This is a genomic window from Yersinia sp. SCPM-O-B-9106 (C-191) (assembly GCF_026183365.1).
In the GTDB taxonomy this organism is placed as follows: Bacteria; Pseudomonadota; Gammaproteobacteria; order Enterobacterales; family Enterobacteriaceae; genus Yersinia; species Yersinia rochesterensis.
In genome coordinates this window covers 3,225,739-3,283,409 of sequence record NZ_CP110791.1, presented here as the reverse complement: position 1 = coordinate 3,283,409, position 57,671 = coordinate 3,225,739, and the positions used below count along the sequence as shown (strand labels likewise).

Genomic DNA, 57,671 nt, shown 5'->3' with positions numbered 1-57,671 from the left:
ACCGGTGATAGGGATGGAAATCGCATTTGCTACGCCGAATGAAGTAATAACCCATGTACCTTGGGAGTTGGACGAGCCAAGATCCCCGGCAATGGTCGGAATAGCTACGTTAGCAATAGTGGAGTCCAGCACCTGCATGAAAGTCGCTAATGATAGCGCGACCGTCATCCAGGCAAGTTGGGCACCTTCAAGCGGTTTTTGTGCCACAGTGGCCCCCGGTGCGCTTAACTTGCATTTGCATCAATATTAACCCGCATTTGCATGAACAATATCGCTAATCATTTGATTAACCGGCGCTAAATCCAAGGACAGCGCGTTGGTGACAAATGCCGGTTCTTTGCGCACGTTTTGTGCTAACACTTGGCCTTCGACATCGGCGGTATCTACCCGCACCCTGGTCGATAAGCCAATGCGCAGCGGATGCTCAGCCAACTGTTTGGCATCAAGCTGAATACGCACCGGCAAGCGCTGAACCACTTTGATCCAGTTACCGGTAGCATTTTGCGCGGGGAGCAGTGAGAAGGCGCTGCCCGTCCCCATATCCAGGCCAACAACTTTTCCTTGGAAAACTACATCATCGCCATAGAAATCAGTCACTACCGTGGCGGGTTGACCAATTCGCATATTGGCTAACTGTGTTTCTTTGAAGTTGGCGTCAATCCACATTTCGTTAGCTGGAATAACCGCCATCAGTGGCGCACCATTGGCAATTTCCGCGCCCACTTGCACACTGCGGCGCGACACAAAACCGGTGATGGGGCTGACCACTTTGGTGCGTTGCAGGGCAAGCCAGGCATCGCGCAACTTGGCAGCAGCTTGCTCGACGGCCGGTTGTTTCTCCAACGGAGTGTTCAGCACCAGCGCCTGATTGGCGTTATATTGTGCAATCGCCACGTCCAATGAAGCTTGTGCAGCATCGACGGCATCACGGGCGTGTTGCAGTTCTTCGCGGCCAATGGCATCAACAGAACCCAGCACCACACGGCGTTTCAGGTCATTTTGTGCTTTGCTCAGCTCGGTTTTTTTCAGCGCAATATTGGCTTGATATTGCTGGCTGTTAATCATGAGCTGGTGGGTTTGGCGCACACTATTTGCCAGTGCGGTTTTTGCCTGCTCATAAGCTTGTTCGGCATCCGTTGGGTCAAGTATCAGAAGAATATCGCCACTTTTGACCAAGTCAGTATTTTCAAAATTAACACTGACGACACTGCCGGGAACCTGCGACATTATCTGTACCTGATTGCCCGAAACATAGGCATTATCAGTCTCTTGGTGATGACGCAACACCAGGAACCAATAAATAAAGTAAGCCACCCCGATAATAATAAAAATACCCGTCAGTAACAGCAGCACGCGTTTACGTTGCTTCTTTTTATTCTGCGGTTGTTGCGGCACTTGAGCTTCCGCGCTTGCACTCATGGTGTTCTCCACGCTCTATATTATTTTGTTTTATTTTGTGAACCATCACTGACGGGCGCTTGATAGCCACCGCCGAGTGAACGGATCAAACCAATCTTGGCCTGCAATAAATTGTTGCTGGCACTGAGTTAGGATTGCTGCTGTTGTAGATATTGTGACTGGCTAATCAACAGTTTATCGCACCGCCGCTTGTTTTAGCGAAGGTGAAGTTTGCAAGCTTTGGGGTCATCAAAGCATTAAGTTGGGGATCTTCCAGTACTAATGAGCCTCATCAGAGGCTCTGCTGGCAGGCCAGCGCAAGCGCTGTTCAAAATGGTTTACAACCCATTTATCAATCGCTTGCCGCCTTCCTGCAACTCGAATTATTTAGGGTGTAGATATATTGGAATTATTGTTCCGATATGTCCATTTGGTCTAAACGCGTCAGTAACTTGCGCGTCAGCGTTTCAAGCTGTTGCTGCTCGTCGGCGTCAAGTGTTGACCAAAGAAAATGCAGACACTTATGTTGTGGGGGCAGTAATTGATTTAAAAACTCAAGGCCCGCTTCGGTTAGATGCAAATGCAAACAACGGCGGTCATTGTGGCTTTCACGACGTTCAATCCAGCCTTTCTTTTCCAACTCGTCAGCAATACGGGTGGCATTGGTACGTGAAGACCCCAATGCAGCACTTAATTCTGACGGCTGAATACTGTGGCTCGCTTGTGCTTCCAGCGTAATTAGCGCCATAAACAGGGTTTCGTTAATTCCTTGCGCTTTCAGCATTTTGTTGCGGTTTTCCAACAATTTACTGTGCATATGCATACATAATCGCGTCAGTAGGATTTCCTGGTAAGGGAAATCTTTCTGGCGTTTGGCTCGAGAATTAAGCATCTGTTCTATGGGACTAAAGGAACTTTCCATTATAAGGAGCCTCATTGATTTCAAGTGGTACAGTAACGGTAGTGACTAATAATGTAAACGGGTTAATAAGAGAAAAATTTAGCAATTAGTGTTATTCAGTCACTGTGTGTGAGTCATTAGTCTTATTGATTGTAAGGATATTATGTTTTAGTTAAGAAATCAGGCAAATTGTTACGCTAAAATCATCAGTAACTTAAATGTCAGGCCGTAGCTGATTGCCCCCAGTAACGTGGCAAAGATAATACTGTTAGTTTTATAAAAGCATCCGCAGATAACCAAAAAACCAATAAGTGTAGGAACTAATTTTTGTGGGTTATGCATGATTTCCGGTGTACTGGATACCACCAACAAAGCACAAATCGAGGCGATCCCGATGCTGTCGAGCAACAGTGACACTTTACCGCGTTGCAGACCCGCTTGTTTGCGTGCTGGCCCAAGGCGCAACGGCAAATAGCGAAACAGGTAATTTACAGTTCCCACCACCAGGCCAATAATCAGCACATCCAAATTCATGGTTTCTGCTCCTGTTTATCACTCTCAGCATATTCTACGGCCGCTTCTGGCGCGGGTTGGAGTAAGGCCGCCAGACATCCGCCGCCAATTCCGGCCAAAATAGCCACTGGAATAGAGAACAACAACACACCGAGCAATGCGCCGGTCAAAGAGGCCATCACCGTGAGGCTGTATTGGCGTTTAAATGACGCCAATAGGAAACTGAGAAACAGCGCTGGCAACATAAAAGAAAGAGAAGCTTCAATGGCCGGATAATTTTCCAGCGGGCCATTACCAAACATCGCGCCGATGGCGGTGCCAGCCACCCAAGACAACCAAGAGGTGAACGCGATGCCTAGCATCCAATTCTCACTCCAGCGCCGTTGGTCTTTCATTAATTTGGTGGTGGCGGCGGCAAACACTTCATCCGTCAGGCCAAAGGCCCACAGGGCGGTTTTTTTGCCGGATAACTTTGCCACAATGCGGTGTTTCAGTGCGGGGCCGTACAAGATATGGCGAACATCCATTGCCATCACAGTTAATGCGGAAACCCACAAGGACATCCCGGCACTGAGCAGGGCGGTGATGACGAATTGGCTGGCTCCGGCATAAATGATGCAAGAAAAGAAAATGCCTTCCCAGGGGGTAAAGCCAAGTTTTACCGAACTCAAACCAAAGGCGAAAGCCACGGGCAAATAACCAATAACAATGGGGAGGCTATCTGTTATTCCTTCAGTGAATGTAGCTGTCGACTGATCCGTCGAGGGGGCGTCGGTGATTTGGCTTGGCATAGAATCATCTATAGATTATTTGGGCTACGGGATAAAGTTAAGTCACATTACCAGAGTGGTAATTGTCTTAATACCCTATAACCCAAATTTATATCTCAATTGATTATTAGTTAGCTAACTAATCAAGATCACTCCACAGGTTGATTGGCCGGGGGATCAAATCTTTTACCGAGTAGCCAGGTGGTAATGTTCAAAATACATAACACCAGCCCGGCGCTGGCGACGCCATACCAACCCGCATGTTGATAGGCGGCGGCAGAAATCAATGAACCCAAAGCCCCACCAATAAAATAAGTGGTCATATAGCCCGCAGTTAAGCGGTTTCTGGCTTCCGGCATCATGCGGTAGATCACGCTCTGGTTGGTGACATGCACCCCTTGAACGGCCAGGTCTAACACGATAATTCCGATAATCAGCGCGATGATTGAATGTTGCCCCAAAGCTATTGGTATCCATGACAATAGCAATAATGCCAAGCCAGCGCTGGTGGTGATGCGGGCTTTTCCTTTATCTGCCAATTGGCCTGCTTTGGTGGCCATTAATGCCCCCGCCGCCCCGACTAAACCAAACAACCCGATAGTGGCTTCTGAATAACCAAAAGGTGGCGAAGCCAGTAGGAAAGCCATAGAGGTCCACAAGACACTGAAGTTGGCAAATGACAGAGCACCAAGCAAGGCGCGGGTGCGCAGCACCGGAGTGCGGATAAATAAAGAAAATATTGAGCTGAGCAACTGACCATAATTCAGGCCGCTATGATACTTATAGCGCGGCAGATAGCGCCATAAAATCAACGCCATAATTATCATCAAGATACTGGCAACCCAATAAATGGTGCGCCAGCCGCCAATCGAGGCCAATGCGCCCGCCACGGTTCGCGCCAGTAAAATACCCAGCAACAGGCCGCTCATGATAATACCGACTACTTTGCCGCGTTTTTCGGGGGCGGCCAGTGTGGCGGCTAATGGCACCAGTAATTGTGCTACCACAGAGAACAAGCCGGTGAGGGCGGTGCCGACAATCATCATGGTGAGATTTTGCGACATGGCGGTAATCAACATCCCACCCGCAGCCAACAGGGTCATACTGACAATCAGCCCGCGCCGCTCAAACATATCCCCCAAAGGAACCAAGAACATTAGCCCCACCGCATAGCCCAACTGGGCGGCGGTCACGATAAAACCGGCCTGATTGACTGAAAGATTAAAGGCTTGCGCGATAGTTTCCAGCAATGGCTGCGCATAATAGTTGCTGGCGACGGCCAGTCCGGTGGCGACCGACATTAGCGCGATCAAGGCTGGACTCAGCCCCAGTTTTTCAGTTTTTTGTATCATGAGAAATTATTCGAAATTGAGAAGAGAAACAGTATTAGATAAATAAGTGGGATACACCAATGGATAGTTCACTATTTACAACAACAAAAACTTATCGCTATCACGCCATGCCGGGAATGCTTTTCGGTAACTCAGCAGCGCTTCCAAAGATAATTCCGCATCCAGTTGCGCCGCTTGCCCCACTTCTGCTTGGGTCAGAATCTCACCTTGAGCATCTAAAATGACACTATCACCCTGATAATAATGGCCATTGTCATCATCACCTACCCGATTGCAGCCCGCGACATAAGCTTGATTTTCTATCGCCCGCGCCGCCAGCAAGGTTTGCCAATGTTTGGCGCGCGCGGCTGGCCAGTTAGCCACATACAGAGCTAAATCATAATCTTGCTGATTGCGTGACCACAGCGGAAAGCGCAGGTCATAACAGACTTGCGGCAGAATTCGCCAGCCGCGCCACTCGACAATTTTGCGCTCGGCCCCGGCCAGATAGTGATGGTGCTCACCGGCCATGCGGAATAAGTGGCGTTTGTCATAGTGATGGATTTTCCCATCCGGCTGCGCTAACAGAAAACGGTTAACTGCGCCGTCGGCTGTTTTTAGCGCCACACTGCCGCCAATCAGAGCATCGGTGCGCGCCGACCAATAGCGCAACCAGTCGATAACCTCGGATTCTGGCAGGGTATTTTCCGCCGCATTCATCGCAAAACCTGTGGTAAACATTTCTGGCAGCACGATGACATCACGCTGCTGTATGGATTCTAGCAGCATCTCAAAGTGACGCAGATTCGCCGCTGCATCCAGCCACACTAGCGGCTGTTGCAGCAAAGTCAGTTTTAAAGTTGACACAATCGCTCCGCGGCGGCGTCCAGCGTGGCATTCTGTTTGGCGAAGCACAGCCGGATCAGTTTATGGGGGAAGGGGCCTTCGCAGAAGACGGATAAAGGTATCGCGGCCACACCCACATGCTCGGTCAGCCATTTGCAGAACTCAACATCGTCGAGATCTGAAATAGCACTGTAATCGGCCAGCAGGAAGTAGGTTCCTTCACTGGGTAGAATTTTGAAGCGGCTGGTGGAGAGCGCATTGACGAAACGATCGCGACGAGCGCGATAGAATTCCGGCAATTGTTGCCAGTGTTCCGGCTCACTATTAAGCATGTCAGCCAGTGCAAACTGTACTGGAGTACAGACTGAAAATGTCAAATATTGATGAATTTTGCGTACTTCTGCACTGATCGCGGCTGGTGCGATGCAATAGCCCGCTTTCCAACCGGTCATATGAAAAGTTTTGCCAAAAGAGGAAACCGCAATGGCCCGCTGGCGTAATTGTGGGTGTGCCAATACGCTGGCATGGCCCGCCGGACTGAAACAGATATGTTCGTAAACTTCATCACTGAGAACATAAATATTGCGCTCAGCAATCACTTGCCACAGTTGCTCAAAATCTTCTGCGCGCCAAACCGTCGCCGATGGATTATGCGGCGTATTCACAATCACCAGCCGGGTGCGCTCAGAAATCAGGTCGGCAAACTCCGCCCAGTCGGTGGCGAATGCCGGAGGTTTGAGCGCAATGCGCTTGAGGATGCCGCCAGCCAATTTAACCACCGGAGCATAGCTGTCATAGCTGGGATCAAAGCAAATCACTTCGTCGCCAGGGCGCACCAGCGCGGTAATGGCAGCAAATAAGGCCTCACTGGCACCGGTGGTGACAGTGACTTCGCTGTCGGCATCGGGCTGCCAGCCGTAGACTTTAGCTGTTTTCGCCGCGATAGCCGTGCGCAGCGGAGCCACGCCGGTCATCGGAGCATATTGGTTAGCCCCCTGACTCACATGGTAGGCTAATCGTTGCTTTAAATAATCTGGGCCATCGAAATCCGGGAAGCCCTGCGACAGGTTAATAGCTTGATGTTTCTGTGCTAAAGCACTCATTTGCGTAAATATTGTGGTGCCCTGTGCGGGTAATTTACTGTCTGGAATAAAAGATAAAAAGCTCATGGCAGGTGAATACTCCTGGCGCTGTATGTTGCCGTAAATATATCACGATGTTAATATTTGGCAATCAAGACGTTTGGATGTTTAAACGGCTAAATGACTTAATTGACTAAGTATAGATAAATTTGTGCTAAGGGTAATCGTCAGGCCGCTTGCCATGGGAATATGTTCTGATATCAATATCACTACAGCCAACATCACTACAGCCAAAACCACTACAGGGATATGCAATGACCGAAAATGTACAACTTGGCGCGCTGTTAGCCGCCTGCCACTGGATTGGTGAGAAGGGCTGGTGCCCGGCGACTGGCGGCAATATGTCCCTGCGATTGGATTCAGCCCAATGTTTGGTGACGGAGTCGGGCAAAGATAAAGGGAGTTTGACCGCCGATGATTTTTTGCTGGTGGAGACGGCGACTAACCATGTCCCTAGCGGGCGCACCCCGTCGGCGGAAACTGGCCTGCATACTTTGCTTTATCGTCTGTATCCAGAAATCAATGCGGTCTTGCATACTCACTCGGTGAATGCCACGGTGCTATCACGGGTTGAGCGCAGCCATGAGTTGGTATTGCACGGCTATGAGATGCAGAAATCTCTCGCGGGGCAGCGCAGCCACCTGGACAGCGTGGTGATCCCCATTTTTGATAATGATCAGGATATTCCTGCATTGGCACAGCGGGTTGCTGCGCTGGCGGATAATAATCCATTGCGTTACGGCTTTTTGGTGCGCGGGCACGGTTTGTATTGCTGGGGCAATAGCGTGTCTGAAGCCCGCCGCCATTTGGAAGGGCTGGAGTTTTTGTTCCAGTGTGAACTGCAACGCCGCCTGTTGGACACAAATTATAAAGCGGAGGCAAAATGATTCAGGCAATAGTGACCGATATTGAAGGCACCACCACCGACATCCGTTTTGTCCACCAAGTGCTTTTCCCTTATGCCCGCGAGCGGCTGACGTCTTTTTTGCAACAACATCAACAGGATGCAGAGGTTGCCGCCGCATTGGCCAGTTTACGGCACGAGATTGAACAGCCGGATGCCGATATCGCAACGCTGACCACCACGTTGCATGGTTTTATGGATGAAGACCGCAAATCCACCGCGCTAAAAGCCATTCAGGGCATTATTTGGCGCAGCGGTTATCTGCAAGGGGATTTTCGCGGTCACTTGTATTCAGATGTTGCCCCGCAACTGGCGGACTGGCAGCAGCAAGGGCTGAAACTGTATGTTTATTCATCCGGTTCGGTTGCTGCGCAGAAATTATTGTTTGGTTACAGTGATGCGGGGGATTTACAGCCATTATTCAATGGTTATTTTGACACCCATGTTGGGGCGAAGCGCGAAGTGAGCGCTTACCAGAATATTGCCAATCAGTTGGCCATTGCTCCGCAAGCATTACTGTTTTTATCTGATATTCGCCAGGAATTGGACGCCGCACAGCTTGCCGGTTGGCAAACTTGTCAGTTAATTCGAGATCTTCCCGACAGCGAAAGCCGTCATCCCCAAGTCAGCCGTTTTGATGAGATAGACATAGAGGGTTTTACAGCATGAGCGGATTAACCATTTTTAGTGATGAGCAGCCAGAACAGCCGCTGTGGCAAAGCCGCAATGCTGAGGAAATTCAACAGCAATTGACCGCTATTGGTGTGCGGTTTGAGCGCTGGCAGGCGGATCGCGAACTGGGCGAAAACCCACAACCGGAAGCGGTGATTGCAGCTTATCAGCATGAAATTGACCGGCTGGTGGCGGAGAAAGGCTATCAGAGTTGGGATGTGATCAGCATGCGCCCTGATAATGAGCAGCGCGAAGTATTGCGCGAGAAATTTTTATCAGAACACACCCACGGTGAAGATGAAGTGCGTTTCTTCGTCGAGGGGAGCGGGTTATTTTGCTTGCATCTGAATGGCAAGATTTATCAAATTTTGTGTGAAAAGAATGACTTGCTATCAGTGCCAGCAGATACTCGCCATTGGTTTGATATGGGGTCAGCACCGAATTTCACGGCTATTCGAGTATTTGATAATCCCGAGGGTTGGATAGCGCGTTTTACCGGCGATAAGATTGCCGATGCCTACCCACGTCTGAATTAATCCCCTTAGTCCTTAAAGCCGCAGGGGCGTTAGCTGCGCTCGCCTACCTGCGACTCCAATGATTTTGGGGATAAAATTTCAAATACTGCTTACTTCTTCGGCTGGAAGAAGCCCGCTGTGACTTGCTCTGGCGTGATAACGCCGCTGTCTAATACCCAGCCGCTGATTAATGCGGCTGGGGTGACATCAAATGCTGGGTTGTACACCTGTGCATTCTCTGGTGCCCATTGGCAATGACCAAAACCGCCAGAAACCCCTTTGACTTCGCTGGCATCACGTTGCTCAATGGGGATTGCCGCACCATTCGGGCAGGCGGGGTCATGAGTGGTATGTGGGGCCGCCACATAGAATGGAATGCGGTGATAATGCGCCAATACCGCCAAACTGTAGGTGCCAATTTTATTCGCGACATCGCCGTTGGCAGCAATGCGGTCAGCGCCAACCCAGATAGCATCTACTTTGCCCTGAGCCATCAGGCTGGCCGCCATTGAATCACAAATTAATTGATATGGAATACCCAACTCGCCCAGTTCCCAGGCGGTTAAGCGCCCACCTTGCAGCAAAGGTCGGGTTTCATCGACCCACACCTGGCGGATTTTGCCTTGCTGATGAGCGCGCAGTAATACGCCGATAGCCGTACCAATGCCCGCAGTGGCGAGGCCGCCGGTGTTGCAGTGAGTGAGCAAGTTGCTGCCGGGTTTAACTAATTGTGCGCCGTGCTGGGCAATGCGTTCACATAACTCGCGGTCTTCTTCGACCAGACGCCGAGCCTCTTGAGCCATGGCTTCAACCCAATTGGCTTGCAATAGCGCTTGCTGCATCCGCGCCAGATTATTCATTAAATTCACTGCGGTTGGGCGGGATTCCCGCAGCGCAATCAGCGCTTGCTCAAGCTGAGCTTGCGGTAAACCGCGATCGGCCAACAAAGCCAACAGTAAGCTGGCTGATAAACCGATCAATGGCGCACCACGCACCCGCAGCGCTTGAATATGCTCAATCAGTAATTCCACGCTATTGGCGGATAGCCATTCCTGGCGCTGTGGCAAAGCCTGTTGGTCGAGTATCCAAAGCTGATTATCGATAATTTTTAAGCTGGTGGTTTGTAAATCGATCGTGTTAAGCGTCTGCATTGTCAGTTAAATCCATGTTGCGTTATTGCATCTGGTTTCTTATTCTGCCAACATATCTTACGGATGTGTAGACGTCTATATGGTTTTACGCCTAAATACGGATTTTTTTGCTCGAACAGGGAATAATTTCACGGCTAAGCAAATGGTTGGCGGTGAGTGAATCAGAATCAGATAAAGAATAATGAGGTTGAAGATGTCGCGCTACCACACATTTACTGCTACGGATGCCGTTGAATATGCTCGTCAATTTGGTCAGATGGCCGATCCACAGGCTTTGGTGTCAGCGGATGAAATTGGGGATGGGAATCTCAATCTGGTGTTTAAAATTCGCGATGCTGCCGGAATCAGCCGGGTGATTGTGAAACAGGCGCTGCCTTACGTGCGTTGTGTGGGGGAATCCTGGCCGCTGACCTTAGATCGCGCCAGAATTGAAGCCGAAACTCTGCTAACCCACCGCCAATTCTGCCCACAACATACGGTTAATGTCCTGCACCACGATGCAGAACTGGCAGTGATGGTGCAGGAAGATTTATCTGACCATCAAATTTGGCGCAGTGAATTGGTTAAGGGAAAATACTATCCACAGGCTGCGGGGCAATTGGCTGAGTATTTAGCGCAAACCCTATTTCATACCTCCGATTTTTATCAGTCGGCCCAAGCTAAAAAGGCCGCAGTGAGCCGCTATACCAACCCGGAGTTGTGCCAAATCACCGAAGATTTATTCTTTACTGACCCCTATATTGACCATGAGCGTAATAATTTCGATCCGGCGCTATTGGCCGATGTGTTGGTTTTACGTCAGGATAATGCACTCAAGCTAGCGGTGGCTTCACTAAAGCACCGTTTCCTGAGCAAGGCCGAGGCATTGCTGCATGGCGATATTCACAGCGGCTCCATTTTTGTTGCTGAGGGGCGGCTAAAAGCCATTGATGCCGAGTTTGGTTTCTATGGCCCAATAGGTTTTGATGTCGGTACAGCTCTGGGAAATTTATTGCTTAATTACTGTGGCTTACCGGGATTAGCTGGCCCGCGTGATGCGGCGGCCGGTCGTGAACAGCGGTTGAAAGATATTCATATTCTGTGGAATACCTTCGCCAGCCGTTTTCTGGCCTTAAGTGAGGAAAAAACGCAGGATACAGCTTTGGCAACTGCTGGTTATGCGCAGCTATTTTTGCAGCAGGTTTGGCAAGATGCCGTGGGGTATTGTGGTAGTGAATTGATCCGCCGCACCATTGGACTGGCCCATGTGGCTGATCTTGATAGCATTGTTGATAATGAGATGCGCAGGGCATGCCAACGCCAGGTTTTGAGTTTGGGGCGTACTTTGATATTGGCCGCACCGCACATTGATAGTATTGATGAGTTTATTGCCCGCATTCGGCAAAATGGGTAATGAAATTGCGTACCTCGGCGCGATAGATAATCATTGTCACAAAATAAAACCCTGCATAATAATGCAGGGTTTTATGTTAAGAGTTAGACACTCACATCAATAAGGCTAATACCACTATGCGGCCTCAGTCTGTCGTTGTTTCGCGGGCTGCTTTACCAACGGCTTGGCGGCCAGCTCATCAGCCTCGAATTCATCGACATTAATAGAGCGCAGGCGGCTAGCTTCTGCTTTGGTCAGTATTGCAGCTTCCTCAGCATTAATTTTCCCTTCAGCCAATGCGCGTTTAGCCAGTTTATCCAGTTGGGTAAATGGCAGGCTCTTACCCGCTTCTTTACTCAGGCGCTTATGAATCGGCTCCGCTGCAATGACATCCAGCAATGCCGCCTCCAGTAAACCCACCGGGTTAAACTCACTCGGTGTCAGATATTGACCACGACCAATGCGGTTGCGGGTGGCCGACGGCACTTGCAGCAGTTGCGCCAACTGGTGATCCAGACGGTCTGATGGTGCTTTATGTACACGACCCAATGGGAAGACAACCAACCGCATTACCCCGGCAATAAAGCCATTCGGGAAGTTACGCAGTAAATCATCCAACGCTTGTTCCGCCTGATTCAGGGCATCTTGCACACCCCAGTGTACCAGCGGCAAATCTTCTTTCTGGCGACCTTCGTCTTCATAGCGTTTCAAGGTGGCCGACGCCAGATACATTTGACTAAGAATATCCCCCAAGCGGGCAGAAATACGTTCGCGACGCTTCAGACTGCCACCCAGTACCCCCATCGAGACATCAGATAACAATGCCAGATTGGCGCTCAGCCGGTTGAGATGTTGATAATAGCGGCGAGTGCTGTCTTTGGTTGGCGTGGCACTGGTGCGGCCATTGGTCAGCCCCAGCCAGAAGCTGCGGACTTTGCTGCTACCCACATGGCCCAGATGACCAAACAGCGCTTTATCAAAGGCGGCCACATCGTTAGATTGTGCTGCTGCCATTTCATCAAGCACGAATGGATGGCAACGGATAGCGCCCTGACCGAAGATAATCATGCTGCGAGTCAGTATGTTAGCGCCCTCCACGGTGATACCGATAGGTGCGCCCTGATAACCGCGGGCAATAAAGTTGGCCGGGCCAAGACAGATACCTTTACCGCCAGCAATATCCATCGCATCCATGACCGCGCGTTGGCCACGATGAGTACAATGGTATTTGACGATGGCGGATAATACCGCTGGTTTTTCGCCCAACATAATGCCGCTGGTAATTAAGGTGGCGGCAGCATCCATCACATAAGTGTTACCGGCAATGCGCGCCAATGGCTCTTCAATCCCTTCCATTTTACCGATTGAGACTTTGAACTGACGGCGGATATAGGAATAAGCGCCAATCCCCATCGCCACACTTTTCAAGCTACCTGTGGCGTTGGACGGCAATGTAATTCCGCGCCCGACTGACAGACATTCGACTAGCATCCGCCAGCCCTGACCGGCCATTTGAGGCCCGCCAATAATGTAGTCAATGGGCACAAAGATATCATTACCGCGAGTTGGGCCATTTTGGAATGGCACATTCAGCGGGAAGTGGCGATGACCAATTTCTACCCCTGGGGTATTGGTCGGGATAAGCGCGCAGGTAATCCCCAAATCAACGGTTTCACCCAGTAAATGCTCAGGGTCAGATAATTTGAATGCCAGCCCAAGTACAGTGGCGATAGGCGCGAGGGTAATATAGCGTTTGTTCCAGGTCAGGCGCATGCCCAGCACCTGTTTACCTTGCCATTCCCCCATACAAACTATCCCGGTATCTGGGATGGCACCGGCATCTGAACCTGCTTCCGGACTGGTCAGGGCGAAACAAGGAATTTCGTCGCCACGGGCCAAACCCGGTAAATAATGATTTTTTTGCTCTTCAGTCCCATAGTGTTGCAGTAATTCACCGGGGCCGAGGGAGTTAGGTACGCCGACGGTGATGGCCAAAATCCCCGACACGCCAGACAGTTTTTGCAGTACCCGGGCTTGAGCATAGGCCGAGAAGTCAAGGCCGCCGTACTCTTTCTTAATGATCATCGCAAAGAAGCGATTCTCCTTCAAATAAGCCCACAGTTCTGGCGGTAAATCTGCTAATTCATGGGTAATCTGGAAGTCATTCGCCATCCGACAGGCTTCTTCAACCGGCCCATCGATAAAAGCTTGTTCTTCTGCGGTCAATTGCGGTTTGGGATAATTGTGCAGCTTCTTCCAGTCCGGCTGGCCCTGGAACAAATCCCCTTCCCACCAAGTGGTACCCGCATCAATCGCTTCTTTTTCAGTGCGAGACATGGCCGGCATGACTTTACGGAACATGCGCAATGCTCGTGCTGAAAATAGGGATTGGCGCAGTGGCGTGAGGGTCAGAGGTAGCAGAACAATCACCAGCGGCAATAATACCCAGTATGACCATAACTGCGCAGCACCCATAGCGGCGGTGTAAACCACCAAAACCAAACTACTGAGGTACAGGTTCACCCGGTGATAGAACAGCACACCAATAAGAACCAGCAAGGCAACAATGCTAAGAACCATCATAATGAAGCTCCTGAGATGTAGGAGGTCTGACCTGTTGAGTGATACATTTGTTGTAGTTCATCTCATTGTTTTTATCAATACCATTACATATTATTTACAACTCACCTCACAAATTGGTAGCGCTAACCGCTAAAACTGTACTGGCTAATTCAAAACTCCATGGGTTAGTTCAAAACTCTATGGGTTAGTTCAAAACTCTACTGGCAAGTTCATTACAGTGCTTCTCGCAGTTTATGCTATCCGGTACACTGATGGCGGACGAATATTTAGGTATAGAACGATAAAGAGGCTCCCATGTACCAGGATTTAATCCGCAGTGAACTGAACGAAGCCGCAGACACACTGGCAAACTTTCTGAAAGATGATGCCAATATCGGTGCCATCCAGCGCGCAGCCGTATTATTGGCTGATTCTTTTAAAGCTGGCGGTAAAGTATTGTCATGCGGTAATGGTGGCTCCCATTGTGACGCCATGCATTTTGCCGAAGAACTGACCGGCCGTTACCGAGAAAACCGCCCTGGTTATCCGGCGATTGCGATTTCAGATGTCAGCCATATCTCTTGTGTCAGTAACGATTTTGGCTATGACTATGTTTTCTCTCGCTATGTTGAAGCTGTAGGCCGTGAAGGCGACGTGCTGCTCGGTATTTCCACTTCAGGGAATTCAGGTAATATCATTAAAGCAATTGAAGCTGCGCGTGCTAAAGGCATGAAAGTCATTACCCTGACAGGTAAAGATGGCGGCAAAATGGCGGGTTCTGCGGATATCGAAATTCGTGTTCCTCATTTTGGCTATGCAGATCGTATTCAGGAAATTCATATTAAAGTGATTCACATCTTGATTCAGTTGATTGAAAAAGAGATGGTAAAAGCCTGATTTTCTGGGGTGATCAACGTTCAGTTGATCACCTTGTGGCTGAGTGAACAATACGGCGCTTGAAGCCCTATTCGGTGCGCGGAGGAATATATGTGCGAATTGCTCGGAATGAGCGCAAATGTTCCGACGGATATTTGCTTTAGCTTTACCGGTTTAGTGCAGCGGGGCGGGGGAACAGGCCCACATAAAGATGGCTGGGGAATTACTTTCTATGAAGGTAATGGCTGCCGGACGTTTAAAGATCCCCAACCCAGCTTTAATTCGCCCATTGCTCGGTTGGTGCAAGATTATCCCATCAAATCCTGTGCGGTGGTTTCCCATATCCGTCAGGCAAATCGGGGTGAAGTGGCATTAGAAAATACTCATCCTTTTACCCGCGAAATGTGGGGGCGAAACTGGACTTATGCTCATAATGGCCAACTTAGAGGCTATCGCCAATGGGATACCGGAACTTTCCGGCCTATTGGCCAAACAGACAGCGAACATGCTTTCTGCTGGCTACTGAATCAACTGGCAAAACGCTACCCCCGCACGCCGAGTAACTGGCCCGCGGTATTTCGCTATATTGGCACCTTGTGTGAGCAATTGCGTGCTAAAGGGGTGTTTAATATGTTGCTTTCGGATGGGCGTTTTGTCATGGCGTTCTGTTCGACCAATTTATATTGGATAACGCGCCGCGCCCCTTTCGGTAAAGCGACTTTACTGGATCAAGATGTTGAAATCGATTTTCAGCGCCAGACCACACCCAACGATGTGGTCACGGTGATTGCTACGCAGCCCTTAACCGGTAATGAAACCTGGCACAAAATTGCACCAGGTGAGTTTGCATTATTCTGTTTTGGTGAGCGCATTGGTTTTGGTCAGAGCATCTGATTTTATCAGGGCGTATTGCGACTCTGGCGCACTGGAGGTTGGCGGGCGGCTAAGCACATACTGCCCGTTGACCACAGAAACTGACGGCGGCATGCGGTTTTTGGCAAAATATTCGTAACCCGGCTGCAATTGACGCCAGAAGTTATAATCCGAAGAGTTACGGTGACGTTGCATATTTTGCTCAGTCATGCGGAAAGGGTAGATATTGATATCTACTTTTTCCTGACCAAAGATAAATGCCGTTTGCACGTAGTTAAATATCTCGTCCATATAGGCGTCGGTCATTGCATAACAGCCGATTGATTTGCAAGCGCCATGAATCATCAGATATTTGCCTGAATAACCTTGCGACTTATCATAATCATTTGGGAAGCCAATATTGATTGCCCGATAAAACTTACTGTCAGGTTTCAAATGACGCATATCAATAGTGTAAAAACCTTCCGGGCTTTTAAAATCCCCTTCACGGCGCTTTGGGCCAAGTCCACCTGAGAATTCACAGATCCGGTAGCTTTGTACCAAACGATATTCGCCTTGTAACCGGGCATATAATTCCAGGGTACGTTCTTCTTTGAAGATTTGAATATAGACTGAGGATCCGAGTAATTGCTGTTTTAGCTCTTTGGATACCGCCACCGGCTCGCTGGCTGAGCTGGTGAAAGATACCGCAGGCAAACAAATTATCGCTGCAAACGTTATGGTTGCAAAGAGTCTCATCGCAAACATTCTCGTCGTAAATAACGGCGCGATTTTGCCCATTTATTATTCCTACTTATATTATGTAAATTATGCCACTGCATTCTTTGATTTATAGGCGCAGATTATCAGTCAGAAATTTTTTAGCAATATATGTTTTGTATAAAATAAATACAAAGTCGGTAAAGGTGAATTGACAATACGATTTTACCGAATACATATACAAATTTGCAGTAAATTATTTGTATTTGCTTGACTCAGGTCACTGCATTTGTCAGACAGTGCCAAAGGGAAATGCTAAAATTGCCCACTGCTGATGACCTGCTCAATTAATGGTTATTTTCTATTCATTAACACCTTGTATGGGTGTCAGCATTAATTTCTGAGGCTCTTTCAGTCGATATTCATGTTTGTCTAATTGACTCAGTATTAAAGTGCCATTTAACTGAACTATGAAAGAATCTTCCCTTTGTGTGGCTGTACATTCTGGGCTAAGTGCAGCATTTGATATAACTAATAAAGTAGTTCAACTCTATGATTAAAATAAAGAAAGGACTAGATCTTCCCATCGCTGGAGCACCCGCACAGATCATAGAAGAGGGGCCAACAATTCATCATGTGGCCTTGCTCGGTGAAGAATACGTGGGAATGCGCCCCTCAATGTTGGTCGAGGAAGGTGATTGGGTTAAGAAAGGCCAGGCGCTATTTGAAGATAAAAAAAATCCAGGCGTGATATTCACCGCCCCTGCTAGTGGCAAAGTGAGCGCCATCAACCGCGGTGAGCGCCGGGTTTTACAATCTGTTGTGATTGACATTGACGGCGATGAGCAAATCCCGTTCGAGCATTATGATGAATTATCTCTCAGCCAACTGAGTGCAGAACAAGTGCAGCGGCTTTTGCAGGTATCCGGCTTATGGACAGCATTGCGGACCCGGCCTTTCAGCAAAACTCCGGCCCTTGATAGCCGTCCACGGGCTATTTTTGTTAGCGCCATGGATACCCAACCGCTGGCTGCTGATCCGCAAGTGATTATTGCCACTGAGTCTGATGCTTTCAATCAAGGCTTAACAGTATTAGCCCGTCTGACAGAGGGCAAAGTGCATGTTTGTCATGCGCTAGGGCAAATAGTGGCCAGTCATCCCAATGCGCAGGTGACTTACAATGAGTTCTCCGGCCCGCATCCCGCCGGTCTGGTCGGGACTCACATCCACTTCCTTGAGCCGGTCAGTCTGAACAAGATTGTCTGGCATGTGGGTTATCAGGATGTCATTGCCATTGGCAAACTATTTACCCGTGGTGAGCTGTGGACTGACCGTATCGTCGCTGTCGCAGGCCCACAAGTAAATCAGCCAGTTTTGCTGCGCACTCGTCTCGGGGCCAGTTTATCTGAATTGACCGCCAGTCGGCTGAAAGAGGGGGATAACCGCATTATCTCCGGTTCGGTGCTCAGCGGCACCGCTTTCTCTGCCACTCATGGTTATCTGGGGCGTTTCCATCAGCAAGTGTCCGTCATCCGCGAAGGGCGAGAGAAAGAACTATTCGGCTGGGTGATGCCTGGGCGTGATAAATATTCCATTACTCGCACCACATTGGGCCATTTCTTCAAGCGCAAATTGTTTGCTTTCTCCACGGATATGCACGGTGGGGAGCGCGCTATGGTGCCGATTGGTAACTATGAGCGCGTTATGCCACTGGATATTCTGGCCACTCATTTACTACGTGACCTGTTATCTGGTGATACCGACAGCGCGGCAGCTCTGGGGTGTCTGGAATTGGATGAAGAAGATTTGGCTCTGTGTACATTTGTCTGCCCCGGTAAATATGAATATGGGCCGGTATTGCGCGACATACTGACCAAGATTGAGCAGGAAGGATAACCGATGGGCCTGAAAAGTTTTCTTGAAAAAATAGAGCACCATTTTGAAGCCGGTGGGAAGCTCGAGAAGTATTACCCGCTGTATGAAGCTGCTGCCACTATTTTTTATACGCAAGGTAAAGTGACACCGGGTGCCTCTCACGTTCGCGATGCTATTGATCTGAAACGAATGATGATTTTGGTATGGCTGGCGGTATTCCCGGCAATGTTCTGGGGGATGTATAACGTCGGTGGGCAGGCGATTCCGGCCTTGAACCAACTCTACCATGGCGCGGAGCTGCAACAGATTATTGCCAGCGATTGGCATTACCGGCTGGCACAAATGCTGGGCGCTTCATTGGCATCAGATGCTGGTTGGGTAAGTAAAATGGTGCTGGGGGCGGTCTACTTCCTGCCTATTTATGCCGTCGTGTTTGTAGTGGGCGGCTTCTGGGAAGTGGTGTTCTCTATCATTCGCAAGCATGAAATCAACGAAGGTTTCTTTGTGACCTCGATTCTGTTTTCCCTGATAGTTCCGCCGACATTGCCACTATGGCAGGCGGCGCTGGGGATCTCATTTGGGGTTGTAATTGGTAAAGAGATCTTCGGCGGGACAGGGCGCAACTTCCTCAACCCGGCGCTGGCGGGGCGCGCTTTCTTGTTCTTTGCTTATCCAGCACAAATATCCGGTGACTTGGTCTGGACTGCCGCCGATGGTTTTTCTGGTGCGACGCCTTTATCGCAATGGAGTGTTAATGGTAGCCACAGTTTGGTCAATACGATTAGCGGCCAACCTATCACTTGGATGGATGCTTTCCTCGGCAATATCCCTGGTTCTATTGGTGAAGTTTCCACGTTAATGATCTTGATTGGCGGTGCCATTATCCTCTTCGGGCGCGTGGCGTCTTGGCGAATTGTGGCCGGGGTGATGATTGGCATGGTGGCGACGGCCTACCTGTTTAACTGGGTCGGCTCAACCACCAACCCATTATTCGCTATGCCGTGGTATTGGCATTTGGTGCTCGGCGGTTTTGCTTTCGGCATGATTTTTATGGCGACCGATCCGGTGTCCGCTTCCTTTACCAATAAAGGCAAGTGGTGGTATGGCGGCTTGATTGGCGCGATGTGTGTTTTGATCCGCGTGGCTAATCCGGCGTATCCGGAGGGAATGATGTTGGCGATTCTGTTCGCTAACCTGTTTGCACCACTGTTCGATTATGTGGTTGTTCAGGCCAATATCAAGCGGAGGAAAGCCCGTGGCGAATGATAAACCAAGAAACAATGACAGCATTGGCAAAACACTGCTGGTGGTGATTGTGCTGTGTTTGGTGTGTTCAGTCATCGTGGCTGGCGCGGCGGTAGGTTTGAAAGCCAAGCAACAAGAACAGCGCTTGTTGGATAAGCAACGTAATATTCTGGCGGTGGCCGGTTTACTGCAACCGAGAATGCCAGCAGAAAAAGTGCAGAGTGAGTTTGCACAGCGGATTGAACCGCGCCTGCTCGATTTGCAAAGTGGTGAGTTTATTCAACAAGATCCTGCGACATTTGATCGCGCGCAGGCACTACGTGATAACCAAATGAGCATTGCGCTGACACCTGCACAGGATGTTGCGGGCATTCGCCGCCGGGCTAATGTGGTTGAAATTTATCTGGTACGCAATGACAGCGGGCAGATAAACAAAATCGTGTTACCGATTTACGGCTCTGGTTTGTGGTCAATGATGTATGCCTTTGTTGCCATTGATACTGACGGTAAAACAGTCCGCGGTATTACCTATTACGATCAGGGCGAAACACCGGGCCTAGGGGGCGAAATTGAGAACCCTATCTGGCGTAACCAATGGATTGGTAAGCGGTTATTTGATGATCAAGGACAACCGGCTATTCGTATTGTTAAAGGGCGAGCGCCAGCTAACGATCCTCATGCCATAGATGGTTTGTCCGGCGCAACGCTGACCTCCAATGGTGTACAAAACAGCTTTGATTTTTGGCTCGGTGAAAACGGCTTTGGCCCGTTCCTGAAAAAAGTACGCGAAGGGGCGTTAAAAAATGGCTGATAGCAAAGAAATTAAACGGGTTTTATTGGGGCCGTTATTTGATAACAACCCAATTGCGCTGCAAATTCTGGGCGTGTGTTCAGCACTGGCCGTCACCACCAAACTGGAAACCGCTTTAGTGATGACACTGGCGGTCACCTTGGTTACGGCGTTCTCCAGCTTCTTCATCTCACTGATTCGCAACCATATTCCAAACAGTGTGCGCATCATTGTTCAAATGGTGATTATTGCTTCGCTAGTGATTGTGGTGGATCAGATCCTACGGGCCTATGCCTATGAGATATCTAAACAGCTCTCAGTATTTGTTGGCCTGATTATCACTAACTGTATTGTGATGGGGCGTGCCGAAGCTTATGCAATGAAATCCCCGCCAATCGAAAGCTTTATGGATGGCATCGGCAATGGCTTGGGCTATGGCGTAGTGCTAGTGCTGGTAGGCTTTGTCCGCGAGTTGATTGGCTCGGGTAAATTATTTGGCGTAACAGTGTTAGAAACTGTCCAGAATGGTGGTTGGTATCAGCCTAATGGATTGTTCCTGCTGGCACCTAGCGCATTCTTTATCATTGGTTTGCTGATTTGGGGCTTACGAACCCTGAAACCTGCGCAGATTGAGAAGGAGTAATTGACGATGGAACATTACATCAGTCTGTTCGTCCGCGCAGTGTTTGTCGAGAATATGGCGTTAGCGTTCTTCTTGGGGATGTGTACTTTCCTCGCGGTTTCCAAGAAAGTCTCGACTGCTTTTGGCCTGGGCATTGCGGTAACAGTGGTGTTGGGCATCTCCGTACCTGCTAACAATCTGGTTTATAACCTGGTTCTGCGAGATGGCGCATTGGTTGAAGGTGTTGATCTCAGCTTCCTGAATTTCATCACTTTTATTGGCGTAATTGCTGCCATTGTACAGGTTTTGGAGATGATTCTTGATCGCTATTTCCCCGCACTGTACAACGCTCTGGGTATTTTCCTGCCACTGATTACGGTGAACTGCGCCATTTTCGGCGGTGTGTCATTTATGGCCCAGCGTGATTACAACTTCCCTGAATCCATTGTGTATGGCTTTGGTTCTGGTATCGGTTGGATGCTGGCGATTGTCGCATTAGCGGGTATTCGCGAAAAGATGAAATATGCCAATGTGCCCGCAGGTTTACAGGGCTTAGGGATCACCTTTATCACCACCGGATTGATGGCCTTAGGGTTTATGTCTTTCTCTGGCGTAAACCTATAAAGGTAGGAATAATTCATGGAAATAATTCTGGGCGTAGTCATGTTCACCCTCATTGTACTAGCATTGACGGTGATGATTTTATTTGCCAAGTCAAAGTTGGTGAATACCGGTGATATCACAGTTGATATTAATGAAGATGCGGATAAAAGTTTTACTGCTCCGGCAGGGGATAAGCTGCTCAACATGCTTTCCAGCCATGGCATTTTCGTTTCCTCTGCGTGTGGCGGTGGCGGTTCCTGTGGACAGTGTCGGGTAACCATCAAAGAAGGCGGCGGGGATATTTTGCCGACCGAGCTTTCTCATATCTCCAAGCGGGAAGCAAAAGAAGGTTGCCGGTTAGCATGTCAGGTTAGTGTGAAGCAAAACCTGAAAATTGAATTGCCGGAAGAAATCTTTGGGGTGAAAAAGTGGGAATGTGAAGTTATCTCTAATGATAATAAAGCGACATTTATCAAAGAGTTGAAACTTAAAATTCCTGATGGTGAGGTTGTACCATTCCGTGCTGGGGGCTTTATTCAAATTGAGGCCGAGCCTCATACAGTAAAATACGCTGATTTTGATGTACCAGCGGAATATCGCGGCGACTGGGATAAATTCAATTTGTTCCGGTTTGAGTCAGTAGTTACCGAGCCGACCGTGCGGGCTTATTCCATGGCAAACTACCCAGAAGAACGCGGTATTATCATGCTGAACGTGCGTATCGCCACGCCGCCACCGTCAGTTCCGGATGCTCCTCCGGGGATCATGTCTTCCTACATCTGGTCACTGAAACCGGGTGATAAAGTCGTTATTTCTGGGCCATTTGGTGAGTTTTTTGCCAAAGATACTGATGCCGAAATGGTCTTTATTGGCGGTGGTGCGGGTATGGCGCCTATGCGTTCGCATATCTTTGATCAGCTTAAACGGCTGCATTCTAAGCGCAAGATTAGCTTCTGGTATGGCGCGCGCTCACGGCGCGAGATGTTCTATGAAGAAGATTTTGATCAGTTACAGGCTGAAAATGATAATTTCCGTTGGCATGTTGCTTTGTCTGACCCGCAACCAGAAGACAATTGGACGGGCTATACCGGCTTCATTCATAACGTGTTATTAGAAAATTATCTTAAAAATCATCCGGCACCTGAAGATTGTGAATTCTATATGTGTGGCCCACCAATGATGAATGCGGCAGTCATCAAGATGTTAAAAGACCTTGGTGTGGAAGATGAAAACATTATGCTCGACGACTTCGGTGGCTGATTTGCCGCCACTCGGGTTTTGACTGCAATTGGGGATATTGTGCGAAGACATATAGCGCGAAGACATATAATGCATTGGTTGATGGCTGCGGTGGGCGTTTTGCTGCTAACGGGTTGTGGCCCTGAGCAAATCAATCTCGAAGGTAAAACCATGGGCACCTCATATTCAATTAAGTATATGAGTGACTCAAAAACGCTCAGCCCGGAGCAGCTACAGCAGGAAATAGACCGCAAGCTGGAACAGGTTAATGATCAAATGTCGACGTACCGGCCAAACTCTGAATTGAGCCGTTTCAACAAAAGTCAGAAAGTGAATACGGCATTTCCTGTTTCAGCCGCGACAGCCAAAGTGGTACGGGAGGCTATCCGTATTAATCGTTTGACTGATGGGGCGCTGGATGTGACGGTAGGGCCATTGGTTAATCTATGGGGCTTTGGCCCTGAAGGGCGGCCAAATGTGGTGCCGACAGATGCTGAAATTGCTAAACGCCAGGAATGGGTTGGCATTGATAATTTGGCAGTAGAAAATGGTGCCTTGGTAAAACGCATTCCCGAGCTATATGTCGATCTTTCTGCTATAGCTAAAGGATATGGCGTAGATGTGGTTGCTGAATATTTGGAAGCGAAGAATATCGATAACTATATGGTCGATATTGGCGGGGAAGTCCGGACCCGGGGTAATAATGGGGAAAATAAACCTTGGCGCATCGCAATTGAAAAACCTGTTGCCGGCTCCTCACAAAGTACTCAAGAGGTTATCGAACCTGGTCGCATGGCGGTAGCCACCTCTGGTGATTATCGTAATTATTTTGAGCAAAATGGTGTGCGTTACTCACATACCATTGATCCCAAAACTGGTCGGCCAATTAACCATCGTTTAGTCTCAATTACGGTTTTAGATCCGAGTTGTATGACGGCCGACGGGCTCTCGACGGGGTTAGGTGTCCTTGGGCCAGAACGCGGGATGGCATTGGCTAATTTGCTGGGTATTCCGGTGTTTATGATAGTCAAAACTGATGAAGGCTTTGAGGAACACTCTTCTGAGTCATTCAAACCGTATCTACAAAAGCGGCTTTGATAGGAGAAGATTATGTTGACTGTTTTTATCGCGTCTTTTGTTTTTTTTCTCTTAGCCATCGCGGGATTGTCACTGGGTTATATCGTAAAACGTAAAACCTTGCAGGGCAGTTGCGGAGGTATTGGGGCTTTGGGAATGGAAAAAGTGTGTGATTGCCCCGAGCCTTGTGATTCACGCAAAAAACGGTTAGCTAAAGAGGCTGCGCGCCAGAAAGCATTGGAGCAATATCGCATTCTCTAACGGACATATAATTTGTCTTTCTGTATATGAAAACCCCCGTTCAATATGGAGTTGAACGGGGGTTTTTGTTTTATATATCTTAAATTATTTGAGTTGCAGTAAACCAACATACATACAGCTTGAAGTATGGCGGGTGTCATTATTTATTGTCGTGGATTATCTTCTTAAATTTGGCCGGAGAATCAACCATCACGCCATTGGCACCTAATTCTTTTGCTTTATGATAATCTTCTGGGGTATTAATTCCGAAGAAAATAATATGTGCGTTGGTATTTTTACGGAAACAGTCAACGGCTTCTTTATCCCAACTTAATATTGCGTTAGAGCGGCCTTCACCGAGAGTATATTTCTCTACAACCTCAACTTTTCGGTGTAACTCCAGACCATACCAGCGCTCTTTATTGTCCGCCGGTAATTCACACTTATGATCCATAGTAATATTGGCTAATTGTGTTCGTGTAAAATCACGGCTTTCAAATCGTTGGATTTTATGTGCAGCATCGCTGCTTTCATTCACTTTATCCAACGCTGTCAAATAATTATCATCAGTTGAATAGACGCGAGTTCGGTTCAGCCGGTTTTCTTCATTTTTACTGGTTGCATCCAGTGTTTTTTTCAGCGCTTTGGCGAGTGTTACTGGGTCTGCATCTGGGGATTTAATGTCGAGGTAAAATTGTGTTTTAGGAAATGTTTTCAATACGTTATCAAGCGTAGGGATGCCGATGTGTGAACCTGTTTTTGGCTGAATATTATGAGCTTTATTATACTTAAAGCTGGCATCGGCTTGGGCGAGTTGCTGCGCGGTATAGCTAGAAACTTTACCCGACTTATCGGTCAATTCCTGGAGTTCAGATGGGCGATACAAAACCGGAATATTATCCTTTGATAACTGTATTGTTATCCAGATTGCATCCGCACCATTAGCCAATGCTTTCTTGATGGCTGGAATCGTATTTTCAGGGGCATCGGCAGTTCCACCCCGGTGAGCAATAATTTGTGGTGTTTGTTGAGGGGCCGTTGAAGAAGCTGAATTAGCATTTGTGACAAAACTTGCAGAGAGTAATAAAGTTGCCATTATATAATTTCGCATAATATTTAGTTTCCATCCATTGACTGATAATGAACTTTTTCAAGGTTGATGTTAATCATATAGCCAATATTCTTCGGCTTTGTCGAATTTAATGATTTCTCATTAAAAATAAATGACAAAAAGAATAAAAACACCAATAACAGAATTCAATTCTGTTTTTTTCTAAAATGGTTGTCATATTGATTAGGATAATTGTGAATATCCCCGATGGCGATTTTATTTGTGATGTTCTTGAGGGGGATTGGGTGCTAAATTCACATCTAAGGCGACAAGGCTCATCCCACAGCATAATGAGAAAATCCTTAATAAATCTTAAAAAACATTAGTTGGGCAGCTAAAGGTTGTATTAGGGTATACGTGTAATTTTATGGGGTGGTCGTGCCCCTAAGTACTCGGTCTTAAAGAGGAATGTAGTGTGTCGAGATTGCGAGTTGGTGTGATTTTTGGCGGTAAATCGGCTGAACATGAAGTGTCATTGCAGTCGGCCAAAAATATCGTGGATGCGATTGATAAAGCAAAGTTTGAAGTGACACTGTTGGGCATTGATAAACAAGGTAAATGGCATATTAATGATGCATCCAGTTACTTGTTAAATGCAGAAAATCCGGCGTTGATTTCCCTGAATCATTCAAACAAAAATGTAGCGCTGATCCCAGGTCAAGAGAGCCAGCAACTCATTGCTGCGGATAACGCGGCTGCATTGGCTCAGTTGGATGTCATTTTCCCTATTGTACACGGGACGTTAGGTGAGGACGGTTCCTTGCAAGGCCTGTTGCGTATGGCCAATATTCCTTTTGTCGGCTCAGGTGTCGTGGGGTCTGCGGTTAGTATGGATAAAGACATCACTAAGCGGTTACTGCGTGATGCTGGGTTGAATATCGCCCCTTTTATTACACTGACACGTGGCAATAAAGACAGCTACGATTTTGAAACGGTTTCAGAAAAACTCGGATTACCTTTATTTATTAAACCGGCGAATCAGGGCTCCTCGGTGGGTGTGAGTAAAGTGCGCAATGCGGCCGAATATCAACAGGCGGTGGCGTTAGCCTTTGATTTTGACCATAAAGTGTTGGTGGAGTCGGCTATTATTGGGCGGGAGATTGAATGTGCCGTCATGGGCAATGACAACCCGCAAGCCAGTTTGTGTGGCGAGGTAGTTATCAGCGACGAGTTTTATTCTTATGACACTAAATACATAAATGAAACCGGTGCTCAAGTCATCATTCCTGCGCCAATAGACAGTGCTGCCAGTGACAATATTCGCGCGGTAGCTTTAGCAGCATTTCGAGCGCTCGAATGCTGTGGTATGGCGCGGGTGGATGTCTTTTTAACCCCAGATAACCGCGTAATTATCAATGAAATAAATACGTTACCTGGATTTACTAATATCAGTATGTACCCCAAATTATGGCGCGCCACCGGTGTGGGCTCGACAGAATTGATCACCATACTGATTGAGTTGGCTTTAGAGCGCCATCAGCAAGATAAGTCGCTGAAAAGCTCCATCCTGAAATAAGACTGACTACCGCTATTCTCTGAAAAAAGAGCTGCCTCGGGCAGCTTTTTTATTGCTGTTAGAATTGACTTGACAAATTGTCAATAAATGACAATATTTTAATTATGAAACTTACAGAAGATCAACTCCTGTTGCGGGAGAGCAAAAAAATCGTTGAGGCACTGGGCAAAACATTTGCACCCTTAGTGGAGTTTGTTTTGCATGACCTGACTCAACCTGAACATGCCATTGCGGCGATTTCAAACAATTTATCCGGTCGTGAAATCGGTGAGCCAGCGACTGAACTGGGGTTGAGCCGTATTGCCGACCCTAACTTTCCTGAAGTTATTGTTAATTATCCGAATCAATTTCCTGATGGTCGCCCGGCAAAAAGCACATCAATTGGCTTGAAAAATAGCAAAGGAGAATTCATCGGGGCACTTTGTCTAAATATGGATATCTCGCTGTTTTCCGCCGTCAGCGCCAGTTTATCTCAACTGATCCAAACGACACCGGCAGAGGTTCAGGAGTCTCTGGCATCACCTCGCCTTGAGATGCTGCGCACTCAACTGGAGCAATTCGCTGCCGCGCACAATACCACTCCACGCGCGCTAAACCCGGCACAGCGACGTGAAATTGTCCGTCAACTGGCGCAAGCGGGTTTGATGGATTTAAAGAATGCCCAGACCGTGGTTGCTAATAATCTGGGCGTCGCCCGCTCTACTGTTTATACCTATCTCCCTACTGAAGGAAGTTGAAGATGGCCCCATTAGTCATCAGTTATGACGATATTATCCAAGCACATCAGCGGATTGCAGGTTTTGCACTTAAAACCCCAGTATTGACTTCCTCCACCGCCAATGAGCAGACCGGTGCGCAGTTGTTTTTTAAATGCGAAAATTTCCAGCATATGGGGGCGTTTAAATTCCGTGGCGCTTATAACGCGTTAGTGAAATTATCGCCGGAACAGCAAGCAAAAGGGGTTATTGCTTTCTCGTCGGGGAATCATGCGCAGGCTATTGCTTTGTCTGCGCGTAAATTAGGTATTCGCGCGGTTATTGTCATGCCTAAAGATGCGCCAGCAGCTAAAATCGCGGCGACACGAGGTTATGGCGGCGAAGTGGTGCTATATGACCGCTATCTTGAAGACCGTGAAGCCATTAGCCGTAAACTGGCACAAGAGCAGGGGCTAAGCTTGATTCCACCTTATGACCATCCGGATGTGATGGCCGGGCAGGGGACGGCGGCAAAAGAATTATTTGAAGAAGTGGGCGAGCTGGATGTGCTGCTGGTGCCATTGGGCGGCGGCGGGTTGTTGTCCGGCTGTGCCACGGTGGCCAAAGCGCTCTATCCCAATTGCCAGGTATTTGGGGTGGAACCCGCCGCCGGTAATGATGGGCAGCAGAGTTTCCGCAGCGGAAAAATTGTTAAAATTGACACGCCAGTGACTATTGCGGACGGCGCGCAAACTCAGGCTTTGGGTCACTATACTTTCCCGGTTATTCAGGAGCGGGTTGATAATATTCTGACTGCCAGCGATGACCAATTGATCTCGACAATGAAGTTTTTCGCCAGCCGAATGAAGATTGTGGTTGAACCCACCGGCTGCTTAGGGGCGGCTGTCGCTTTTGGTGATGAGCTGGATTTACGTGGTAAACGAGTCGGGGTGATTATTTCGGGCGGCAATGTCGATTTAGCGCGTTTGGCCCACTTTATTGATAAGTCTTGATGATGTCCGAGCCTATCTTAATAAATTCAACATCGGGCCTGCCGCCAGCAGGCCATTATAGCCATGCTGTCTGCGCGGGCGGTATGGTCTATCTTTCTGGCCAACTGCCCGTCACGGCGCAGGGCGTGGCATTATCAAACCAACCTTTTGATATTCAGGTTATGCAGGTTTTTGCCAATATTGAGGGGATACTCGCGGACTGCCATTGCAGTGTAAATAGCTTGGTTCAGGTGCGAGTTTATCTGTGTGATATTGCCCTATGGCCACATTTCAATGCGCTTTATGCTGATTGGTTAGGGCCACACAAACCGGCTCGTTGCGTGGTGCCAGTGCCCATTTTACATCATGATTTGGCCTTGGAAATTGAAGCGGTTGCTCTGCTTCCAGGCTAGTTTTTCGCTATCACGAAATTTGCGTGGTCAGGATCTCGGTTAATCTTGAATTTCTCCGATTTAACTGTATTCTTATACAGTGGTTTTGGCGGGGGATAAACATGCGGAAAATTATTCATGTCGATATGGATTGCTTCTTCGCGGCTGTTGAAATGCGCGATGACCCCAGTTTGCGTGATATTCCTATTGCGATTGGCGGTAGTCAGGACAGGCGCGGTGTCATTAGCACCGCCAATTATCCTGCTCGACGTTATGGGGTTCGCAGCGCGATGCCGACCGCTATGGCGCTGAAACTCTGCCCACAACTGAAAGTGATCCCCGGTCGAATGGCGGCATATAAAGAAGCGTCGCTACATATCCGTGAGATTTTTGCGCGCTACACCCCTTTGATTGAGCCACTTTCATTGGATGAAGCCTATTTGGATGTCTCTGATTGTCTGGCATGCAGTGGTTCTGCCACATTAATTGCACAAGAAATCCGCCAGTCTATTGCTATGGAGCTTAATCTAACTGCATCTGCGGGCATTGCTCCCATCAAATTTTTAGCCAAGATCGCGTCTGATTTAAATAAACCCAATGGTCAGTATGTGATAACCCCAGATAAAATATTGCCTTTCTTGTCTGACTTGCCGCTGAGTAAAATTCCGGGTGTGGGCAAAGTGACCGCGAAACGTCTGCAAGAGCTGGGGCTGATAACCTGTAGTGATGTACAAAACTATCCACAGGCTGAATTATTAAAGCGCTTTGGTAAGTTTGGTCATGTGCTATGGGAGCGCAGCCACGGTATTGATGAGCGCGAAGTTTCTCCCGACCGTTTGCGCAAATCAGTTGGGGTCGAGCGGACACTGGCTGAGGATATTCATGATTGGGAAAGCTGTGAGTTATTGATTGAAAAGCTTTATATTGAGCTGGAAACCCGTCTTCGCAAGGTTAGGCCGGATCTGCATATCGCCCGACAAGGGGTAAAATTAAAATTTCATGATTTTCAGCAAACTACACAAGAGCATGTTTGGCCGGAGCTGAATAAAGCGGATTTATTGCAAGTAGCGCGGGCAGCATGGAATGAGCGGCGGGCGGAGCGGGGGGTGCGTTTGGTGGGGTTACATGTCACTTTGCTGGATCCGCAACTCGAGCGGCAATTACTGTTGAGTTGGGAATAACTCTGACGAATAAAAAACGGCGGGCCTAAGCGCCGCCGTTAATCATATAAAACAAAACCGGGTTTCTTATGCGCGCTCAGGAATCGCTTTCAGCAGCGCAGTCAGTAATTGCCAATATTGACCCACACTTTCGATATGAACTTGTTCATCCGGTGAATGTGGCCCTGTCATAGTTGGCCCAATCGACACCATATCCATCTCTGGGTAAGGTTTTTTAAATAAACCACATTCCAGACCGGCATGGATAACCATGATATTGGGTGTTTTGTTAAACAATTTTTGGTAAGTTTCCCGCACCAATGCCATCACCGGTGAGGTTGGGTCAGGTTGCCAGCCAGGGTAGCCGCCTTTTGGCGAGGTTTCTGCGCCAGCCAACTGACCAATCGCAGTCAACATTCCCACCACGTAATCTTTGCCGCTGTCGATCAGAGAACGGATTAGGCAGATGATTTCTACTTCATTCTCATTCATGGTAACCACACCCACATTCAGTGAGGTTTCAACCACACCTTTTACTGCATCACTCATACGAATGACACCGTTTGGCGTGGCATTCAATAAGGCGATCAGGCGCTGCTGGGTGTCTTTTGTCAGAGCCTTAGCATTATCAATAGATAGCGGCTCAAGCAATACAGTCAGATTTTTTTCAACTGCGGCCAGCTCATTTTTCAAGGTTGCCAGATACTCCTGGCTCAGGTTTTTCAGCTGATCGACTTTATCTGCGGCAATCGCCAAGGTCACAGAACCTTCACGTGGGATAGCATTACGCAGCGTGCCGCCATTCAAATCCAATATCCGCAGGTCTAAATCTTTGGCCTGGTCGAACAGGAATCGGGCCAGCAGTTTATTGGCATTACCTAGCCCTAAATGGATATCAGCGCCTGAATGACCGCCTTTCAAACCTTTAATGGTCAACTTCAACGTCTGGTAACCGGCAGGAACCGCTTCGCGCTTTAGTGCTAAAGTGGTAATAAAATCAATACCACCGGCGCAACCCATATAGATTTCACCTTCCTGCTCGGAATCGGTATTAATCAGAATATCGGCTTTCAACCAGTTAGGTTGCAGACCAAATGCGCCATCCATACCGGCTTCTTCGGTCATGGTCAGCAGCACTTCAAGTGGGCCGTGTTCGACGCTATCGTCAGACAGCACCGCCAATGCGGAGGCCATACCAATGCCATTATCCGCACCTAATGTGGTGCCACGGGCTTTAACCCATTCACCGTCGATATAGGGTTGGATAGGGTCTTTGGTAAAGTCATGTACCGTATCATTATTCTTTTGTGGCACCATATCTAAGTGAGCTTGTAGCGCAACGGGCTTACGGTTCTCCATCCCCTTGGTAGCTGGCTTACGCAGCAGGATATTACCGACCTTATCACGCTCCGCATGTAGACCTTTTTCCTTGGCCCACGTCATAATATGCTGTGCCAGTGCTTCTTCGTGGTAAGACGGATGGGGAATCGAGCAGATTTTTGCGAAAATATCCCACAACGGCTGAGGCGAAAGTTGAGACAGTTCAGACACTGTAAGTCTCCTGTACAAAGTTAGATCGAGATTGATATCAGATGATTATTATATAAATCATCTGGTTATATTGTTAGTTTATTACGCGTGCAAAGTAATGGATTTCTATCGTGGTAATGATCTTATCCAATAGCTCGGCGGTGAAGCTACTTTAGCTATTGGATAAATGAGCCGTGTTTAACTGTTGATATCAACCAATATGGGTATCTTGATTTTTTTGCTTCCACTCACGCATAAAATGCTTTATCAAAACGAAACTTACAGAACCCACGAAACCAATCAGTGTAAAGAATATTAGAACCAGTAAACGTTTAGATGCATCTTTTATTGTCGGTTCTGTCGGTTGCTGTAGATATTTAAAGGGAACTATATCGATATCATCAATTTTTAATCCGTTCAACTTTTCTATATATAACTTACGATTCAAAAGGTCGGGATCAATTAAAACTGGGTCGGTAATGGATTTCTCAATTTCTAACTTTTTGTTCAATGTGTCTGAACCAATAGTAATCGGGAAGTCTGGGTCATCATTAATCACAGTGCCACTACCATATATAGGCTTTTTAATGCCAGCGGCATTAGCCATATCAATTGCATATTTTAATCGTTCAATTCTAACTTCTTGATTGTTTTTAGCTCTTAATAAATCTAAATTATATTTTTCTGTACTAAGGTTTTTAGCTGTATCAATAGTTCGGTTTATTTTTCGTGTAATATCAGCATCAACGATTTTCTTTACATAATTTATATATCCCAGTAAAAGATTGTGGGCATCATTAGCCGTATCTGCTCTGTGAGATAATTTATAATAACGGTATTCAGATTTATCATCAGATTTATCTTGTTGAGAACCAACAGAGTTAATATCTTGATTGATTATTTTTTCAATTAGATATCTTCTCCGTGCCTCATTTTGTGGATCCTCCTCCATTAACCGCTTAAAATAGTTAGTACTGACCAAATATTCAGCACGCATATCTCGAGAGTCAAAATTTTGCTTAAACGTGGATAATAAATAATCCGAATCAATATCTATTGCAATATCTAATGCCGCTAAATCAGTGGTTATTTTATCTAGAACTTGAATTGATTCATCACTTGGTTTGACTACAATAGCAGTACTTGTCCATTGGTTAGGAAGCGTATAAGCTACAGTAAAACCGGCCGCTATAAATAAAAGAGTAACTATTATTATTTTAAATTTAGAATTTAAAATAACTGTAATCAATTCAAAGAAGTTAATATCATCCTTTTGCGGAGATAATGTAGAGAAGTCATAATATTGACTTTTTATCGGCGCAGTATCATTTTTATTACTATTATCACTCATATTTAAAATATCCAATCTATTAAAAATAAAGAAAACTAAATATATTCTCCTCAGAAAATCATGAGGTTATTACTACTGCGTATATCGACTAAGATAACAATACTTTATGGTAGGTAATAAAAATGTTACCCGATAGGACAAAAGTCGCTAAAATTTAAATGTTATCAGTAAAGTTATCACCGATGATCACCTTTTCAAGGTGTTGAACTTTTGAAGATATATTTATGTCGTTTTCAGGCATAGACCAGTGTGGCATCTCCTTAGCGGTATCGAGAACAAATGGGCCTTGCTTCCATTCAAAAATAAATGCTTTGCTTGAGATACAAACCAAGGTATGAAATATATTGGGTGGAAGCTGCACGGCAAAAACTTTATGTTTATCACCTAATAAATAGATTTCTGTTACTGTCCCTTGTTCTGAAAAGAGTATTAGTTTTACTTCTCCCTCAACAACATGGAAAAACTCCCATTGATGAGATTGTGTATGTTTGTGCGGTGGAATGTATGTTCCATGCAGTAAAGCAATAGCAATCCTTTGTACTGGGTCCTGATAATCATTATGAATATTGAAATGATCACGTCGACGCGGGGATGTAGCAGCTTTACTATATAAATCAATTTTAAATTTTTCGTCAAAAAGGAACACTTAACCTCCGCGATAAGAAATTAATATTTTTTCCAAACGACACGATTAATATAATCAACATAGCTGTGTATTATACGCACAACTTTATCCGAAACATTGGGCATAGAATAGTCGCTCACTGGTCGTAGTAAACGATGTTCACCAGTTGGCTGGCTTTCCAAAATAGACAATGACTGCATAACTCTTTCAACACTTAAACCAGTCATAATTACCGAAGCTTCTTCCATTCCCTCTGGCCTTTCATGTGCTTCACGAATATTTAATGCTGGAAAGTTAAGAATAGATGATTCTTCCGTAATGGTGCCACTATCCGAAAGTACCACTTTGGCTTCAAGTTGTAATTTAATATAATCAATAAAGCCTAAAGGTTTTAGAAGTTGAATATTGGGATGAAAAGTAAGATTGTTTTCTTCTATACGTTTCCGAGTTCGAGGATGTGTTGAAACGATAACCGGAAAATTATATTTCTCTGCAATCTTATTTAAGATATCTGCTAATTTTTTAATGTTGCTTGGGCTGTCTACATTCTCTTCGCGATGAGCACTGACAATAAAAAATTTACCAGGTTCGAGTTTAATTCGGGTAAGTACATCTGATTTATGAATTTTATCAATATGCTGATTAATAACTTCAAACATTGGACTGCCAGTTTTTATTACACGATCTGGACTTAAGCCTTCAGAAATAAGATACTCACGAGCAATATCTGAATAGGTTAAGTTGACATCTGAAATATGATCAACGATCTTTCTATTAATTTCCTCTGGAACTCTCTGGTCAAAGCATCTATTGCCTGCTTCCATATGAAAAACAGGTATCTTTCTTCTTTTGGCAGGCAATGCAGCTAAGCAACTGTTGGTATCACCCAGCACTAACATAGCATCGGGATTTATTTTAGAAAGTAGTTCATCCACTTTAATAATAATATTACCAATCGTGGTTGCTGCATTATCACCAGCTGCATTAAGAAAATAATCTGGTTTTCTAACACCAAGATCATTAAAGAAAATTTCATTTAATTCAAAATCGTAATTTTGACCCGTATGAACAATGATATGCTCACAATGTACATCAAGCTTCTTAAGGACTGCTGAGAGTCTGATAATTTCAGGTCGTGTCCCAACAACACTAAGCACGCATAATTTATTTTTCATATGACATATCCCAAGCTACTGTGTCAGGTTTATTACGATCAAAAATTTCATTTGCCCACAACATTACAATGAGTTCATCAGAACCTATATTTTTGATGTTATGTGCCCAACCCGGTATTGTTTCAACAATTTCAATATTGGCAGCGTTTTTTTCAAACTCAATAACTTCATGGGTTATAATATGTTCAAACCTAAATAGTGCCTTGCCAGATACAACAATGAATTTTTCATTCTTAGTATGATGGTAATGTCCACCGCGAGTTATGCCTGGTTTAGCGGTAAAAAATGAAAATTGGCCATAAGCTGGTGTTTTCAGCAACTCAGCAAAACTACCTCGGGGGTCTTCATATACCGGAACGGAATATGAAAATTTTTCAGGGGGTAAATAACTAAGATAAGTAGCATAAAGGGCACGGCTAATACCTTCACCCACCGAATCTATAGTTAAATCATTGCGTGAAGATTTAAACCCTATTATTTTATCCGCCAAATCTTGGAGTGATATTTTATATTTAACTGGAATATCATAAAAAATATCATTGTTATTTTTAATATCCAGATGGCTAACAAATGCCTCAATAACATCATCGATATAAACAATCTCTAGGTTAAATGAAGGATTGTCGATGGTTAATGGTATATCATTAATAACATTATGACAAAAAGTAGCAACTACTGAATTATAATTTGGTCGACACCATTTACCAAAAACCCCATGTAAACGGTAGATAGATGCATTAATATTTGATTTTGCCACTGCCTCCTGAATTATTATTTCAGCATTTAATTTGCTTTTTCCGTAGGCATTATCTTTTTCAGCTTGTATTGATGATGCATAAATCAGTGAGGCTTTAGGATTTCTCTCAGCAATAATTTTGACTAGAGTTTCTGTAAAATCAGTATTTCCACTAACAAACTCATCATCAGTTAATGGCCTATTAACGCCAGCTAAGTGATAAATTACATCTACGGCTATGACTTTATTGGTAAGCTCAGATATATCATCTTCATGTGTAAACGTTAGCACTATGAGACCACGTTCTTTAAGCGCCACACTCAGGTTTTTACCTATAAAACCATTAGAGCCAGTGATTAGTACTTTACGCATAATTAATACTCCGGCTGTACAGTATTACCACTAACTATTTCCCGCATAAACTTCAGTTTTAGTAGTAATTTCTTTGTATCTTCAAGATTTAGTCTCGTTGTGTTATGAGAGTTATAATCAGCAATTTCAGTTATTTTCTTCTCACCATTCTCAAAGAATTTACCATAATTTAAATCACGGTTATCTGCGGGAATACGGTAATAGTTTCCTTGATCCTCTGCATGAAGCATCTCTTCTCGGGTCAACAATGTTTCGTAGAGTTTCTCTCCGTGGCGCGTTCCGATTATATTTATCGGATGCTCAGGTTTACTCATAAGTTCAGTAATAGCTTTTGCTAAAATTTCAATTGTTGCTGCCGGTGCTTTTTGAACAAAAATATCACCATTTGAGCCATGGGTAAAAGCATGGATAACCAGATCAACGGCATCTTCAAGAGTCATCATAAAGCGTGTCATTTCAAGATCAGTTACACTGACAGACTCATTTTTTAAAATCTGATTAACAAAAAGCGGGATAACAGAACCACGTGATGCCATCACATTTCCGTATCGAGTACCACAAACAACTGTGTTAGAGGAAGATAAATTACGGGATTTTGCCACCATAATTTTTTCCATCATGGCTTTAGAAATACCCATTGCATTAATAGGATAAACTGCTTTATCTGTACTTAAACAAACAACACGTTTAACGTTATGATTTATTGCGGATTCAATAACGTTTTCAGTCCCCAAGACATTTGTCTTAACTGCTTCAAGAGGATAAAACTCGCAAGAAGGGACTTGTTTTAAAGCCGCTGCATGGAAAATATAGTCTACACCACGCATTGCGTTAGAAATGCTCTGGTAATCTCTAACGTCACCTATATAAAACTTCAATTTATCATTTTTGTACTTCTTACGCATATCATCTTGTTTTTTCTCATCACGACTAAAGATTCGAATTTCAGAGATACTCGTTTCCAGAAAACGATCGAGGACAGCGTTGCCAAATGAGCCTGTCCCACCGGTAATAAGTAATGTTTTTGAATTGAACATTTTTAACCTTGATTATTGATAATTTCATCAGCAGCAGCAGCAACTGTGAATTTTGCATGTAATAGACGGTTTGAATTAATTCCTAACTGTTTTCTTAATAAAGCATTTTCAAGAAGAGTCAGTGCATTGTGATAAAGAATATCGTCTTCACCATTAATAGTAACGAAGCCTGCATTGTATTCTTGTATTATTTCTTGCAGATCGTTTCCTTTGTTTACACTTCCTAAGATAGGTATACTATTAGCCATATAGCCTAGTATTTTCCCAGGAAAGTTATGACTTTTATGATTACGACAAAGAGAGAATAGACCTACATCGACTTCGTGCAAAATAGCTTTGAATTCTTGTTGTGATACCGATGGCAATATAGTGACGTTATTTATTTTATCTTGAATTACCATATCCTTAATAAGTGTGACTTCATCTCCTTGTCCCAGAAAAACAAAATGTGCTTCCGATTTATGCTGAAGGCGTTTGGCAAGTCTCACTAAGTTTTTCATGTCCTGTGCTTTGCCAATATTTCCCCCATAGAAAAATAAAACTTTATTCTCCAGACCTAAGTGTTTTTTGAAGTCTATATTATTTTTCTCTAAATTAGGGCTAACCCAATTAAATAGCAGGCGAGTTTTGTAACGGTCACTAAAGCACTCTTTGAAATACTTAATATTAGCAATAGACTGAATTCCGATAACATCTGCGGAGCTATAATTTAATCTTTCTATAAATCTGAAATATTTAGTGATAGGATTATTGGCTTTTATAATTCCGTTATCTATGATCCACTGAGGAAAGAAATCACGCAAAATTAAATACAAAGAGCACTGAAATCTCTTTTTAAGTTTTATAGCAAACCATCCCCAGAAGATAGATGGTGAATAGCTGATAATTAAGTCAAAGTTTTTATTTTTCAGATGTCTATTTGTGTATAACCATGCTTTAAATGGAAGAAGTGATTCATTTATAGCTCGTTTGATAAGTGAGCAATTTTTTATTGGGCCAAGTTTGAATCTTACAACCTCAACATTATCGATATAATCACTATGATAATTACTTTTTAAATGACTAGATGGTGTTATTACTGTTACTTTATATCCTCGTTGAACTAATTCACAAGCAAGTTCATGCATCATTTTTGCTGCGACTTTTGTACTATCAGGAATATAGTCATCAACAAGTAAAACAATACTTTTTTCTTTAATATCATTTAGCATATAAAATACTCAAATATTTTTCAGCTCGTTCTCTTGCGGATGGAAACCTACTTACGAGTTCTTTTCCATCCAAACATTTTTTATTTATAACTAATGGATTTTCATAGGCTGTAATAATAGTATTGGCAATATCATCGGCTTTTAGCGGATCAAAGTAATAAGCCGAATCTCCACATACCGTTTTTGCAAATGCTCGATTTGAAGTGAAAATAGGTTTTCCCATGTACATCGCTTCTACATAGGAGGCACTAAAACATTCTAATAGTGTAGGCAGGAATAATGCATCACATACTTCGTATAGAGGAGGGCACTGTGCACTACTTACTTTACCCAATGTGATAAGCCGATCTTGATATTTTGTTGGAATATTTTTCTTAAATTCGTCACTGACTGTTAAAATAAATTTAAATCTAGAAGGAAGCTTTTCTACAAGATCAGCAATAATAGCTAAATTTTTATGCGGATAATCATGTGAGATTGTGAGTAGCCAAATATCATCATTTTTAATAGGAAGTCTATTTAGAACTTGGCGATCAAATTTTTTCGGTTCGTAAAATACAGATGAAATTGTGTTTGAAACTGTAAACACATTTTGAGGATTAATTTTAAGACGCTTTCCAATTTTTAGCCTAACATCATCTGTTTCAGTAACAAGTTTAGTTGAGTTATTCTTAAAATAAAAAGGTTGAATAAAACTAAGAATTATAATTTTTATTTTTTCTTTTAATAAAAGCTTGTTAAAAATAACAGATGTATTATAAATTAACCAAGCTTGAGCAAAACCGACTAAATGATTTTTAACCTTAGGTTTCCAGTAACTTGGGCCGAATATAGTAAATACATCTGTTATTTGATATTGTTTTACCAGCTCATCTAATCTTTTTCTTGCTGAGAAGTTGAATATACCTGATGGTGTTGATTCAATCACTTCGCATGATTTTTGTGCTTGGCTGGATAATTGTTCAAAAACCACTGGTGATACCGCAGCAATAAAATTAACTTTTAGTGCAGTAAATTCTTCAATAACTGAAATACCAACTTGGAGTCCCCCTCCAATATATAAGTTACTGGCATTGACTAATAGCATCATTTCTTCCTTTCAATCCAATGTAATTTTACAGCTTGCTCTCGAGCCAATGACGCATTTTCACCTATTATTTTAGAATAGAGAGAATTTCTATAGGGTACATACTGATTTTGGAAATATTCATTTGAGGTGAATCTAATAAAAGCGATTAGTATATAGCAAGAAAATAAAATTGAGAAGGCTACTTTATTAACTATACTTTTATTTATCATTATTAAATAACTAACTAATATTATAAATATTGGGGCGAAATATTCATCAACTCTGGAGGTGATAGTACCATACTTACCAAAATAAACATCAATAATTAGCATTGTTAATATAATTGTTTCTAAACTGGATACAAAATTTAACGGTATTTTTTTATTGGTAAATTCAAAGTAAATGTACTTTTTCTTGATAAAATAAAAAGAAATAATAATGATCTTGACGAGTAAATTATATGTAAATATATTTCCAACACCTGCATTTAAAGTGTAAAGATGAATTTTTTCAAGATAGGGATTATAAGAGAATAATGTTAATGCTTCTAAAATAATTTCTATTGGATATAATCCAACCACGGACATTACTACACCAAACAGCACACTAATTTTCATTAGTCGCTTAAATATTGCATTATCTATAAATGGTAATATTATCAATATTATCGCTGATATATGGAAAGATGAAGCGAGTAAACATAAAGCTATATAATGTTTCTTCTTACCCTTTAAATAGTAACCAAGTGCAATATAGAAAATAGCAACAGCAATGATTTGCCTTAAGGCTTCAATATTAAAACCAAAAGATGAAATAAAATAAATACTTAAACAAAAAAGTGGAAAAGGTGAGTATTTTTTAAAGAACCGATAAAGGATAAATAATATAAATATGCTTATCATGCATACAAAAGACCAAAATCCAAAACCCAAATAACTTATAAATGAGGACAGCAGTTGGTATCCCGGTTCTATTGTTAAAGTATTTGTACTATTACCGTTAAAAGAGTCTCGGTAAAAAAGCCAATCTACCCCGAGTTCATAACGTAATCCAATCACTAAAATAATTAGTAAGAATAAAACATATTTAACAATTAATTTATTTTTAGAAAAAGCAATATCAATATTAGCAATGAGTAATGTTAGTACGGAAAACAAACCATAAATTATCATATTACTCACTTAGTGATTTTAAAATTTTAGATTTGGCTACAAACACTATGACCATTAGAAAGATTATGAGTTTTAAGACTAGTCCCGAAATTAAGTCCATCTCATTTAAATATAATGTTACGGGATAAACTAATAATAACCCAACGCTATAGAAAATAAGATATTTAAATGGAATGATATTATTTCTAGTAATATAAGTAGCTGTTGTATAGTGGAGTGCAGCTAAGAAAAAGTAAGCTACAACGGTAGCCCAAGCAGAACCGGCAATACCGAATTTTGGAATTAAGTAATAATTTAAGATGATATTAATCCCTAATGCTCCCAACGTAGCACAAGAAATAATAACTGTTTTCTTTTTATAAAAAATAAAATTAACATAAACCAAATAGATATGAATTAATGAATTCCCAATAATTATTAATGGTAATATTGGAATGCTATCATAATATTTATCACTAGCGAGAAATACCACCATTTCTTTAGAAAACAACATGCTGAGGGCACAGATTAAGAATATCAATACTGTACTTGCATATGTTGCTTTTTTTATTGCCTCATCATCTCTAATATTGATTAATTTATAAAGCTTGGGTTGCCATGATGAATTCCATGCCATAATAACAACAATAACACACATACCTAAATTATATGCAAAAGAGTAGATACCGGCTGAATAAGTGCCCATTATTTTATTGATAATAAGTCTATCGGCTTGCGATAAAAGTGAATTTGAAAGAACATGTACAATTAAGGGTAACGAAAATATTAGTGCTTCTTTTAGATAGAGAAAATTGAACTTACCACGACTTAGCTTCCATAATATCATTGAAACGTATGTAATAAGGATTATATTGACAATCATCTGAGCATAGATTTTTGACATATATTGATTTGATGTTAAAAAATATGCAAAAGCAAAAATTAGTATCATTTCGCTAATTTTAGCGACTATATTAAAAATGACATAACGTTTACTTTGTCTCGATGCTTGTAGATAACATGTGTATATATATATATATGAAAGCATTACACATATTGATAATACAGATATAAAGTCTTTCTCATTTATGCCAAGAAAGGAGCTGACGGGGGCTCTATATAAAGGTTCTAGTATTATCAATATGATCTGAAATGGGATAATAAAACAAAGAATACTTAATAAATAGCTATCAAAATGTTCACTCGTTATCATGAATCTATTAGTTATTGCATTTTGCAAGTTCAAACTAATAAACACATATAAAATTATTGTTGCTGTATTAATTAGGGAGAGATATCCATATTGTATCGGGTCAAGTAAACGAGAAAGTAGCGGTAGGGAAATAAATAAGAAGCCCTTAACGAATACATCACCAAGAGCATAATTAAAAAAATCTGTTAATGTTTTAGATTTCATTTTTATTTTAGCGATATCAAATAGGATTCAACTTGTTTTTCGTATATCAAATACATATCTGAAGCATTTACATGTTCAAAGTATTTTTTATAATTTTTATTCATCTCGTCTAAGCAATTTTCAAATGAATTATTATTATCGATATCAAAAACCAGTCCGTTTTCGCTAGTTACCAAATCGTCCTTACACCCCACTTTATTACTTACTATGATAGGTAAACCAAAAGTAAGCGCTTCCTCAATTACTAGTCCCCATGGTTCCGACTTAGATGGAAGAACAAAAACATCAGCTGATTTATAAATCTGATTTAGATCTGTATTGTTTATATAACCTAAAAAACTAATATTACTCTTAGATTTTCTTTTTAGGTTATTTGCTTCTGGTCCATCGCCGGCAATAATCAACTTTTCGGGTCTTTCATTAAATATATCTACTAGAAATGACAAGTTTTTCTCTTCAGATAATCTTCCAACATACAGATAGGTTAATGTTGAGTCATCTTTTTTCTTATAAGAATATTTAAAAGGACTCCTTATATAATTAGGAATACCTACACCATGAGTAAATGTTATTTTTCCTTTAAACTCTATTTTTTCTAGTATTTTTTTTTGTAAAACTCCAGAAGGGTAGGCTGAACTCATTCTTTTTAAGAAAAACTTTTTTAATAACCATGCATAACCATCTGTTTTTGTTTCATTTATACTACTTTCAATAACAACAGAATTTTTATCCCTTCTCACTAGAAAAGATAAAAATAATAATTCTTTTATTTCCCAGCCTGGGTAAACAAGTTTCGTGAACTCATCATTTCTTATTGTTTTATATATTTTGATAAGTGTTTTTAATTTATCACGATTTTCAAAATCACCAGTATTTATATACTCACTATTAAACTCATGATTATAATTGTAGAAATCATCATTTCGCATTTTTGATTTTTTTGCGATAAAAATCACTTTGATTCGACAATGCTTAGCCAGTCTATTAAAAAGATTCACTTTATAGAATGCAGGAACATTAGTAATAAAAATAAAATCGTAAGTATTCATTTAACATCCTGCTCAATGATTTCAACCCAGAGCTTTAATACCTGCTCTTTAGTATACTCTTTGATACTGGGTACTGCTTTGGCGGAGTATAGTTCTCTTAAGCTTTCATCATCCATAAGCTTTTTAATTGCTATTGATAATTCCTCACTGCTTTCCGCTTTAACTAAAATTCCATTATCTTTGCTAAGTATTGACTTCGGTCCTGCTGGACAATTAAAACTTATACAAGGTAGACCGTATGAAAGGGCTTCAATAAGGACCATGCCCAAGCCTTCATAGCGTGATGATAAAACGAATACCTTAGCTTGTTCGTAATGCTTTCCTATATTATCAGTGAATGGGGCTAGCACTACGTTACTTAATTTATTATCGTTAATGAATTTTTCAAGTAGAGGTTTATCTGGCCCATCCCCAACTATTATCAAAGACCAGCCTTCAGTTGATATTTTAGACCAGGCTGAAAGCAAGAGGTCGAACCCTTTTTGCTCGACAAAACGCCCTATAGCTAACACATTATTTTCTTTCTTTAATGATTTTTTTTCTGGTATTTCAACAATGTTTGGAATTATTTTATGTTTATGCGAGGGAAGCCAAGAGTATTTCTTTGCATCTTCATTAGTTAAAGTAACAACTGCTGATATTTTTTTATAAATAATTTTTCGAATATATTTTAAAATTGGATTGATAACGTCATATTCAAAATGTTCAATAGCAATGATGTGTTTGCTACCGGATAATTTTGCTAATAGTGACATTTTTGTATCACATGATATGACAATGTCATTGTGTCCAATTGATTTTTCTAGCGACTTCTTTTTTTTATTTATATATCTTAAATCAAATAACATGCCTTCAATAAGTTTTTTTTTCCTATTATACATGCTTTCTTCATATTCATTTTTCAGAATATGAATGTTAACCTTTTTCGATGGTTGAAAATATAATTCGGAGTTTGTTTTATATAAACTAATTATTTCAACATCATAATTATCTGAAAGTGCATTAGCTAAAGAAACAGATACCCTCTCTATTCCTCCTCTGGATGAAATATCTCCTAATAAAATCTTGATTGCTATCTTTTTATTTATTGGAGATGAAGAATTTTTGGAAAACTCGCTCACTGCTATTTTCATCCTTATAAAAATTAATTACATTGTTAACCATATTACGCTGCTCCTGATAATCATCTTGTCCATCGAGCAATTTTTTCAATTCATCTTGCAAGGAATACTGACTGAAGGTGTGAGCTCCTGGCATCCAAAATTTAACGGGTTCAAGTGTAAAACCACCTCTTGAGTTCCCATATGCATCAATGTCGGGGACAAGAAAACAAATAGGCCGATCGAGCAGCATATAATCGAAATAGATAGAGGAATAATCCGTAACTAAAATATCCATCTTGTTTAGCAAGTGATTGATATCTAGATTTATTTCATGTAAGGTCTCTGTCTTTATTATTGTTATATTATTGGTCAATTCAGTTGAAATAAATGTTTTTTCTTCGAAAGGATGAAGTTTAATAAAAAGTTCTGCATTATTTTCATCAAGGAAAGTATCCAGAGCTTCTATGTTAAAGTCAGTGACACGTAAAAAGTTATTTTCTTTAATTGCACTGCCATCCGAGTACTGCAATGCTGTTTGATTCTCTCGAAAGGTTGGAGCATATATTATTTTCTTTTTATTAATTCTGGATTTTTTATCTGTAACATCTATCGGTCGACTTTGAAATAAAAAATCATTTCTAGGTTGCCCTGTTATATATACATTATTTGCTTTCTCTCTGAAACAGGCTGAAATTATAGAACGCATGATCTCGGATGTAGCTATTCTATTTGCAGAGTAGTCTTCCATACCTACGTTATCAAACTCACCTAGATAGCATATTTTTTTCAGAGGCATTCCATGCCATAAACTAATATATATCTGTGAAGCTGCTTTAGTTCCAATCATTTCATTATGGGTTGTAATAATGTATTTACTAGTAAAATAATGGTAGAGAGACTTAAACGTGCCTGTTTTAATTATATTAATATTGAGATCATTAGCTTTACAGTCGCTTTCGACGAGCCAAATTATTTTGTAATCATTGTGATTTTTACTTATAAATTCACTTAGTGCTTTAGCATTCCCTGAGATATCTGGTCGACTCTTAAATATTATTTTTTTATTGTTTTTAGGTATGATTCTACTTATAGCACTAATTACTTTTTTTATAATTCTAGCGGCTTTTTTTTTACTTATCATTTGGGCATTGACCTTACAACTTCGATAATTTCAGTGGTAGATATTGATGGTGTTCTTGGTAAGTAAATGACGTCACAGGCTTCTTTCACCCAGTCAAAACGCCCGACCCAATCATCGCCCATGACTAAAATTGCTGCATTATATTGCTTGATGTAATCTAGTTTTAGCTCTAGAGATTCCTCAATGAATACTTCATCAACAAATCGTAATGAGCTAATAATTTTTACTCGATCATTTTGGCAATAAATAGGATATCTTTTCTTTTTGCTAAAGTTTAACTCATCTGATGAAACACCAACAATAAGTTTATCTCCATAAGATGCCGCACGTTCCAATATATTTATATGACCTACATGGAAAACATCAAATGTTCCAAATGTAATTATTGTTTTCATGGTTAATCCAAATTATATATTCTTAAAATTTAAGTTTAATTGACATGTCTTAGTTGAAATATTTACTATAACAATGACTAAAACCAAAATTAACAATTATAATTTATAATGGTTAATTTTGGTATTTTGAATACTAACAATGTTCTTGCAGGGTGATTATTTAATAAAATGCCATGAAGAGTTTGGAGTTTGATTATTTTAAATCCAATTTCCCCCTTGATGCAGTTCAGAGATTCAATGGTTTTATTTTAATCGATTATTTATCTTTTTCCTATTACGGACTAAAAGTGTTAATATTTATCTGTATATTAATTATCTAATTATTGTATTTTTTAGTAAAGCTCAACTCTTCTTTTATTAATGAGAAACAACTTGTTTTATTAACATGATATGATTTACAAATAGTAATTATTGAATAGGAATAAATCATAAAAGAAGAACAACTAAAAAACCAATGTCTTAATGGATAAATATACTTAGAGGGATGTTCTGGTCTATTTGTACTCTACCTCTAACGCAATTATCCACGCTACCGCCCTTGGCTTACAGCTGCCAACGCACTGATATTGCGCTCTTATCTTAGTGGCTAATTGCGGGCGTTTCTACACAATTTCCATTTAGCTTAAGGGGCGTCATATTTTGACTCAACAACCCAGATTTTTGTGTTATAACAATCCCACATATTTCAGTTATTTTCGTATTTATACTCTAGAATTACAAGCGAAACGTGATAATTAGTTTAGTGTTATTTATTTGAGTGGCGGCACATATGTGGTGTGGGCGACTTCCCCATCATTCTTTTCCCACCATTTTGTTGCGTATATCTGATGATGAGTAGATTTGTGTGTCTAAGGCTGATTCGTGAGCTGCCAATAAAACTTAACTAATTGTTATGTATTAAGATTTTATGATGAGATGTTATGTGGTCTTATTGAGTCTTCTGTAAAAGTATCATTAAATTATTACCGCAGTTCTTTCATTTTAAAATTTAGATTTTTGTTAAAATTGGTGTTGTTAAACAACAAAGCACTGTGGTCATCAATGTTTCTGATTATGGCGGGGGTCTTCGACTTTACAGCTTATCTTGAAGCATTCGACCATACGCCATTTGATGGCATTTTTGACAGTGACTTTTGCTTTTTATACCAGTTTGATACCCGCAATTTTTACTAATTAGCCGGATAATTGCTGGTTTTTATTCGGCTGGCTCTCTATAATCTCGCGCAACCTTTTTTCCCCTTTCTGAATCATGGCAAGCCACTTCTATACTGGCTGGGATTACACTTTATGAGCGAAAAATACGTCGTTACTTGGGATATGTTGCAAATTCATGCCCGCAAATTGGCACAGCGTTTACTGCCTGCTGAACAATGGAAAGGTATCATCGCGGTTAGCCGTGGTGGGTTAGTGCCGGCGGGTATTCTGGCGCGCGAGCTGGGTATTCGTTATGTCGATACCGTTTGCATCGCCAGCTATCACCATGATAACCAAGGTGAGCTTAAAGTTTTGAAGCGCGCAGAAGGCGACGGTGAAGGCTTTATCGTGATTGATGACTTGGTTGATACTGGCGGTACGGCGAAAGCTATCCGTGAAATGTATCCTAAAGCACATTTTGTGACCATCTTTGCCAAGCCAGCGGGTCGTCCACTAGTCGATGACTATGTGATTGATATTCCTCAAGGTACCTGGATTGAGCAGCCGTGGGATATGGCGGTAACTTTCGTCGCGCCTTTGAGCGGCAAATAATTTAGTGTAATTTAAATGCCCGGTGCCTACCGGGCGTTTCATTTTCCGCGCAGTATGAGTACACTGACCCCATCTGACCAGCCCTTAACGGGCCTGAATCACGGCTTATGGAGGCTATTGTTACTATGGCACAAGCCAACCTTTCTGAAATTCTGTTCAAACCAAAATTCAAGCATCCTGAAACCTCTACTTTAGTGCGGCATGCTCACTGCAATAATGCGGTGACGGTTCACTCGGCACTGGATGGCGATACTACCCATCATTGGTACCGCATGATTAACCGCCTTATCTGGACTTGGCGTGGTGTTGATCCTCTGGAAATCGAAGAGGTATTATCACGGATTGCCTGCTCGAAAGCGGAACACAGCGATAATGACTTGCTGGATACCGTGGTGGGTTATCGTAACGGTAATTGGATTTATGAATGGGCCCATCAGGGGATGCAGTGGCAGCAAAAAGCCATGGATGAAGCGGATCCAATGAATGCCGGCCAGTATTGGCTAAATGCGGCTAATTTATACAGCATCGCCGGTTATCCACATTTGAAAGGTGATGAGTTGGCCGAGCAAGTCGAGGTGCTGTCTAACCGCGCTTATGAAGCCGCCGCCAAGCATCTGCCTTACACTTTGAAAGAGCTTAGTTTTGATATTTCAGATGGCGGGACTCTTAATGGGTTCCTGCATCTGCCGACCATCGGCAGCGCACCATTCCCGACGGTACTGATGTGCGGCGGGCTGGATACATTGCAAAGTGATTATTATCGCCTGTTCCGCGACTATCTGGCTCCCAAAGGGATTGCGATGTTGACCATCGACATGCCATCCGTCGGGGCTTCGTCAAAGTGGAAACTTACTCAAGACACCAGTTTCCTGCATCAGCAAGTGTTGCAAGCATTGCCAAAAGTTCCTTGGATTGATCACCAGCGCGTCAGTGTTTTTGGTTTCCGTTTTGGTGCCAATGTGGCGGTTCGTTTGGGGTATTTAGAACCGCAACGTGTGCGTGCTGTGGCGTGCCTCGGCCCGATTGTGCACCATCTTCTGTGTAATGCCGATAGTCAGCGCAAAATGCCCGACATGTATATGGATGTGATGGCTAGCCGCTTGGGAATGGCAGATGCTGCGGATGAAATACTCAGAGCAGAAATGAACCGCTATTCTTTGAAAACGCAGGGGTTATTGGGGCGACGCTGTCAAACACCAATGTTGGCAGGCTTTTGGGAAAATGACCCTTTCAGTCCGAAAGAGGAAGCTAAACTGATTTGTTCTTCTTCCGCTGATGGCAAATTATTACCCATATCATCAACACCACTATATGACAATTTCCATCGTGCATTATTGCAAACCAGTCAGTGGTTAGAAGATAAAATGCGTTAATGAGTTGCTAATTTTTAACAGTTTGCTAAAAAGGTGGGCCTACATAAGGAGATTTAAGAATGACGTCAACCAGTGCTCATCCTAAAAGTAAGCTTATGAAACGTTTTGCCGCTTTAGGGCCATACCTGCGTGAAGGGCAGTGCCAGAATGACCGATTTTTCTTTGATTGCTTAGCTGTGTGCGTCAATGTGAAGCTTGCTCCAGAGAAGCGTGAGTTCTGGGGATGGTGGATAGAACTGGAACCGGCGGCTGATCATTTTACCTATGTTTACCAGTTTGGTCTGTTTAATAAAGATGGCAACTGGAAAGCGGAAAAGATTAAAGATCCTGAAGTACAAGAGAAACTGGAGACCACGCTGCGTGGTTTCCATAAACGCCTCGCCGAGATGCTGACTTCCATTGAAATGAGATTGGAGCCAGCGCAAGATTTCAGCGAACAGCCGGTTAAGTTGTTGGCGTAAAAATAGACTTGTTTAACGGGCATTGCAGGCGTATATCCAACCTGCAATGCCAATTAAGAAGCTGATACGCAAAGTACTTGGCATAACGGCTCCCGCCTGTTAAAAAGACTCCTATACCCTTTCTTTTATTCTTCATCCCAACGGCAGAAAAATTATGAGTGGCAGCCAGACTTTGGTTGTGAAATTGGGGACGAGTGTTCTGACCGGCGGCTCCCGTCGTCTCAACCGTGCCCATATTGTTGAATTGGTGCGCCAATGCGCCCAGCAACACGCAAAAGGTCATCGTATTGTTATTGTTACTTCTGGAGCCATTGCGGCCGGACGTGAACACTTGGGTTATCCGGAATTACCCGCCACTATTGCCTCGAAGCAATTATTAGCCGCGGTCGGGCAAAGTCGGCTTATCCAACTCTGGGAACAGTTGTTCTCAATCTACGGTATCCATATCGGCCAGATGTTGCTGACCCGTGCTGATTTAGAAGATCGCGAGCGTTTCTTAAACGCCCGTGACACCATGAATGCTTTGCTGGATAACCGTATTGTGCCGGTAATCAATGAAAACGATGCCGTGGCTACCGCTGAAATCAAAGTGGGCGATAATGATAATCTCTCGGCACTGGCCGCGATTCTGGCCGGTGCTGACAAGCTACTGTTACTGACTGATCAGGCCGGGTTGTACACCGCCGATCCGCGTAATAATCCAGCAGCTGAATTAATCCGCGAAGTGCATGGTATCGATGATGCTTTGCGCGGGGTGGCGGGCGATAGCGTCTCTGGCTTGGGCACGGGCGGCATGGCAACAAAATTACAGGCGGCGGATGTGGCGTGTCGTGCCGGTATTGATGTTGTGATTGCTGCGGGCAGTCAGGTGGGTGTCATTGCTGATGTGATTGAGGGGACGCCGGTTGGCACCCGATTCCACGCGCTGGAAACACCACTGGAAAATCGTAAACGCTGGATTTTTGGCGCACCGCCAGCGGGTGAAATCACCGTCGATGATGGTGCTGTTACTGCTATTATTGAACGGGGCAGTTCGCTACTGCCAAAAGGTATTCGCAGTGTGCTGGGGAATTTCTCGCGCGGCGAAGTTATTCGTATCCGCAATCTTAGTGGGCGCGATTTGGCTCATGGTGTGTCGCGCTACAACAGTGATGCTTTGCGTATGTTAGCAGGGCATCATTCGCAACAAATCAGTGAAATTCTCGGGTATGAATACGGCCCGGTGGCTGTTCATCGTGACGATATGATTGTCAGCTAAGGAGCAAGTATGAGCATGCTGGAACAGATGGGGAAAGCCGCTAAACAGGCCTCCTGGCAATTGGCGATGCTGAGTACGGCAAAGAAAAATCAGGCTTTGGTCGTGATAGCCAATCTGCTTGAGTCTGAAAGTCAGGCCATTTTACAGGCTAATGAACAAGATATGGCAGCTGCACGTGACAGTGGCATGAGTGAGGCGCTGTTGGATAGGTTGTTGCTCAACCCCACGCGTTTAGCCGCCATTGCAAATGATGTGCGCCAGGTATGCCGGCTGAATGACCCTGTAGGCCGGGTTATTGACGGCAGTTTGCTCGACAGTGGCTTGAAACTGGAGCGCCGCCGCGTACCTCTGGGTGTCATAGGTGTCATTTATGAAGCTCGCCCCAATGTTACAATTGATGTGGCTAGCTTATGTTTGAAGACCGGCAACGCGGTTATTTTGCGTGGCGGTAAAGAGACACACCATACGAATCAGGCGACAGTGAAAGTTATTCAGCAAGCGCTGGAGCAATGTGGCTTACCGCCCGCAGCTGTACAGGCGATCGAAAGCCCGGATCGCGAGTTGGTCACTCAATTGCTGCGTATGGATAACTATATCGACATGTTGATTCCACGCGGGGGCGCGGGCTTACATAAACTGTGCCGTGAGCAATCCACTATTCCGGTTATTACCGGAGGCATTGGTGTTTGCCATACCTTTGTCGATGAAAGTGCCGATTTTGAAAAAGCACTGCTGGTCATTGAAAATGCTAAAATTCAGCGCCCAAGTGCGTGTAACTCATTGGAAACCTTGTTGGTTCATCAGGCAATCGCCGAGCGCTTCCTGCCGGTGTTAAGTGCCAGAATGCATGCTTTGGGTGTGACACTGCATGCCAGCTCGCAAGCTATGCCGTATCTGGCGGAAGGTAAAGCCAAGGTTGTGCCTGTGAAAGCCGCTGATTATGACGATGAATGGCTATCTCTGGATCTCAATGTGGATATTGTGGCTGATATCGATGCTGCCATCGACCATATCCGTGAACATGGCACCAGCCATTCTGATGCTATTTTGACCCGCTCATTGAGTAGCGCCGAACATTTTGTTCGTGCGGTTGATTCTTCTGCTGTTTATGTCAATGCCAGTACGCGTTTCACTGATGGCGGCCAGTTCGGTTTGGGCGCAGAAGTGGCAGTCAGCACGCAAAAACTTCATGCCCGTGGCCCAATGGGATTAGATGCACTGACAACTTATAAGTGGATTGGTTACGGCGATGATTTAATCCGTATCTAAGATATCCGGTATATTTAATCACTTTAAAGCGACATTTGGCACCTGCCGATGTCGCTTTATTTTTATCCTGCCACTTTCCACTGCAGAAAATCTGAGATAATAAACCCTCTATATTGTGAAATAGATCATTATTCGATGAAACACAGTTATAGCTATTCATAACATTCTTTCCTGAAAAATAGACAACCAAACATTTGTTTGGTTATTTGTTGATTAATACTTATCTTGTTGATTATCTATCTTTATTTTTAGGTGGATATTCTGCATATAAGATTATTACTGTTTAAATTTAATTTAATAATAGGAATAACTTGAGTTACTTCACAAAAAAGTGGCTGTAACCGCTTGAAAACGTGCTTACGATCATTCTCCCAACTTTGAAACAGATTAATAAAATATGCTTTACTCTATCCGAACAAAATAATAAAACAGACACATGTTTAAAAACAAACAAGTGTCCATTATGACCAGCCGAGAAAAACAAATATTGCAGCTTCTGAGACGAGATCCGTTGATCCCCCAGCAAGAAATTGCCGATATTATAGGCATAAGTCGCTCGGGTGTTGCCGGTCACATTATGAATCTGATGCAAAAGGGCTATATCAAAGGGAAGGGATATATATTATCTGAGCACAGCTACGTGGTGGTGATTGGATCTGTCAATATGGATGTTTGTGGCTATGCTGCCAGCAAACTTATTTATGAAGACTCTAATCCGGGAAAAATAAAATGTACTCCGGGTGGGGTTGGTCGAAACATTGCCGAAAATATCGCTTTATTAGGAAAAGAGTGTCATTTAATTTCAGTGGTGGGTGATGACTTTTACGGTGCTACATTGGTTGATGAGGCCAAACGAGCCGGTGTTAATGTCAGCAATTGCCACAGCCTTCATGGAGAAAATACCTCAACTTATGTTTCGCTACTGGATAATAGTGGAGAAATGTTGGTGGCGATTAATGATATGCGTATTTTAGAAAAATTAACGCCATCATTATTGGCTACCACCAAAGAATTAATTCAGCATGCTGGAATTCTCGTTATTGACTGTAATTTAACAGAAGAATCGCTCTCATGGATATTTACCAATGCCGGTAATGTACCGGTCTTTGTCGATACGGTATCCGCATTCAAAGCTCCCAGAATTAAGAACTGGCTATCTCATATTCATACATTGAAACCTAACCGCCTTGAAGCAGAAATATTGAGTGGTATGAAGATTGATAGCCGCGATGATATTCCAGCCGTAGCGAATTGGTTCCATCAACAAGGTGTCCAACGGTTGGCACTGAGTATGGGTAAAGATGGCGTTTATTTCAGCGAAATTGATGGGCAGACCGGCTGGTCACTGCCACTGAATATCAACATTGTTAATGTGACCGGTGCCGGAGATGCCATGATGTCAGGGTTAGCAAGTTGCTGGCTCGATGATATGGAGTTTGCTGAAAGTATTCGTTTTGCTCAAGGGTGTTCAGCATTAACGCTTTCCTCTGAACTGACCAATAACCCCAATCTGTCGAATGGCAGTGTCAAAAAACTATTGGAATTACAACCATGAAAAATAATGAAGTGGCACAATCTTATTTAGATATTTCACCAGAAGTTGCGCAGGCCTTGGCGCAAAATAAAGCCGTCGTGGCATTGGAATCCACTATTATTTCTCATGGGATGCCTTACCCACAAAATGTTGAAACGGCTTTACTTGTTGAACAGAAAATTCGTGAAAATGGCGCAATCCCTGCCACAATTGCTGTAATAAATGGCCGAATGAAAGCGGGTTTATCCCGTGATGAAATAGAATTGTTGGGGAAGGAAGGTCATAGCATCATGAAAGTCAGCCGCCGTGATTTACCTTTTGTGGTGGCTAATGGGCAACATGGTGCAACAACAGTGGCTTCCACCATGATTATTGCGGAAATGGCCAATATTAAAGTCTTTGCAACTGGAGGTATCGGCGGTGTACACCGGGGCGCGGCAACGACATTTGATATTTCAGCAGACTTACAAGAACTGGCGAAAACAAATGTAACCGTGGTCTGTGCAGGGGCTAAATCTATTTTAGACTTAGGTTTAACCACTGAATATCTGGAAACCAATGGCGTTCCGGTTATTGGTTATCAAACTCGCTCACTACCTGCATTCTTTTGCCGTACCAGTCCATTTGAGGTCAGTATTACTTTAAACACAGCGGAACAAATTGCTGCAGCAATGAATGCCAAGTGGGGAATGGGGCTACGCGGGGGAATGGTTGTTGCTAATCCAATTCCTGAACAATATGCGCTATCAGAAAGTATGATTAATGCTGCTATTGAGCAGGCAGTTAAAGAATCAGAAGAGCAGGGCGTTATCGGTAAGGAAAGTACACCATTCCTATTAGCCAGAGTAGCTGAACTAACCGGTGGTGACAGTTTAAACGCCAATATTCAGCTGGTATTTAATAATGCGAAGTTGGCAGCCCAAATCGCCTGTTCATATCAGAATGTTATTTAATGTATAGAAAGGTAATACGCCTTAAATAGTGTCCTTATTACAGTTGCTAAATAATAGCTCATATCGTTGAGGTGCCCTGACACATTTGTTGTCCGAGGGGCACCTTTTCGAGCATGGGCCTATCTATATAGATACTTCGGGGGATTTATGGATTTATTGCGTAGTTTGGCAGGGATGTGCATATTATTACTTATCGCCTATATTTTCTCGGTAAATAAAAGAAAAATAAGATTAAGGACGGTGGGAGCGGCATTATTACTACAAATAACGTTAGGTGCAGTGATGCTCTATGTCCCTGCCGGGAAGTGGTTTATTTCCTCTATCGCTAATACAGTTAATAGAGTTATTTCTTATAGTGACGCCGGTAGCGCATTTATTTTTGGTGGTTTGGTTAGCCCAAAAATGAATGAGTTATTTGATGGCGCAGGTTTTGTTTTCGCTTTCCATGTGTTACCCGCCATTATTTTTATAACATCATTAATTTCCATCCTTTATTACTTGGGGATTATGGGCTGGTTGATCAACATTCTCGGTTCTATTTTTCAAAAATTACTGGGTATCAGCAAAGTTGAATCATTTGCCGCGGTAACGACTATTTTCCTGGGGCAGAATGAAATTCCTGCCGTGGTAAAACCCTTTATTAATAAGATGAACAGCAATGAGTTGTTTACCGTGATTTGTAGCGGCATGGCATCCATCGCGGGTTCTATGTTGGTTGGATATGCTGGCCTCGGTGTTCCAATTGAATATTTATTGGCGGCATCATTGATGGCTATCCCTGGGGGGATACTGTTTGCTCGGATTATCAGCCCTGCGACTGAAGAGTCAAAAGTAGAATTTAATGAAATGACTTTCAGTGATAAACGCCCAGCCAGTATTATAGAGGCCGCCGCTAATGGTGCGATGCTGGGGCTGAAAATTGCAGTTGGGGTGGCTACTGTGGTGATGGCCTTTGTCGCGTTGATAGCATTAATTAATGGTATTATTGGCGGTATCGGTGGCTTATTTGGTTTTGAGCACCTTAGTCTTGAAAGTATGCTTGGTTATGTGTTCTCGCCTCTGGCTTATATTATGGGGGTGTCGTGGGAACATGCTTCTTTGGCTGGCGGTTTTATTGGCCAAAAATTAGCAATTAATGAGTTTGTCGCCTATCTGAGTTTCTCTCCTTATCTGAAAGAAACTATCGGGACGTTAGATGTAAAAACTATTGCTGTTATTTCTTTTGCTCTGTGTGGTTTTGCCAACTTTGGCTCGATTGCTGTGGTCGTGGGGGCATTTAGCGCCGTTGCTCCTGAAAGAGCCTCTGAAATTGCTCGCTTAGGATTCCGTGCATTATTAGCGGCTACATTATCTAACTTGATGAGTGCCACTATTGCCGGTTTGTTTATTGGTCTGGGGAGCTTATTGCCGGGGTAGGATGATAAGCAATATCATTAAGTCAATATAACACTGAGTGCATTAATCTACCAATCTATGGGTTAGTGCACTTACTTCATATTTAATCTAACGTATGGCGCTTGAGATAATAACTGATTTTATAATCAGCCGGATTAAAGGTAATCACCGAAAAATCTACAATCACCCCATCAGTAGTATTAGACACGGCCAATAATTGCATTAATAGGGTTCGTGGGTCGCAATGGAGTTGTAGAGCGAACTCCTGGCTGGCAACAATGGGTAAGAATGTTTGTCGGCAACCCTCAATCTGATAATTAGCCTGTTTTTCAATAAAGTCATATTTTGACGATTCAAGATGATGGTAGGTTAAATCCGGCATCAGAATGACAGGTAGATAACTTTCTTCTATTTGAATAATCTGTTTATCCGCATAGCGTAATCTCTTGATATAATAGGTTTTGTCATCTTGTTGGATATTTAACTGACTGGCGATAGCCTGTGGAGCCCTAATGATTTTGAATTCAGACACTTCTGTGTGAGGTGTCTTGCCAAGCATTTTCATATGTTCAGTAAAACTGTTCAGATGATTATTGTCGTGTTTAAGATCTTTCCCGATAATAAAAGTGCCTCGACCCTGCTGGCGCTCTAATAAACCATCCTGAATTAAAACATCCAATGCTTTTCTGACAGTCATTCGTGATACAGCAAAACGTTCAGCTAACTTAATTTCAGAGGGTAAGCAATCACCCACAGAAACATCTTGATGATTTATTAACTTTCGAATATTGGTAACTAGATTTTTATATACCATTTTTATACCTATTTGGATGGAGATGTTCATCACAAGTATTTTCATAACATACTAATAATTAATGAGTAAAACTCAATCGGTATGAAAAAAAATTAAAACGTCTAACTTTTAAGAAAATAATATACAAGTGCGACTAACGATTTAATGCAATCTTGGTCACATATTTTTATCAATCGCCAAATCATAACCTGCCTATTCCATAGAGTGATGACTGTTCACACTCAAGAGGGAAGCTGTCATGTTAAGTTCGTTTAATCGGTTTGGCGGGGCAATGCTCGGTGCGGTGCTACTCTTTCCTTTTGCTGGGATGATAGTCGGGCTATCTTTGGTGCTGCAAAATCCAACCTTTGCCAGTCCAGATGGTTTATTTTTCCAATTATTAAAAATCATTGAATCCGGTGGCTGGACTGTATTTAACAATATGGGATTGTTATTCGCTGTTGGCTTACCTATTAAATTGGCAAATAAAGCGCCAGCGTCAGCCTGTTTGGTTTCTTTAATTACCTATCTGACCTTCAATGCTTTTCTCGGGGCAATGTGTGAAGTTTGGGGCGCACATTGGGGCGTTAATTTTGCACAAGAAACAGGTGGCACCAGTGGTCTGGCGATGATTGGCGGTATTAAAACACTGGATACCAGTGTGATTGGCGCAATTTTGTGTGGCAGTTTGGTTACCTGGATTCATAACCGTTATTACTCAACCAAATTACCTGACTATATCAGTATTTTCCAAGGCGCAGCTTTCGTTAATATTCTTGGTTTTATTGTTATGTTACCGCTGGCTTTTATAACATTAATGCTGTGGCCAAAAGTGCAGTTAGGCATGATTTCATTGCAAGGTTTTATTTTGCATGCCGGTAACTTTGGTATCTGGTGTTATATCTTCCTGGAAAAGATTTTACTGCCTACTGGTCTTCATCACTTTGTTTATAGCCCTTTCCAATATACAGATGTTGCTGTGCCCGGTGGTACTACCCTGTATTGGCTCACGCATTTACAAGAATTCAGCCAATCTACTGAACCTTTAAAACAGCTGTTCCCAGCAGGTGGTTTTGCTATGCAGGGTAATGGTGCGGTATTTGGTGGTTTAGGAATGGCGTTGGCGATATACAGCACGGCAAAGCCGGAAAATAAAGCCAAAGTTGCGGGCTTGCTAATTCCGGCAACAATTACCAGCATGTTTATTGGTATTACTGAACCGCTGGACTTTACCTTCCTGTTTATTGCTCCGGCGCTATTTGTGGTGCATGCCATGCTTTCAGCCACCATGACCGTCGTGATGTATAGCTTAGGTGTCGTGGGGAACTTTGGTTCTGGAATACTCGAGTGGGCGACACAAAACTGGATACCGATGTTCAGTCACCATGCCAATGTCATGATAACTCAAATTATTGTTGGTGTTATTTTCAGTGGCGTCTACTTCC

Annotated in this window: 55 protein-coding genes and 1 pseudogene (2 of these 56 only partly in view); 28 read left to right on the top strand and 28 right to left on the bottom strand. The window is 43.3% G+C overall.

Going from position 1 to position 57,671, the window contains the following annotated elements; genetic code table 11:
* From emrB to OP863_RS14920, 9 genes and pseudogenes are all read right to left on the bottom strand, one after another.
* Window positions 1-168, bottom strand: partial view of a multidrug efflux MFS transporter permease subunit EmrB gene (emrB, locus tag OP863_RS14960; RefSeq protein ID WP_230852378.1) — the 5' portion only. The gene continues 1,329 nt to the left of window position 1, outside the view; the window shows 168 of its 1,497 coding nt (coding positions 1-168); the start codon lies at window positions 166-168; its stop codon lies off the left edge, out of view.
* Window positions 169-246: 78 nt separating this feature from the next.
* Window positions 247-1,419 carry a multidrug efflux MFS transporter periplasmic adaptor subunit EmrA gene (gene emrA, locus OP863_RS14955; protein ID WP_145510024.1) on the bottom strand — a complete coding sequence of 391 codons (1,173 nt, stop codon included), beginning with the start codon at window positions 1,417-1,419 and terminating at the stop codon, window positions 247-249.
* 20 nt (window positions 1,420-1,439) lie between these two features.
* Window positions 1,440-1,598 (bottom strand): annotated as a pseudogene (locus OP863_RS14950) (transporter); the annotation flags it as partial.
* 209 nt (window positions 1,599-1,807) lie between these two features.
* Window positions 1,808-2,320 carry a transcriptional repressor MprA gene (mprA, locus tag OP863_RS14945; RefSeq protein WP_038631321.1) on the bottom strand — a complete coding sequence of 171 codons (513 nt, stop codon included), beginning with the start codon at window positions 2,318-2,320 and terminating at the stop codon, window positions 1,808-1,810.
* A gap of 171 nt (window positions 2,321-2,491) precedes the next feature.
* Window positions 2,492-2,833: an L-valine transporter subunit YgaH gene (ygaH, locus tag OP863_RS14940; protein ID WP_038631323.1), complete on the bottom strand. Its 342-nt coding sequence runs from the start codon at window positions 2,831-2,833 to the stop codon at window positions 2,492-2,494.
* Window positions 2,830-3,603, bottom strand: coding sequence for an AzlC family ABC transporter permease (locus OP863_RS14935; protein ID WP_038631325.1), 774 nt, complete (start codon window positions 3,601-3,603; stop codon window positions 2,830-2,832). The genes ygaH and OP863_RS14935 overlap by 4 nt, the downstream gene beginning before the upstream one ends.
* A gap of 128 nt (window positions 3,604-3,731) precedes the next feature.
* Complete coding sequence (locus tag OP863_RS14930; protein WP_186368354.1) at window positions 3,732-4,931, bottom strand: MFS transporter; 1,200 nt, start codon at window positions 4,929-4,931, stop codon at window positions 3,732-3,734.
* Between the two features lie 78 nt (window positions 4,932-5,009).
* Window positions 5,010-5,780 (bottom strand): amidohydrolase, encoded by a 771-nt coding sequence (locus tag OP863_RS14925; RefSeq protein ID WP_038631329.1) that lies wholly within the window; start codon window positions 5,778-5,780, stop codon window positions 5,010-5,012.
* Window positions 5,768-6,928 carry a pyridoxal phosphate-dependent aminotransferase gene (locus OP863_RS14920; RefSeq protein ID WP_265525476.1) on the bottom strand — a complete coding sequence of 387 codons (1,161 nt, stop codon included), beginning with the start codon at window positions 6,926-6,928 and terminating at the stop codon, window positions 5,768-5,770. The genes OP863_RS14925 and OP863_RS14920 overlap by 13 nt, the downstream gene beginning before the upstream one ends.
* A 227-nt stretch (window positions 6,929-7,155) precedes the next feature.
* Here OP863_RS14920 and OP863_RS14915 point away from each other — a divergent pair, with 227 nt between their 5' ends.
* The 3 genes from OP863_RS14915 to OP863_RS14905 are packed head-to-tail and all read left to right on the top strand — an operon-like array spanning window position 7,156 to window position 9,013.
* The gene (locus OP863_RS14915) at window positions 7,156-7,788 is read left to right on the top strand and encodes a methylthioribulose 1-phosphate dehydratase (RefSeq protein WP_145588100.1); all 633 of its coding nucleotides are present in this window, start codon (window positions 7,156-7,158) and stop codon (window positions 7,786-7,788) included.
* Window positions 7,785-8,474: an acireductone synthase gene (gene mtnC, locus OP863_RS14910; RefSeq protein WP_038631336.1), complete on the top strand. Its 690-nt coding sequence runs from the start codon at window positions 7,785-7,787 to the stop codon at window positions 8,472-8,474. Before OP863_RS14915 ends, mtnC begins: the two co-directional genes overlap by 4 nt.
* On the top strand, window positions 8,471-9,013 hold the full coding sequence (locus OP863_RS14905; protein WP_038631338.1) for a 1,2-dihydroxy-3-keto-5-methylthiopentene dioxygenase: 543 nt from the start codon (window positions 8,471-8,473) through the stop codon (window positions 9,011-9,013). The genes mtnC and OP863_RS14905 overlap by 4 nt, the downstream gene beginning before the upstream one ends.
* Window positions 9,014-9,102: 89 nt before the next feature.
* Here the strand turns inward: OP863_RS14905 and mtnA are convergent, their stop codons facing one another.
* Entirely contained in the window at window positions 9,103-10,143 is a 1,041-nt protein-coding gene (gene mtnA, locus OP863_RS14900; RefSeq protein WP_265525475.1) for an S-methyl-5-thioribose-1-phosphate isomerase, read from the bottom strand.
* A gap of 193 nt (window positions 10,144-10,336) precedes the next feature.
* Here mtnA and mtnK point away from each other — a divergent pair, with 193 nt between their 5' ends.
* Complete coding sequence (gene mtnK, locus OP863_RS14895; protein ID WP_145588092.1) at window positions 10,337-11,536, top strand: S-methyl-5-thioribose kinase; 1,200 nt, start codon at window positions 10,337-10,339, stop codon at window positions 11,534-11,536.
* 114 nt (window positions 11,537-11,650) lie between these two features.
* Here the strand turns inward: mtnK and fadE are convergent, their stop codons facing one another.
* Window positions 11,651-14,098 (bottom strand): acyl-CoA dehydrogenase FadE, encoded by a 2,448-nt coding sequence (fadE, locus tag OP863_RS14890; protein WP_265525474.1) that lies wholly within the window; start codon window positions 14,096-14,098, stop codon window positions 11,651-11,653.
* Between the two features lie 294 nt (window positions 14,099-14,392).
* Here fadE and lpcA point away from each other — a divergent pair, with 294 nt between their 5' ends.
* Both lpcA and OP863_RS14880 read left to right on the top strand, forming a co-directional pair.
* Window positions 14,393-14,974 (top strand): D-sedoheptulose 7-phosphate isomerase, encoded by a 582-nt coding sequence (gene lpcA, locus OP863_RS14885; RefSeq protein ID WP_038631346.1) that lies wholly within the window; start codon window positions 14,393-14,395, stop codon window positions 14,972-14,974.
* A 90-nt stretch (window positions 14,975-15,064) separates the two neighbouring features.
* The gene (locus tag OP863_RS14880; protein ID WP_145591865.1) at window positions 15,065-15,847 is read left to right on the top strand and encodes a class II glutamine amidotransferase; all 783 of its coding nucleotides are present in this window, start codon (window positions 15,065-15,067) and stop codon (window positions 15,845-15,847) included.
* Here the strand turns inward: OP863_RS14880 and dpaA are convergent.
* A complete protein-coding gene (gene dpaA / locus OP863_RS14875; protein ID WP_050291402.1) occupies window positions 15,803-16,606 on the bottom strand; it encodes a peptidoglycan meso-diaminopimelic acid protein amidase in 804 nt (267 codons plus the stop codon). The two genes, OP863_RS14880 and dpaA, sit on opposite strands and share 45 nt — an antisense overlap.
* A gap of 471 nt (window positions 16,607-17,077) precedes the next feature.
* On the opposite strand from dpaA, the gene OP863_RS14870 reads away from it, so the two are divergent.
* The 8 genes from OP863_RS14870 (at window position 17,078) to nqrM (ending at window position 24,237) form a co-directional block, all read left to right on the top strand.
* A complete protein-coding gene (locus OP863_RS14870) occupies window positions 17,078-18,421 on the top strand; it encodes a Na(+)-translocating NADH-quinone reductase subunit A (protein ID WP_265525473.1) in 1,344 nt (447 codons plus the stop codon).
* Window positions 18,422-18,424: 3 nt separating this feature from the next.
* Complete coding sequence (locus OP863_RS14865) at window positions 18,425-19,666, top strand: NADH:ubiquinone reductase (Na(+)-transporting) subunit B (protein WP_145588086.1); 1,242 nt, start codon at window positions 18,425-18,427, stop codon at window positions 19,664-19,666.
* Complete coding sequence (locus OP863_RS14860) at window positions 19,656-20,456, top strand: Na(+)-translocating NADH-quinone reductase subunit C (RefSeq protein WP_145588084.1); 801 nt, start codon at window positions 19,656-19,658, stop codon at window positions 20,454-20,456. Before OP863_RS14865 ends, OP863_RS14860 begins: the two co-directional genes overlap by 11 nt.
* The gene (locus tag OP863_RS14855; protein WP_005160493.1) at window positions 20,449-21,078 is read left to right on the top strand and encodes an NADH:ubiquinone reductase (Na(+)-transporting) subunit D; all 630 of its coding nucleotides are present in this window, start codon (window positions 20,449-20,451) and stop codon (window positions 21,076-21,078) included. Before OP863_RS14860 ends, OP863_RS14855 begins: the two co-directional genes overlap by 8 nt.
* Window positions 21,079-21,084: 6 nt before the next feature.
* Window positions 21,085-21,681, top strand: coding sequence for an NADH:ubiquinone reductase (Na(+)-transporting) subunit E (gene nqrE, locus OP863_RS14850; RefSeq protein ID WP_004392325.1), 597 nt, complete (start codon window positions 21,085-21,087; stop codon window positions 21,679-21,681).
* Between the two features lie 15 nt (window positions 21,682-21,696).
* Window positions 21,697-22,920, top strand: coding sequence for an NADH:ubiquinone reductase (Na(+)-transporting) subunit F (gene nqrF, locus OP863_RS14845; RefSeq protein WP_038631358.1), 1,224 nt, complete (start codon window positions 21,697-21,699; stop codon window positions 22,918-22,920).
* 69 nt (window positions 22,921-22,989) lie between these two features.
* Window positions 22,990-23,997, top strand: coding sequence for an FAD:protein FMN transferase (locus OP863_RS14840; RefSeq protein WP_038631360.1), 1,008 nt, complete (start codon window positions 22,990-22,992; stop codon window positions 23,995-23,997).
* Between the two features lie 12 nt (window positions 23,998-24,009).
* Window positions 24,010-24,237, top strand: coding sequence for a (Na+)-NQR maturation NqrM (gene nqrM, locus OP863_RS14835; RefSeq protein WP_038631362.1), 228 nt, complete (start codon window positions 24,010-24,012; stop codon window positions 24,235-24,237).
* A gap of 139 nt (window positions 24,238-24,376) precedes the next feature.
* Here the strand turns inward: nqrM and OP863_RS14830 are convergent, their stop codons facing one another.
* Window positions 24,377-25,327 carry a glycerophosphodiester phosphodiesterase family protein gene (locus tag OP863_RS14830; RefSeq protein ID WP_265525472.1) on the bottom strand — a complete coding sequence of 317 codons (951 nt, stop codon included), beginning with the start codon at window positions 25,325-25,327 and terminating at the stop codon, window positions 24,377-24,379.
* 415 nt (window positions 25,328-25,742) lie between these two features.
* Here OP863_RS14830 and ddlA point away from each other — a divergent pair, with 415 nt between their 5' ends.
* From ddlA to dinB, 5 genes are all read left to right on the top strand, one after another.
* Window positions 25,743-26,843, top strand: coding sequence for a D-alanine--D-alanine ligase (gene ddlA, locus OP863_RS14825; RefSeq protein ID WP_145588431.1), 1,101 nt, complete (start codon window positions 25,743-25,745; stop codon window positions 26,841-26,843).
* A gap of 104 nt (window positions 26,844-26,947) precedes the next feature.
* Window positions 26,948-27,580, top strand: coding sequence for a helix-turn-helix transcriptional regulator (locus tag OP863_RS14820; protein ID WP_038631368.1), 633 nt, complete (start codon window positions 26,948-26,950; stop codon window positions 27,578-27,580).
* Between the two features lie 2 nt (window positions 27,581-27,582).
* Entirely contained in the window at window positions 27,583-28,551 is a 969-nt protein-coding gene (locus OP863_RS14815; protein WP_265525471.1) for a threo-3-hydroxy-L-aspartate ammonia-lyase, read from the top strand.
* A complete protein-coding gene (locus OP863_RS14810; RefSeq protein WP_265525470.1) occupies window positions 28,551-28,943 on the top strand; it encodes a RidA family protein in 393 nt (130 codons plus the stop codon). The genes OP863_RS14815 and OP863_RS14810 overlap by 1 nt, the downstream gene beginning before the upstream one ends.
* A 101-nt stretch (window positions 28,944-29,044) precedes the next feature.
* Complete coding sequence (gene dinB / locus OP863_RS14805; protein ID WP_038631374.1) at window positions 29,045-30,103, top strand: DNA polymerase IV; 1,059 nt, start codon at window positions 29,045-29,047, stop codon at window positions 30,101-30,103.
* A 66-nt stretch (window positions 30,104-30,169) separates the two neighbouring features.
* On the opposite strand, the gene pepD is transcribed toward dinB, so the two are convergent.
* From pepD to OP863_RS14735, 14 genes are all read right to left on the bottom strand, one after another.
* Window positions 30,170-31,633, bottom strand: coding sequence for a beta-Ala-His dipeptidase (gene pepD / locus OP863_RS14800; protein WP_265525469.1), 1,464 nt, complete (start codon window positions 31,631-31,633; stop codon window positions 30,170-30,172).
* A gap of 190 nt (window positions 31,634-31,823) precedes the next feature.
* Window positions 31,824-32,963, bottom strand: a complete 1,140-nt coding sequence (gene wzz(fepE), locus OP863_RS14795) for an LPS O-antigen length regulator Wzz(fepE) (protein ID WP_265525468.1) — start codon at window positions 32,961-32,963, stop codon at window positions 31,824-31,826.
* A 154-nt stretch (window positions 32,964-33,117) separates the two neighbouring features.
* The gene (locus OP863_RS14790; RefSeq protein WP_050291399.1) at window positions 33,118-33,609 is read right to left on the bottom strand and encodes a WbuC family cupin fold metalloprotein; all 492 of its coding nucleotides are present in this window, start codon (window positions 33,607-33,609) and stop codon (window positions 33,118-33,120) included.
* 20 nt (window positions 33,610-33,629) lie between these two features.
* Entirely contained in the window at window positions 33,630-34,763 is a 1,134-nt protein-coding gene (wecB, locus tag OP863_RS14785) for a non-hydrolyzing UDP-N-acetylglucosamine 2-epimerase (RefSeq protein WP_038631380.1), read from the bottom strand.
* A complete protein-coding gene (gene wbjC / locus OP863_RS14780) occupies window positions 34,753-35,871 on the bottom strand; it encodes a UDP-2-acetamido-2,6-beta-L-arabino-hexul-4-ose reductase (RefSeq protein WP_265525467.1) in 1,119 nt (372 codons plus the stop codon). The genes wecB and wbjC overlap by 11 nt, the downstream gene beginning before the upstream one ends.
* Window positions 35,872-35,873: 2 nt before the next feature.
* A complete protein-coding gene (locus tag OP863_RS14775) occupies window positions 35,874-36,908 on the bottom strand; it encodes a polysaccharide biosynthesis protein (protein WP_038631383.1) in 1,035 nt (344 codons plus the stop codon).
* Between the two features lie 2 nt (window positions 36,909-36,910).
* Window positions 36,911-38,119: a glycosyltransferase family 4 protein gene (locus OP863_RS14770; protein ID WP_265525466.1), complete on the bottom strand. Its 1,209-nt coding sequence runs from the start codon at window positions 38,117-38,119 to the stop codon at window positions 36,911-36,913.
* Window positions 38,109-39,209 (bottom strand): glycosyltransferase, encoded by a 1,101-nt coding sequence (locus OP863_RS14765; protein ID WP_265525465.1) that lies wholly within the window; start codon window positions 39,207-39,209, stop codon window positions 38,109-38,111. Before OP863_RS14765 ends, OP863_RS14770 begins: the two co-directional genes overlap by 11 nt.
* On the bottom strand, window positions 39,206-40,360 hold the full coding sequence (locus tag OP863_RS14760) for an EpsG family protein (RefSeq protein WP_265525464.1): 1,155 nt from the start codon (window positions 40,358-40,360) through the stop codon (window positions 39,206-39,208). Before OP863_RS14760 ends, OP863_RS14765 begins: the two co-directional genes overlap by 4 nt.
* 1 nt (window position 40,361) lies before the next feature.
* Window positions 40,362-41,756, bottom strand: a complete 1,395-nt coding sequence (locus OP863_RS14755) for an oligosaccharide flippase family protein (protein WP_038631394.1) — start codon at window positions 41,754-41,756, stop codon at window positions 40,362-40,364.
* 2 nt (window positions 41,757-41,758) lie between these two features.
* Window positions 41,759-42,805, bottom strand: a complete 1,047-nt coding sequence (locus OP863_RS14750) for a glycosyltransferase family 4 protein (protein WP_038631396.1) — start codon at window positions 42,803-42,805, stop codon at window positions 41,759-41,761.
* On the bottom strand, window positions 42,802-43,926 hold the full coding sequence (locus OP863_RS14745) for a glycosyltransferase family 4 protein (protein WP_265525463.1): 1,125 nt from the start codon (window positions 43,924-43,926) through the stop codon (window positions 42,802-42,804). The genes OP863_RS14750 and OP863_RS14745 overlap by 4 nt, the downstream gene beginning before the upstream one ends.
* Window positions 43,886-45,049, bottom strand: coding sequence for a CDP-glycerol glycerophosphotransferase family protein (locus OP863_RS14740; protein ID WP_265525462.1), 1,164 nt, complete (start codon window positions 45,047-45,049; stop codon window positions 43,886-43,888). The genes OP863_RS14745 and OP863_RS14740 overlap by 41 nt, the downstream gene beginning before the upstream one ends.
* Window positions 45,046-45,444: an adenylyltransferase/cytidyltransferase family protein gene (locus OP863_RS14735; RefSeq protein ID WP_038631400.1), complete on the bottom strand. Its 399-nt coding sequence runs from the start codon at window positions 45,442-45,444 to the stop codon at window positions 45,046-45,048. Before OP863_RS14735 ends, OP863_RS14740 begins: the two co-directional genes overlap by 4 nt.
* A gap of 1,287 nt (window positions 45,445-46,731) precedes the next feature.
* Here OP863_RS14735 and gpt point away from each other — a divergent pair.
* The 8 genes from gpt (at window position 46,732) to OP863_RS14695 (ending at window position 55,454) form a co-directional block, all read left to right on the top strand.
* Window positions 46,732-47,190, top strand: coding sequence for a xanthine phosphoribosyltransferase (gpt, locus tag OP863_RS14730; protein WP_038631403.1), 459 nt, complete (start codon window positions 46,732-46,734; stop codon window positions 47,188-47,190).
* A gap of 125 nt (window positions 47,191-47,315) precedes the next feature.
* Entirely contained in the window at window positions 47,316-48,563 is a 1,248-nt protein-coding gene (gene frsA / locus OP863_RS14725; protein ID WP_145510232.1) for an esterase FrsA, read from the top strand.
* 59 nt (window positions 48,564-48,622) lie between these two features.
* Window positions 48,623-49,024 carry a sigma factor-binding protein Crl gene (gene crl / locus OP863_RS14720; protein ID WP_038631408.1) on the top strand — a complete coding sequence of 134 codons (402 nt, stop codon included), beginning with the start codon at window positions 48,623-48,625 and terminating at the stop codon, window positions 49,022-49,024.
* A 154-nt stretch (window positions 49,025-49,178) separates the two neighbouring features.
* Window positions 49,179-50,282, top strand: coding sequence for a glutamate 5-kinase (gene proB / locus OP863_RS14715; protein WP_038631410.1), 1,104 nt, complete (start codon window positions 49,179-49,181; stop codon window positions 50,280-50,282).
* A 15-nt stretch (window positions 50,283-50,297) separates the two neighbouring features.
* Window positions 50,298-51,551, top strand: a complete 1,254-nt coding sequence (gene proA, locus OP863_RS14710) for a glutamate-5-semialdehyde dehydrogenase (RefSeq protein WP_186368390.1) — start codon at window positions 50,298-50,300, stop codon at window positions 51,549-51,551.
* Between the two features lie 436 nt (window positions 51,552-51,987).
* On the top strand, window positions 51,988-53,106 hold the full coding sequence (locus OP863_RS14705) for a PfkB family carbohydrate kinase (RefSeq protein ID WP_038631412.1): 1,119 nt from the start codon (window positions 51,988-51,990) through the stop codon (window positions 53,104-53,106).
* Window positions 53,103-54,038 carry a pseudouridine-5'-phosphate glycosidase gene (locus OP863_RS14700; protein ID WP_050291396.1) on the top strand — a complete coding sequence of 312 codons (936 nt, stop codon included), beginning with the start codon at window positions 53,103-53,105 and terminating at the stop codon, window positions 54,036-54,038. The genes OP863_RS14705 and OP863_RS14700 overlap by 4 nt, the downstream gene beginning before the upstream one ends.
* A gap of 147 nt (window positions 54,039-54,185) precedes the next feature.
* Window positions 54,186-55,454: a NupC/NupG family nucleoside CNT transporter gene (locus OP863_RS14695; protein ID WP_038631416.1), complete on the top strand. Its 1,269-nt coding sequence runs from the start codon at window positions 54,186-54,188 to the stop codon at window positions 55,452-55,454.
* An 82-nt stretch (window positions 55,455-55,536) separates the two neighbouring features.
* Here the strand turns inward: OP863_RS14695 and OP863_RS14690 are convergent, their stop codons facing one another.
* Window positions 55,537-56,247 (bottom strand): GntR family transcriptional regulator, encoded by a 711-nt coding sequence (locus OP863_RS14690; protein WP_145587506.1) that lies wholly within the window; start codon window positions 56,245-56,247, stop codon window positions 55,537-55,539.
* A gap of 238 nt (window positions 56,248-56,485) precedes the next feature.
* Here OP863_RS14690 and OP863_RS14685 point away from each other — a divergent pair, with 238 nt between their 5' ends.
* Window positions 56,486-57,671 carry the 5' portion of an alpha-glucoside-specific PTS transporter subunit IIBC gene (locus tag OP863_RS14685; protein WP_038631418.1) on the top strand. It continues 359 nt past the right edge of the window, so the window shows 1,186 of its 1,545 coding nt (coding positions 1-1,186); the start codon lies at window positions 56,486-56,488; its stop codon lies beyond the right edge, outside the window.

Coding starts and splice junctions, on each gene's coding strand:
- emrA (WP_145510024.1), bottom strand. CDS start 1,419: ATGAGTGCAAGCGCGGAAGCTCAAGTGCCGCAACAACCGCAGAATAAA.
- mprA (WP_038631321.1), bottom strand. CDS start 2,320: ATGGAAAGTTCCTTTAGTCCCATAGAACAGATGCTTAATTCTCGAGCC.
- ygaH (WP_038631323.1), bottom strand. CDS start 2,833: ATGAATTTGGATGTGCTGATTATTGGCCTGGTGGTGGGAACTGTAAAT.
- OP863_RS14935 (WP_038631325.1), bottom strand. CDS start 3,603: ATGCCAAGCCAAATCACCGACGCCCCCTCGACGGATCAGTCGACAGCT.
- OP863_RS14920 (WP_265525476.1), bottom strand. CDS start 6,928: ATGAGCTTTTTATCTTTTATTCCAGACAGTAAATTACCCGCACAGGGC.
- OP863_RS14915 (WP_145588100.1), top strand. CDS start 7,156: ATGACCGAAAATGTACAACTTGGCGCGCTGTTAGCCGCCTGCCACTGG.
- mtnC (WP_038631336.1), top strand. CDS start 7,785: ATGATTCAGGCAATAGTGACCGATATTGAAGGCACCACCACCGACATC.
- OP863_RS14905 (WP_038631338.1), top strand. CDS start 8,471: ATGAGCGGATTAACCATTTTTAGTGATGAGCAGCCAGAACAGCCGCTG.
- mtnA (WP_265525475.1), bottom strand. CDS start 10,143: ATGCAGACGCTTAACACGATCGATTTACAAACCACCAGCTTAAAAATT.
- mtnK (WP_145588092.1), top strand. CDS start 10,337: ATGTCGCGCTACCACACATTTACTGCTACGGATGCCGTTGAATATGCT.
- fadE (WP_265525474.1), bottom strand. CDS start 14,098: ATGATGGTTCTTAGCATTGTTGCCTTGCTGGTTCTTATTGGTGTGCTG.
- lpcA (WP_038631346.1), top strand. CDS start 14,393: ATGTACCAGGATTTAATCCGCAGTGAACTGAACGAAGCCGCAGACACA.
- OP863_RS14880 (WP_145591865.1), top strand. CDS start 15,065: ATGTGCGAATTGCTCGGAATGAGCGCAAATGTTCCGACGGATATTTGC.
- dpaA (WP_050291402.1), bottom strand. CDS start 16,606: ATGGGCAAAATCGCGCCGTTATTTACGACGAGAATGTTTGCGATGAGA.
- OP863_RS14870 (WP_265525473.1), top strand. CDS start 17,078: ATGATTAAAATAAAGAAAGGACTAGATCTTCCCATCGCTGGAGCACCC.
- OP863_RS14865 (WP_145588086.1), top strand. CDS start 18,425: ATGGGCCTGAAAAGTTTTCTTGAAAAAATAGAGCACCATTTTGAAGCC.
- OP863_RS14855 (WP_005160493.1), top strand. CDS start 20,449: ATGGCTGATAGCAAAGAAATTAAACGGGTTTTATTGGGGCCGTTATTT.
- nqrE (WP_004392325.1), top strand. CDS start 21,085: ATGGAACATTACATCAGTCTGTTCGTCCGCGCAGTGTTTGTCGAGAAT.
- nqrF (WP_038631358.1), top strand. CDS start 21,697: ATGGAAATAATTCTGGGCGTAGTCATGTTCACCCTCATTGTACTAGCA.
- OP863_RS14840 (WP_038631360.1), top strand. CDS start 22,990: ATGCATTGGTTGATGGCTGCGGTGGGCGTTTTGCTGCTAACGGGTTGT.
- nqrM (WP_038631362.1), top strand. CDS start 24,010: ATGTTGACTGTTTTTATCGCGTCTTTTGTTTTTTTTCTCTTAGCCATC.
- OP863_RS14830 (WP_265525472.1), bottom strand. CDS start 25,327: ATGCGAAATTATATAATGGCAACTTTATTACTCTCTGCAAGTTTTGTC.
- OP863_RS14820 (WP_038631368.1), top strand. CDS start 26,948: ATGAAACTTACAGAAGATCAACTCCTGTTGCGGGAGAGCAAAAAAATC.
- OP863_RS14815 (WP_265525471.1), top strand. CDS start 27,583: ATGGCCCCATTAGTCATCAGTTATGACGATATTATCCAAGCACATCAG.
- OP863_RS14810 (WP_265525470.1), top strand. CDS start 28,551: ATGATGTCCGAGCCTATCTTAATAAATTCAACATCGGGCCTGCCGCCA.
- dinB (WP_038631374.1), top strand. CDS start 29,045: ATGCGGAAAATTATTCATGTCGATATGGATTGCTTCTTCGCGGCTGTT.
- wecB (WP_038631380.1), bottom strand. CDS start 34,763: ATGAAAAATAAATTATGCGTGCTTAGTGTTGTTGGGACACGACCTGAA.
- wbjC (WP_265525467.1), bottom strand. CDS start 35,871: ATGCGTAAAGTACTAATCACTGGCTCTAATGGTTTTATAGGTAAAAAC.
- OP863_RS14775 (WP_038631383.1), bottom strand. CDS start 36,908: ATGTTCAATTCAAAAACATTACTTATTACCGGTGGGACAGGCTCATTT.
- OP863_RS14770 (WP_265525466.1), bottom strand. CDS start 38,119: ATGCTAAATGATATTAAAGAAAAAAGTATTGTTTTACTTGTTGATGAC.
- OP863_RS14765 (WP_265525465.1), bottom strand. CDS start 39,209: ATGATGCTATTAGTCAATGCCAGTAACTTATATATTGGAGGGGGACTC.
- OP863_RS14760 (WP_265525464.1), bottom strand. CDS start 40,360: ATGATAATTTATGGTTTGTTTTCCGTACTAACATTACTCATTGCTAAT.
- OP863_RS14755 (WP_038631394.1), bottom strand. CDS start 41,756: ATGAAATCTAAAACATTAACAGATTTTTTTAATTATGCTCTTGGTGAT.
- OP863_RS14750 (WP_038631396.1), bottom strand. CDS start 42,805: ATGAATACTTACGATTTTATTTTTATTACTAATGTTCCTGCATTCTAT.
- OP863_RS14740 (WP_265525462.1), bottom strand. CDS start 45,049: ATGATAAGTAAAAAAAAAGCCGCTAGAATTATAAAAAAAGTAATTAGT.
- OP863_RS14735 (WP_038631400.1), bottom strand. CDS start 45,444: ATGAAAACAATAATTACATTTGGAACATTTGATGTTTTCCATGTAGGT.
- gpt (WP_038631403.1), top strand. CDS start 46,732: ATGAGCGAAAAATACGTCGTTACTTGGGATATGTTGCAAATTCATGCC.
- frsA (WP_145510232.1), top strand. CDS start 47,316: ATGGCACAAGCCAACCTTTCTGAAATTCTGTTCAAACCAAAATTCAAG.
- crl (WP_038631408.1), top strand. CDS start 48,623: ATGACGTCAACCAGTGCTCATCCTAAAAGTAAGCTTATGAAACGTTTT.
- proB (WP_038631410.1), top strand. CDS start 49,179: ATGAGTGGCAGCCAGACTTTGGTTGTGAAATTGGGGACGAGTGTTCTG.
- proA (WP_186368390.1), top strand. CDS start 50,298: ATGCTGGAACAGATGGGGAAAGCCGCTAAACAGGCCTCCTGGCAATTG.
- OP863_RS14705 (WP_038631412.1), top strand. CDS start 51,988: ATGTTTAAAAACAAACAAGTGTCCATTATGACCAGCCGAGAAAAACAA.
- OP863_RS14700 (WP_050291396.1), top strand. CDS start 53,103: ATGAAAAATAATGAAGTGGCACAATCTTATTTAGATATTTCACCAGAA.
- OP863_RS14695 (WP_038631416.1), top strand. CDS start 54,186: ATGGATTTATTGCGTAGTTTGGCAGGGATGTGCATATTATTACTTATC.
- OP863_RS14690 (WP_145587506.1), bottom strand. CDS start 56,247: ATGGTATATAAAAATCTAGTTACCAATATTCGAAAGTTAATAAATCAT.